This window comes from Brevundimonas sp. (assembly GCF_031412435.1).
Lineage (GTDB): Bacteria > Pseudomonadota > Alphaproteobacteria > Caulobacterales > Caulobacteraceae > Brevundimonas.
In genome coordinates, this window is record NZ_JANODA010000065.1 from 1 (window position 1) to 53378 (window position 53378).

At 67.5% G+C, this 53378-nt stretch carries 66 protein-coding genes and 1 pseudogene (1 of these 67 running past the window's edge); 39 read left to right on the plus strand and 28 right to left on the minus strand.

Translation table 11 applies throughout. The features are described from left to right. Positions 1-263: PLP-dependent transferase (locus RMO01_RS12700; protein WP_309629425.1), on the plus strand; the 263-nt coding region annotated here is incomplete at its 5' end. Positions 264-314: 51 nt separating this feature from the next. On the opposite strand, the gene RMO01_RS12705 is transcribed toward RMO01_RS12700, so the two are convergent. The 4 genes from RMO01_RS12705 to RMO01_RS12720 form a co-directional block, all read right to left on the minus strand. Beyond that, complete coding sequence (locus RMO01_RS12705; protein WP_309629426.1) at positions 315-740, minus strand: fasciclin domain-containing protein; 426 nt, start codon at positions 738-740, stop codon at positions 315-317. Between the two features lie 149 nt (positions 741-889). Continuing rightward, positions 890-1465 (minus strand): fasciclin domain-containing protein, encoded by a 576-nt coding sequence (locus tag RMO01_RS12710; RefSeq protein ID WP_309629427.1) that lies wholly within the window; start codon positions 1463-1465, stop codon positions 890-892. A 106-nt stretch (positions 1466-1571) separates the two neighbouring features. Then, on the minus strand, positions 1572-2294 hold the full coding sequence (locus RMO01_RS12715) for a TorF family putative porin (RefSeq protein WP_309629428.1): 723 nt from the start codon (positions 2292-2294) through the stop codon (positions 1572-1574). 11 nt (positions 2295-2305) lie between these two features. Beyond that, complete coding sequence (locus RMO01_RS12720) at positions 2306-3238, minus strand: nitronate monooxygenase (RefSeq protein ID WP_309629429.1); 933 nt, start codon at positions 3236-3238, stop codon at positions 2306-2308. Between the two features lie 206 nt (positions 3239-3444). On the opposite strand from RMO01_RS12720, the gene queF reads away from it, so the two are divergent. Next, positions 3445-3906, plus strand: a complete 462-nt coding sequence (gene queF / locus RMO01_RS12725; protein ID WP_309629430.1) for a preQ(1) synthase — start codon at positions 3445-3447, stop codon at positions 3904-3906. Between the two features lie 35 nt (positions 3907-3941). Here queF and RMO01_RS12730 read toward each other — a convergent pair whose 3' ends face one another. After that, entirely contained in the window at positions 3942-4931 is a 990-nt protein-coding gene (locus tag RMO01_RS12730) for a dienelactone hydrolase (protein WP_309629431.1), read from the minus strand. 144 nt (positions 4932-5075) lie between these two features. Here RMO01_RS12730 and RMO01_RS12735 point away from each other — a divergent pair, with 144 nt between their 5' ends. Beyond that, entirely contained in the window at positions 5076-5849 is a 774-nt protein-coding gene (locus RMO01_RS12735) for a LytTR family DNA-binding domain-containing protein (protein ID WP_309629432.1), read from the plus strand. Positions 5850-5867: 18 nt separating this feature from the next. After that, positions 5868-6002: pseudogene (locus RMO01_RS12740) on the plus strand (NADPH-dependent 7-cyano-7-deazaguanine reductase QueF); the annotation flags it as partial. Between the two features lie 13 nt (positions 6003-6015). Here the strand turns inward: RMO01_RS12740 and RMO01_RS12745 are convergent. Genes RMO01_RS12745 through RMO01_RS12755 form a run of 3 tightly spaced genes read right to left on the minus strand, consistent with a single transcriptional unit; the run spans position 6016 to position 7892 of the window. Beyond that, positions 6016-7143, minus strand: coding sequence for a serine hydrolase domain-containing protein (locus RMO01_RS12745; protein WP_309629433.1), 1128 nt, complete (start codon positions 7141-7143; stop codon positions 6016-6018). Next, positions 7140-7667, minus strand: a complete 528-nt coding sequence (locus RMO01_RS12750) for a Clp protease N-terminal domain-containing protein (protein WP_309629434.1) — start codon at positions 7665-7667, stop codon at positions 7140-7142. Before RMO01_RS12750 ends, RMO01_RS12745 begins: the two co-directional genes overlap by 4 nt. Before the next feature lie 18 nt (positions 7668-7685). After that, the gene (locus RMO01_RS12755) at positions 7686-7892 is read right to left on the minus strand and encodes a helix-turn-helix domain-containing protein (protein ID WP_309629435.1); all 207 of its coding nucleotides are present in this window, start codon (positions 7890-7892) and stop codon (positions 7686-7688) included. Positions 7893-7974: 82 nt separating this feature from the next. On the opposite strand from RMO01_RS12755, the gene RMO01_RS12760 reads away from it, so the two are divergent. The 3 genes from RMO01_RS12760 (at position 7975) to RMO01_RS12770 (ending at position 10034) form a co-directional block, all read left to right on the plus strand. Further along, positions 7975-8346, plus strand: a complete 372-nt coding sequence (locus RMO01_RS12760) for a hypothetical protein (RefSeq protein WP_309629436.1) — start codon at positions 7975-7977, stop codon at positions 8344-8346. 120 nt (positions 8347-8466) lie between these two features. Then, positions 8467-9324, plus strand: coding sequence for a DUF817 domain-containing protein (locus tag RMO01_RS12765; RefSeq protein ID WP_309629437.1), 858 nt, complete (start codon positions 8467-8469; stop codon positions 9322-9324). Next, complete coding sequence (locus tag RMO01_RS12770) at positions 9321-10034, plus strand: methyltransferase domain-containing protein (protein WP_309629438.1); 714 nt, start codon at positions 9321-9323, stop codon at positions 10032-10034. Before RMO01_RS12765 ends, RMO01_RS12770 begins: the two co-directional genes overlap by 4 nt. Here RMO01_RS12770 and RMO01_RS12775 read toward each other — a convergent pair. Further along, a complete protein-coding gene (locus tag RMO01_RS12775; RefSeq protein ID WP_309629439.1) occupies positions 10031-10639 on the minus strand; it encodes a nitroreductase in 609 nt (202 codons plus the stop codon). The genes RMO01_RS12770 and RMO01_RS12775 overlap by 4 nt on opposite strands. Before the next feature lie 46 nt (positions 10640-10685). Between RMO01_RS12775 and RMO01_RS12780 the strand changes: the two genes are divergently transcribed. The 3 genes from RMO01_RS12780 to RMO01_RS12790 all read left to right on the plus strand — a co-directional run bounded on the left by RMO01_RS12780 (position 10686) and on the right by RMO01_RS12790 (position 12463). Beyond that, complete coding sequence (locus RMO01_RS12780) at positions 10686-11336, plus strand: NUDIX hydrolase (RefSeq protein ID WP_309629440.1); 651 nt, start codon at positions 10686-10688, stop codon at positions 11334-11336. A gap of 19 nt (positions 11337-11355) precedes the next feature. Further along, positions 11356-12177 carry a serine O-acetyltransferase gene (gene cysE, locus RMO01_RS12785; RefSeq protein ID WP_309629441.1) on the plus strand — a complete coding sequence of 274 codons (822 nt, stop codon included), beginning with the start codon at positions 11356-11358 and terminating at the stop codon, positions 12175-12177. Between the two features lie 88 nt (positions 12178-12265). Then, the gene (locus RMO01_RS12790; protein ID WP_409013079.1) at positions 12266-12463 is read left to right on the plus strand and encodes a DUF3126 family protein; all 198 of its coding nucleotides are present in this window, start codon (positions 12266-12268) and stop codon (positions 12461-12463) included. A 74-nt stretch (positions 12464-12537) separates the two neighbouring features. Here the strand turns inward: RMO01_RS12790 and RMO01_RS12795 are convergent, their stop codons facing one another. Beyond that, positions 12538-13152 carry a hypothetical protein gene (locus tag RMO01_RS12795; protein WP_309629442.1) on the minus strand — a complete coding sequence of 205 codons (615 nt, stop codon included), beginning with the start codon at positions 13150-13152 and terminating at the stop codon, positions 12538-12540. Positions 13153-13254: 102 nt separating this feature from the next. On the opposite strand from RMO01_RS12795, the gene RMO01_RS12800 reads away from it, so the two are divergent. The 6 genes from RMO01_RS12800 (at position 13255) to RMO01_RS12825 (ending at position 18264) form a co-directional block, all read left to right on the plus strand. Further along, positions 13255-14124, plus strand: coding sequence for a 50S ribosomal protein L11 methyltransferase (locus RMO01_RS12800; protein ID WP_309629443.1), 870 nt, complete (start codon positions 13255-13257; stop codon positions 14122-14124). A gap of 53 nt (positions 14125-14177) precedes the next feature. After that, the gene (locus RMO01_RS12805; protein ID WP_309629444.1) at positions 14178-14657 is read left to right on the plus strand and encodes a hypothetical protein; all 480 of its coding nucleotides are present in this window, start codon (positions 14178-14180) and stop codon (positions 14655-14657) included. Positions 14658-14709: 52 nt separating this feature from the next. After that, positions 14710-16521: an aminopeptidase P family protein gene (locus tag RMO01_RS12810; RefSeq protein ID WP_309629445.1), complete on the plus strand. Its 1812-nt coding sequence runs from the start codon at positions 14710-14712 to the stop codon at positions 16519-16521. A 34-nt stretch (positions 16522-16555) separates the two neighbouring features. Continuing rightward, positions 16556-16813: a type II toxin-antitoxin system VapB family antitoxin gene (locus RMO01_RS12815; RefSeq protein WP_309629446.1), complete on the plus strand. Its 258-nt coding sequence runs from the start codon at positions 16556-16558 to the stop codon at positions 16811-16813. Then, complete coding sequence (locus tag RMO01_RS12820) at positions 16810-17211, plus strand: type II toxin-antitoxin system VapC family toxin (protein WP_309629447.1); 402 nt, start codon at positions 16810-16812, stop codon at positions 17209-17211. Before RMO01_RS12815 ends, RMO01_RS12820 begins: the two co-directional genes overlap by 4 nt. Positions 17212-17274: 63 nt before the next feature. Then, positions 17275-18264: an aldo/keto reductase gene (locus RMO01_RS12825; protein WP_309629448.1), complete on the plus strand. Its 990-nt coding sequence runs from the start codon at positions 17275-17277 to the stop codon at positions 18262-18264. Here the strand turns inward: RMO01_RS12825 and ligA are convergent. Then, complete coding sequence (ligA, locus tag RMO01_RS12830) at positions 18261-20576, minus strand: NAD-dependent DNA ligase LigA (RefSeq protein ID WP_309629449.1); 2316 nt, start codon at positions 20574-20576, stop codon at positions 18261-18263. The genes RMO01_RS12825 and ligA overlap by 4 nt on opposite strands. A 123-nt stretch (positions 20577-20699) precedes the next feature. On the opposite strand from ligA, the gene RMO01_RS12835 reads away from it, so the two are divergent. The 3 genes from RMO01_RS12835 to RMO01_RS12845 all read left to right on the plus strand — a co-directional run bounded on the left by RMO01_RS12835 (position 20700) and on the right by RMO01_RS12845 (position 22958). Next, positions 20700-21674, plus strand: coding sequence for a M28 family peptidase (locus tag RMO01_RS12835; RefSeq protein ID WP_309629450.1), 975 nt, complete (start codon positions 20700-20702; stop codon positions 21672-21674). Positions 21675-21768: 94 nt separating this feature from the next. Then, positions 21769-22398, plus strand: coding sequence for an isoprenylcysteine carboxylmethyltransferase family protein (locus tag RMO01_RS12840; RefSeq protein ID WP_309629451.1), 630 nt, complete (start codon positions 21769-21771; stop codon positions 22396-22398). 11 nt (positions 22399-22409) lie between these two features. Continuing rightward, positions 22410-22958, plus strand: coding sequence for a hypothetical protein (locus tag RMO01_RS12845; protein ID WP_309629452.1), 549 nt, complete (start codon positions 22410-22412; stop codon positions 22956-22958). Positions 22959-23002: 44 nt separating this feature from the next. Here the strand turns inward: RMO01_RS12845 and RMO01_RS12850 are convergent, their stop codons facing one another. Next, on the minus strand, positions 23003-23452 hold the full coding sequence (locus RMO01_RS12850; RefSeq protein WP_409013080.1) for a peptidylprolyl isomerase: 450 nt from the start codon (positions 23450-23452) through the stop codon (positions 23003-23005). A gap of 70 nt (positions 23453-23522) precedes the next feature. On the opposite strand from RMO01_RS12850, the gene RMO01_RS12855 reads away from it, so the two are divergent. After that, positions 23523-24251 (plus strand): RlmE family RNA methyltransferase, encoded by a 729-nt coding sequence (locus RMO01_RS12855; RefSeq protein ID WP_309629453.1) that lies wholly within the window; start codon positions 23523-23525, stop codon positions 24249-24251. A 75-nt stretch (positions 24252-24326) separates the two neighbouring features. Here RMO01_RS12855 and RMO01_RS12860 read toward each other — a convergent pair whose 3' ends face one another. Continuing rightward, positions 24327-24833, minus strand: coding sequence for a DUF2061 domain-containing protein (locus RMO01_RS12860; protein ID WP_309629454.1), 507 nt, complete (start codon positions 24831-24833; stop codon positions 24327-24329). Positions 24834-25000: 167 nt separating this feature from the next. On the opposite strand from RMO01_RS12860, the gene guaB reads away from it, so the two are divergent. The 6 genes from guaB (at position 25001) to RMO01_RS12890 (ending at position 31286) form a co-directional block, all read left to right on the plus strand. Then, complete coding sequence (gene guaB, locus RMO01_RS12865; RefSeq protein WP_309629455.1) at positions 25001-26458, plus strand: IMP dehydrogenase; 1458 nt, start codon at positions 25001-25003, stop codon at positions 26456-26458. Between the two features lie 3 nt (positions 26459-26461). Next, a complete protein-coding gene (locus RMO01_RS12870; protein ID WP_309629456.1) occupies positions 26462-26863 on the plus strand; it encodes an MAPEG family protein in 402 nt (133 codons plus the stop codon). 8 nt (positions 26864-26871) lie between these two features. Further along, positions 26872-28287 carry an RsmB/NOP family class I SAM-dependent RNA methyltransferase gene (locus RMO01_RS12875; RefSeq protein ID WP_309629457.1) on the plus strand — a complete coding sequence of 472 codons (1416 nt, stop codon included), beginning with the start codon at positions 26872-26874 and terminating at the stop codon, positions 28285-28287. Continuing rightward, positions 28284-28940: a 5'-methylthioadenosine/S-adenosylhomocysteine nucleosidase gene (locus RMO01_RS12880; protein WP_309629458.1), complete on the plus strand. Its 657-nt coding sequence runs from the start codon at positions 28284-28286 to the stop codon at positions 28938-28940. Before RMO01_RS12875 ends, RMO01_RS12880 begins: the two co-directional genes overlap by 4 nt. Then, a complete protein-coding gene (gene guaA / locus RMO01_RS12885) occupies positions 28937-30505 on the plus strand; it encodes a glutamine-hydrolyzing GMP synthase (protein ID WP_309629459.1) in 1569 nt (522 codons plus the stop codon). Before RMO01_RS12880 ends, guaA begins: the two co-directional genes overlap by 4 nt. A 400-nt stretch (positions 30506-30905) precedes the next feature. Next, on the plus strand, positions 30906-31286 hold the full coding sequence (locus tag RMO01_RS12890; protein ID WP_309629460.1) for a hypothetical protein: 381 nt from the start codon (positions 30906-30908) through the stop codon (positions 31284-31286). A 1-nt stretch (position 31287) separates the two neighbouring features. On the opposite strand, the gene RMO01_RS12895 is transcribed toward RMO01_RS12890, so the two are convergent. From RMO01_RS12895 to RMO01_RS12910, 4 genes are read right to left on the minus strand one after another with little or no spacing between them, the layout of a single operon-like run. Next, complete coding sequence (locus RMO01_RS12895) at positions 31288-31686, minus strand: hypothetical protein (protein WP_309629461.1); 399 nt, start codon at positions 31684-31686, stop codon at positions 31288-31290. Between the two features lie 44 nt (positions 31687-31730). Further along, positions 31731-32174 (minus strand): hypothetical protein, encoded by a 444-nt coding sequence (locus tag RMO01_RS12900; RefSeq protein ID WP_309629462.1) that lies wholly within the window; start codon positions 32172-32174, stop codon positions 31731-31733. A 10-nt stretch (positions 32175-32184) separates the two neighbouring features. Beyond that, on the minus strand, positions 32185-32529 hold the full coding sequence (locus RMO01_RS12905) for a hypothetical protein (RefSeq protein WP_309629463.1): 345 nt from the start codon (positions 32527-32529) through the stop codon (positions 32185-32187). Positions 32530-32561: 32 nt separating this feature from the next. After that, positions 32562-33005 carry a helix-turn-helix transcriptional regulator gene (locus tag RMO01_RS12910; RefSeq protein WP_309629464.1) on the minus strand — a complete coding sequence of 148 codons (444 nt, stop codon included), beginning with the start codon at positions 33003-33005 and terminating at the stop codon, positions 32562-32564. Between the two features lie 152 nt (positions 33006-33157). On the opposite strand from RMO01_RS12910, the gene RMO01_RS12915 reads away from it, so the two are divergent. Beyond that, positions 33158-33370, plus strand: a complete 213-nt coding sequence (locus RMO01_RS12915) for an autotransporter outer membrane beta-barrel domain-containing protein (protein WP_309629465.1) — start codon at positions 33158-33160, stop codon at positions 33368-33370. A gap of 124 nt (positions 33371-33494) precedes the next feature. Here the strand turns inward: RMO01_RS12915 and RMO01_RS12920 are convergent, their stop codons facing one another. The 5 genes from RMO01_RS12920 to RMO01_RS12940 all read right to left on the minus strand — a co-directional run bounded on the left by RMO01_RS12920 (position 33495) and on the right by RMO01_RS12940 (position 36052). Further along, positions 33495-34280, minus strand: coding sequence for a sulfite exporter TauE/SafE family protein (locus RMO01_RS12920; protein ID WP_309629466.1), 786 nt, complete (start codon positions 34278-34280; stop codon positions 33495-33497). Next, positions 34277-34693, minus strand: coding sequence for a TIGR01244 family sulfur transferase (locus RMO01_RS12925; protein ID WP_309629467.1), 417 nt, complete (start codon positions 34691-34693; stop codon positions 34277-34279). Before RMO01_RS12925 ends, RMO01_RS12920 begins: the two co-directional genes overlap by 4 nt. A 37-nt stretch (positions 34694-34730) precedes the next feature. Further along, entirely contained in the window at positions 34731-34934 is a 204-nt protein-coding gene (locus RMO01_RS12930; RefSeq protein ID WP_309629468.1) for a DUF2892 domain-containing protein, read from the minus strand. A 72-nt stretch (positions 34935-35006) separates the two neighbouring features. Then, a complete protein-coding gene (locus RMO01_RS12935) occupies positions 35007-35141 on the minus strand; it encodes a hypothetical protein (RefSeq protein WP_309629469.1) in 135 nt (44 codons plus the stop codon). Beyond that, complete coding sequence (locus tag RMO01_RS12940) at positions 35141-36052, minus strand: MBL fold metallo-hydrolase (RefSeq protein ID WP_409013081.1); 912 nt, start codon at positions 36050-36052, stop codon at positions 35141-35143. Before RMO01_RS12940 ends, RMO01_RS12935 begins: the two co-directional genes overlap by 1 nt. 254 nt (positions 36053-36306) lie before the next feature. Here RMO01_RS12940 and RMO01_RS12945 point away from each other — a divergent pair, with 254 nt between their 5' ends. Next, complete coding sequence (locus RMO01_RS12945; protein ID WP_309629471.1) at positions 36307-36639, plus strand: metalloregulator ArsR/SmtB family transcription factor; 333 nt, start codon at positions 36307-36309, stop codon at positions 36637-36639. Between the two features lie 141 nt (positions 36640-36780). After that, positions 36781-37440 (plus strand): YoaK family protein, encoded by a 660-nt coding sequence (locus RMO01_RS12950; RefSeq protein ID WP_309629472.1) that lies wholly within the window; start codon positions 36781-36783, stop codon positions 37438-37440. A gap of 6 nt (positions 37441-37446) precedes the next feature. On the opposite strand, the gene RMO01_RS12955 is transcribed toward RMO01_RS12950, so the two are convergent. Together RMO01_RS12955 and RMO01_RS12960 are read right to left on the minus strand one after the other, a co-directional pair. Next, the gene (locus RMO01_RS12955; protein WP_309629473.1) at positions 37447-38418 is read right to left on the minus strand and encodes an L-lactate dehydrogenase; all 972 of its coding nucleotides are present in this window, start codon (positions 38416-38418) and stop codon (positions 37447-37449) included. After that, positions 38415-39113, minus strand: a complete 699-nt coding sequence (locus RMO01_RS12960) for a VIT family protein (RefSeq protein ID WP_309629474.1) — start codon at positions 39111-39113, stop codon at positions 38415-38417. The genes RMO01_RS12955 and RMO01_RS12960 overlap by 4 nt, the downstream gene beginning before the upstream one ends. A 301-nt stretch (positions 39114-39414) precedes the next feature. On the opposite strand from RMO01_RS12960, the gene RMO01_RS12965 reads away from it, so the two are divergent. From RMO01_RS12965 to trhA, 4 genes are all read left to right on the plus strand, one after another. Continuing rightward, positions 39415-39687, plus strand: a complete 273-nt coding sequence (locus tag RMO01_RS12965; RefSeq protein ID WP_309629475.1) for a hypothetical protein — start codon at positions 39415-39417, stop codon at positions 39685-39687. Further along, on the plus strand, positions 39687-41204 hold the full coding sequence (locus RMO01_RS12970) for an acetyl-CoA hydrolase/transferase family protein (protein WP_309629476.1): 1518 nt from the start codon (positions 39687-39689) through the stop codon (positions 41202-41204). Before RMO01_RS12965 ends, RMO01_RS12970 begins: the two co-directional genes overlap by 1 nt. Positions 41205-41250: 46 nt before the next feature. Next, positions 41251-42315, plus strand: a complete 1065-nt coding sequence (locus RMO01_RS12975; RefSeq protein ID WP_309629477.1) for an ArsO family NAD(P)H-dependent flavin-containing monooxygenase — start codon at positions 41251-41253, stop codon at positions 42313-42315. Between the two features lie 152 nt (positions 42316-42467). After that, positions 42468-43133 (plus strand): PAQR family membrane homeostasis protein TrhA, encoded by a 666-nt coding sequence (gene trhA / locus RMO01_RS12980; protein ID WP_309629478.1) that lies wholly within the window; start codon positions 42468-42470, stop codon positions 43131-43133. On the opposite strand, the gene RMO01_RS12985 is transcribed toward trhA, so the two are convergent. Continuing rightward, a complete protein-coding gene (locus RMO01_RS12985) occupies positions 43130-44026 on the minus strand; it encodes a LysR family transcriptional regulator (protein WP_309629479.1) in 897 nt (298 codons plus the stop codon). The two genes, trhA and RMO01_RS12985, sit on opposite strands and share 4 nt — an antisense overlap. A gap of 143 nt (positions 44027-44169) precedes the next feature. On the opposite strand from RMO01_RS12985, the gene RMO01_RS12990 reads away from it, so the two are divergent. From RMO01_RS12990 to RMO01_RS13010, 5 genes are all read left to right on the plus strand, one after another. Continuing rightward, entirely contained in the window at positions 44170-45225 is a 1056-nt protein-coding gene (locus tag RMO01_RS12990; RefSeq protein WP_309629480.1) for an NAD(P)-dependent alcohol dehydrogenase, read from the plus strand. Positions 45226-45317: 92 nt separating this feature from the next. Next, on the plus strand, positions 45318-45692 hold the full coding sequence (locus tag RMO01_RS12995) for a BlaI/MecI/CopY family transcriptional regulator (RefSeq protein ID WP_309629481.1): 375 nt from the start codon (positions 45318-45320) through the stop codon (positions 45690-45692). After that, a complete protein-coding gene (locus tag RMO01_RS13000; protein WP_309629482.1) occupies positions 45689-47542 on the plus strand; it encodes a M56 family metallopeptidase in 1854 nt (617 codons plus the stop codon). Before RMO01_RS12995 ends, RMO01_RS13000 begins: the two co-directional genes overlap by 4 nt. Before the next feature lie 77 nt (positions 47543-47619). Beyond that, positions 47620-48258, plus strand: a complete 639-nt coding sequence (locus tag RMO01_RS13005; RefSeq protein ID WP_309629483.1) for a glutathione S-transferase family protein — start codon at positions 47620-47622, stop codon at positions 48256-48258. Positions 48259-48323: 65 nt separating this feature from the next. Next, a complete protein-coding gene (locus tag RMO01_RS13010; protein ID WP_309629484.1) occupies positions 48324-49736 on the plus strand; it encodes a dicarboxylate/amino acid:cation symporter in 1413 nt (470 codons plus the stop codon). Positions 49737-49970: 234 nt separating this feature from the next. Here RMO01_RS13010 and RMO01_RS13015 read toward each other — a convergent pair whose 3' ends face one another. From RMO01_RS13015 to RMO01_RS13025, 3 genes are read right to left on the minus strand one after another with little or no spacing between them, the layout of a single operon-like run. Continuing rightward, positions 49971-50726 (minus strand): pseudouridine synthase, encoded by a 756-nt coding sequence (locus RMO01_RS13015; protein ID WP_309629485.1) that lies wholly within the window; start codon positions 50724-50726, stop codon positions 49971-49973. A 4-nt stretch (positions 50727-50730) separates the two neighbouring features. After that, positions 50731-51222 (minus strand): heme-binding protein, encoded by a 492-nt coding sequence (locus RMO01_RS13020; protein ID WP_309629486.1) that lies wholly within the window; start codon positions 51220-51222, stop codon positions 50731-50733. Positions 51223-51236: 14 nt separating this feature from the next. Then, on the minus strand, positions 51237-51935 hold the full coding sequence (locus RMO01_RS13025; protein WP_309629487.1) for a DUF938 domain-containing protein: 699 nt from the start codon (positions 51933-51935) through the stop codon (positions 51237-51239). 152 nt (positions 51936-52087) lie between these two features. On the opposite strand from RMO01_RS13025, the gene RMO01_RS13030 reads away from it, so the two are divergent. Next, positions 52088-53378, plus strand: partial view of a phosphoenolpyruvate carboxykinase (GTP) gene (locus tag RMO01_RS13030; RefSeq protein ID WP_309629488.1) — the 5' portion only. Its footprint extends 521 nt past the window's final position; the window shows 1291 of its 1812 coding nt (coding positions 1-1291); its start codon is at positions 52088-52090; its stop codon lies beyond the right edge, outside the window.

The window sequence follows — 53378 nt, forward strand, 5'->3', positions numbered from 1 at the left end:
GCTACGGCGGCATGGTCACGGTCATCATCGACGGCGATCTGGCGAGGACGAAACAGGTGCTTGAGCGGGTTCAGGTCTTCACCCTGGCGGAGTCGCTCGGCGGCGTGGAAAGCTTGGTCAACCACCCGGCCATCATGACCCACGCATCGGTGCCCAGGGAGGTGCGCGAGGCTGGCGGGGTGACCGAGAACCTGATCCGCCTGTCGGTGGGGGTCGAGGACCTCGACGACCTGATCGCCGACCTGGAACAGGCGCTGGCCTGAAACGTCAGAGGGCGGCCTGCAAGGGCCGCCCTCTGGTTATGCAGGCAGACTTTAGCCCTTGGGAAGAAGCACGGCGTCGATCACGTGGATCACGCCATTGGTGCAGGCGATGTCGGCCGAGACGACCTTGGCGCCGTTGACGGTGACGCCGTCGGCGCCGTCGACGGTCAGGGCTTCACCGTTGACCGAGGCGGGGCTGAGGGTCTTGCCGGCGATGTCGGCGGCGTGGACGGCGCCGGACAGGACGTGAAGCGTCAGGATGGCCGTCAGCTTGTCCTTGTTCTCGGGCTTGACCAGGTCCTCGACCGTACCGGCCGGCAGTTTGGCGAAGGCGTCGTCGGACGGGGCGAAGACGGTGAAGGGGCCTGCGCCCTTCAGGGTCTCAACCAGGCCGGCGGCCGTGACGGCGGCGACGAGGGTCGTGAACGAGCCGGCGGCGACGGCAGTGTCGACGATGTCGTGGGTTTCGGTGGTCATTTTTACGTTCCTGTTTGGTAGAGATCAGGAAGTGAGCGATTATTCATCGAGCGCAATAGACATGCGGCCAAGTGACCATGCGACACTGTCGACATGATGTATAGATGTGATGTGCGGAGGTATGATTACAATACCTCCGCACACGTACACTAGTTCGGCAACGAGACGGCGTCGGTGACGTGGATCACGCCGTTCGACTGGAACACGTCGGCCTGGGTCACGGTGGCGACGCCGCCGTTCTCGTCGGTCAGGATGACCTTTCCGTCGCGCAGCGAGGCGGTCAGGGTGTCGCCCGAGACGGTGGTGATGGCGGCCGAGCCACCGCCGGCCTCGATCAGGGCGATGACGTCGGCGGCGGCCACGCGACCGGCGACGACGTGATAGGTCAGGATCTTCGTCAGGGTCGCCTTGTTGGCCGGCTGTACCAGGGTCTCGACCGTGCCGGCGGGCAGGGCGGCGAAGGCCTCATCCGTCGGCGCAAAGACGGTGAAGGGGCCGGAACCCGACAGGGTCTCGACCAGGCCGGCGGCGGTCACGGCAGCCACCAGGGTGGTGTGAATCGGCGAGGCGACGGCGTTCTCGACGATGGTCTTGTTGGCGTACATGGCGGCGCCGCCAACCATGACGGTCCGGCCGTGGCCACCGCCGTGGTGGTCGGCGAAGGCGGGAGCGGCGGCGAGCAGGGCGGCGGCCGAGACGGCGCCGGCGAGGATGGTGAGCTTCATGGGTGTCTCCTGAGGGGGTCGCATCGAGGCGACCGATGCAAGAGACGTCGGGCTTGGCTCGACGGATGCTGGACAGGCTGTCGCACCCCCGCGAAGCGCCAGAAATCTAGAACGCGACCAGCACCGAGGCGACCAGGGCGTTTTCGTACTGCTCGCCCTCTTCTTCGATGTCGGTGCCGTGCCAGCGCAGGTCGACCGAGGTCGTGTCGGTCACCGTGTAGGCGACGCCGGCATTCCAGCCGGTATAGTCGGGGCCGTTGTCCTGTTCGCGGCGGCCGAGGGTGGCGCTGGCCTTCAGGCGGTCGGCGAGGGGAAAGCGGACCCGCCCCTCGACCCAGGTCCAGGCTTCGGTCGAGCCCAGACCGTCCGGCGAATGCTCGACGCGGAACCGGGTGTCGATGTCGCCGAAATCCTTGATGACGTCGAACTGGTATTCCCAGGCCGCATCGTCGTGGCCGGCGACGGCGCCCAGCCGCCACTTGTGCGAGGCCGAGGTGTCGAACTCCAGACCGAAGGCGGAATACTGCCAGCCGGCCTCGACCTCGGTCTCGAGGTCGGACCCGGAGGAGTCGATCGTCTCGAACTCCAGGTCGGCGTAGAAGCCGTTCGAGGCGTTCCACTGCACCTCGCCGAAGACATAGGGGTCGTTGCCGCTCTTGGACGCGCCCTTGGAGCGATTGTCCGTGCCGGCGCCCAGTTCGAACGAGAAATGGCCCGGGGTGTCGCCGCTGTAGCGGGCGTTGTCGCGGTCCTGGGCGACGACGACGGTCGGGATGAGCAGAACAGCGAGGGCGGGGAGGGCGCCCCCGCTGCGGAATTGTCGGATCATTCGGCCATCGTCTAGGCGACGCCGACCTTTTTTGCGAATTGATCCGTGGCCTGCGCATATTCGTCGCGGAGGCGCTGGACCAGTTCCGCCGCCGGGACGACGTCGTCGATGGTGCCCGCGCCCTGGCCGGCGGACCAGACGGTCTTCCAGGCCTTGGCCTCGTCGCCCATGTCGAGCTTGTGATCGGGCAGGACTTTCGGGTCGATGCCGTTGGCCTGCAGCGACTTCGTCATGAAGTTGGCCGGGATGCCGGAGACAGCGGCGGTGTGGACGATGTCCGTGGCCCCGCTCTCGATGATCATCTCCTTGTAGGCGTCGGGAGCCATGGCCTCGGTCGTGTTGATGAAGCGTGTGCCCATGTAGGCGAAGTCGGCGCCCAGCATCAGGGCGGCGGCGACGTCCTGGCCGTTCGACAGGCAGCCCGACAGGATGATGGTTCCCTCGAAGAACTCGCGCACCTCGTTGACCAGGGCGAAGGGGTTGATGATTCCGGCGTGGCCGCCCGCGCCGTTGGCGACCAGGATCAGGCCGTCGACGCCGGACTCGGCGGCCTTTCTGGCGTGGCGGACGTTGGCGATGTCGTGGAAGACGACGCCGCCATAGCCGTGGACCGCGTCGACCACGTCGCGCACGGCGCCGAGTGAGGTGATGATCAGCGGCACCTGATGCTCCACCGAGACCATCATGTCGGCCATCAGGCGCGGGTTGGTCGGGTGGACGATGTGGTTGACGCCGTAGGCGGCGGCGTCGGGGTTCAGGCGGGATTTGATCTCGACCAGCCACTCCCCATAGCCCTCGGTGGTGCGGGCGTTCAGCGACGGGAAGGTGCCGATGACGCCGGCGTTGCAGCACTCGACGACGAGGTCCGGCCCGGAGACCAGGAACATCGGCGCCTCGATGACCGGCAGCTTGAGACCCTTCTGGAGGGAGGCGGGGATGGCCATGGCGTTTCCTGTGCGTCTTGTTTGGCTACGCTTAACCGGGTGTCGCGGGGGAAGGCAATGTGTTCCTCCCCGCCGGGGGAGTGGCGCAGCGCCGCTTCGCGCCGTGACGGAGGGGCTCGCCGCGAGCGGGGCATCCGGGGGACGTCCCCCTCCACCGCTTCGCGGTCCCCCTCCCCCGATGGGGGAGGATTGTGTATGGGCAGCCGATGACCACCGACACTTCAGGCCTGTCCCAACTCGGCCAGCATATCGTCCAGCCCACATCGCCCGATGAGGCGGTGCTTGAGCGGGTGCCCAATCCGCACGCCGACACCCTGTATCTGGCCCGGTTCACGGCGCCGGAGTTCACCTCACTGTGCCCGGTCACCGGCCAGCCGGACTTCGCCCATATCGTCATCGACTATGCGCCGGGCGACTGGCTGGTCGAATCCAAGTCGCTGAAGATGTACCTGACCGCCTTCCGCAACCACGGCGCCTTCCACGAGGACTGCACCGTGGCCATCGGCAAGCGGATCGCCGACCTGCTGGCCCCGAAATGGCTGCGCATCGGCGGCTACTGGTACCCGCGCGGCGGCATCCCGATCGATGTCTTCTGGCAGACGGGCGCCCCGCCCGAAGGCCTGTGGTTGCCCGACCAGGGCGTGCCGACCTATCGCGGGCGGGGGTAGCCGCCGGGGCGCGTCGCCGCTCACGGCCCGCGGGATCAGAGCCCGGCCCTGAAGAAGCGGATGATCTCGCGGTTGAAGGCCTCGTGAAACGCGGCGCGATCGAAGCCCGGCGTCGGCGCGCAGATCATCGGGGCATTGGCGGCCAGTTCGGGCGAGCAGGGCGGCAGGAAGTCGAAATGGCCGGCTCCGTCGACGGGCTGGTACTCCGGCGGATTGGGCAGGGCGTCGCGCACGGGCTCGGCATAGAAGGGCGACGGCAGGATCTGGTCGGCCCCGGCCTGCCACAGCTGGACCGGCTGGGTCACATCGGCCAGCCCTTGTCGGGTGAAGGTGAATCCCAAAGCCGGGGCGGCGACGACCAGGGCCTTGATGCGCGCATCATGCGGCAGCAGGGGCGAGCCCTGCGTCCTCTGCTGCAGGGTCTCCGGATGCTGGCCGATCAGGCGACAGTCAAAGAAGGCCGGATTGGCCCGGCAGTGATCGACCAGCCGTGTCAGGTCGGGATTGCCGCCCCCCGCCGCCAGTACGGTGAACCCGCCCGCCGAGAAACCGAACGCGCCGATCCGGGCGGCGTCGATCCCGGCCCTGCCGTCCCATTGGCCCAGCATGTAGTCGATCAGGACCGAAAGCTGGCGGGCGCGGTCGACGACGTCCGTAGCCCTGCTCTGATCGCGCCAGTTGTCGCCCGTATGGGTCAGGGTCGCGACGATGAACCCGGCCCCGGCGAGGGCCTCGGCCGTATCCCGGTGACTGCGAAAGTCACCGCCGTTGCCGTGCGAGATGACGATCAGCGGACGAGGCGTCGAAGACGGCACGGCGGGCCACCAGACGCCGGCCTCAATGGATGGCTGGTCGCCATCGGCCACGGTCAGGCGGGACCATTCGACGCTGTCCGGCGTCGACGGGCGTGTCTGCGGCAGGGTAGCGACAGACAGCAATCCGGCCTCCGACGCCGCCGGTGAGGGGAGGCCGCCGCAGGCGGTCAGCAGAAGGCAGGCAGTGCCGATCAGGAAGGCGGAGGACATCGGTCAGGACTTTCGGTGAGAGAGCGATACGCTCCTGTGACGGGGTCCTGCCTCGCCCTGCCAGCGGAGATGGGCGAACGGGCGAACGGGTTCGTTGGCGGGCGAATGGCTGTCGTTGCCCGCAACGCTTGCTAGGGTGGGGTGATGGAATCTGAACCAGTGAAGGACAGGGGGTGGGGCCCGGTTGCGACCGGGTTTGCGATCTCGACCGTCCTCGGCCTGACCCTGGGGGCGATCGGTCCCTTCGGCAGCTATCTAAACGGCAGCCTCCCGGTACGCCTTGCTTACTGGGTGGTCTGTCTGTGGTCCGGATGGCTGGCGTTCGGCGTCAGCCTGCCGATCCTGACACAATGGGCGCAAGCCCGGGGTGTCTCCGTCTGGCTGTGGGCGCCGCCTGCGGTGGCAGTGCTGGCCGTCGTCCCCGCCGTGCTGAGCCGGATGCTGGCGGTCAGGATGTGGCCGATCGTCGGTCAGGTCGGTGGTCTGGAATGGTACGGCCAGTGTCTGGTGATCAGCGCCCTGGTGACCGTCGGCATCATGTGGATCAGCCGACCGCGCCAGCTGTCGCCGGCCGGACCGAACCCCCTGTCCGCGGATCCGCGTGATCGCCTGCCGCCCCGACTGGGCCGGGACGTGCTGTGCCTCCAGATGGAGGATCACTATGTCCGGGTGCACACGTCGGAGGGATCGGCCCTTGTCCTGATGTCCCTGTCCCAGGCCATGGCCGGTCTGAAACAGGTGGAGGGCGTCCAGACCCACCGCTCCTGGTGGGTGGCGCGAGCTGCCATCACGGGTGTGGTCGAGGATGGTCGCAAGATGCGGCTGCGGCTGGCCGGCGGTCTGGAAGCGCCCGTTTCCCGCGCGCGGGTCGGCGTGTTGCGCCAGGAGGGCTGGCTGACCGACGCAGCGGCTCGCTGATGCTGACATCCCCTGAGCCCGAAATGGCTGCGCATCGGCGGCTAGTGGTACCCCCGCGGCGGCATCCCGATCGACGTCTTCTGGCAGACTGGCGCCCCGCCCGAGGGGCTGTGGCTGCCCGACCAGGGCGTGCCGACCTATCGCGGGCGGGGCCGAGCTCCGTCGTCTATCGGGCCTCGCGCCAGTTGTGTTCCCGGACCGCCCGGGAGAGCATGACCCCCGCCATCGTGACCTCGGCCGACCTGGCAGACAGGATGACGACCCCTGTCCGCTGTGCGACGTCGATCGAAAGATATGAGGCGTAGCCGCCCACACGACCGTTGTGCCAGACGATCGTCCGGTTTCCGGCGACTCGATCAACCGGGGAGGGCGCCATCCATCCCAGCCTTGCGTCGTTCGGCCCGCGCTCGCGGTGCATCGCTGCCAAAACCGGTCCCGGAGCGCCGTCTGCGGTCAGAACAGCCTGGATGAAGGCCGACATGTCGTTGGCGGTCGAGCACAGGGCGCCTGCCCCTCCAAGGGCGCCGAACCGCCAGACCGGAGCCGGATCTCCCACCTCGGATGCGCCCGGAACCACGGACCTCGCCGAAGCCTGGAGCGGCGTCATGAAGGTCGAGGACATCGACAGGGGAGCGAAGATGCTCGTCGACATCAGTTGCTCCAGCGACGCCCCGGTCCGGTCTTCCAGCACATGCCCCAGCAGGCCCATGCCGTAGTTGGAGTATTCGACGCGTCCCGGCCGCCTGATGCCGTCGGCGGTCGCCAGATAGCCGTAGACGTCCCCGCGCGTGAGCCGGCTGTAGGGATCGGCGTCATCGCGCGGCAGCATCATCAGCGAAGGGGGAACAGGCGGCAGACCCGAGGTGTGCGACGCCAGCTGGCGCAGGGTGATCGCCCCGGCGGCCCGCGACAATCGAACCCGGTCGCCGAGAACCCGGGTCAGATCATCGGCCAGCGAAACGAGACCCTCACGGACCAGGTCGAGCATGGTCGCGACAGTGAAGATCTTGGTCAGGGAGCCGATCTGAAACACGGAATCGCCGTCCGGACGCGCGGCGCCGTTCAACGGACGATCTCCGTAGCTGCGCGTCCAGGTCCGCCCCTGTTTGACGACGCCGATCACAAAGGCGTCCGAGACGCCTTGGTCGACCATCTTCCCGGCCTCGCGATCGATCGCCTGCTCCAGATCGACGCCGTCGGCTTCGGCTTCGGCTCCGCGACCGGGGGCGCAGGCTGTCGCCAGCAGCGGCAGCGACAAGAACAGCCGCCGCAAGTGAAACGCGCCGCCGGTCATCGGGCGCTCCCATAGAGGCCGGCCTCGAGTCGACAGGCGTCCGCCAGATCGCCGGGCTGAACACCCATCACCGCCAGGGCGCGCGCTACGGCGCCGATGTCGCTGGACAAGGCGGCCAGCACGACGTCCGCCCCCAGCAGCGGCTTCGAAGCTCCGAAAGGCCTGTCCTTCGCAAGACTTCTGATCAACGTCCGGGCCGATGGCTGGCTCCTGAACAGGCCGGGATTCTCGCCGGGTTCAGGCAACCCGTCCGGTGTCATCAGGCTTCCAACGATCGCCACCCCGATCCGCCTCAGGGCGTCGGCGTACTGTTGCCTTACGGCGGCGGCGAACTGGGACGGGTCCGCATCGACCCGACGAAACGCTCGCGGCGCCGTCTCGTCCGCAAGCGTCAGGGCGGCCATCACCAGATGTTCCGACCCGGGCTCTGCCACGCCTTCGGCGCGGGCGAACGCCTCGGCCGTCAGGAGCAGTTGCTTCAGGACGCCCATATCCTTCAGGCGTCGTTTTATTGCGGCCAGCACGATCTTCTCCCGACGCGTTCAGGAAACCAGCGGAGCGAGACGCTTGTGCGCCGCCTGCCGGGAGACGCCGAGCGCTTCGGCGATCTGCGCCCAGGTCCATCCGTCGCCCAAGGCATGCGCGACCGCCCGTCGTTCGAGCGTGTCGGCCACCCGTCGCAAGGCCACGACGGCCGCAAGGGCATCGGCGGGTTCAGTGGCGTTGGGGAGATTGGCGAACTCAAGCATCTGTCAACATTGGTTGACAATGGCGGGCCTGTCAACAAAGGTTGACGAAGTGCGCCCCGGGGGGGCCGCCGGAGGGACTACGATGATCGCGTCATGGACGTTTTCAGGGCTGTGTTTGCTTCTGTGTCTGTTCCAGCTGGCCTTGATCGCCGGGGCGCCATGGGGCGACCTGACCCAGGGCGGGCGTCAGGAGGGCGTGCTGTCGCCTGGAGCAAGACTGCTCTCCGCAGTTTCGATCCCGATCCTCGTCTTCATGGCGCTCGGCATTCTTTCCGCCGCCGGAAGTTGGCCCCATTGGCCCCGGTTCGCGGGTTGGCTGGCGCTTGGTGTTACGGGTCTGACCACCGTCGCGAACTGGGCGTCGCCGTCGAAACGGGAGCGGCTGATCTGGGGGCCGGTTTCGCTGGCGATGCTGGCCTGTGCGCTGCTCGCGCTGTTCAACTCGCAGCCCTGAGCGACCGGCTGCCGCATAGACCAGCGGTCGCTCAGGTCACGCCATGGCAGAAGCTTCGATTTCGGGGAGAGCTCAGGAATTGCACATGCAGGATGGGCCGAGGGCGCCTAGGTTGGGGGCATGATCGGTCCGTCTCGTCTGCCGCTGGAAACCTGGGGTCGTCGCGCGCTGGCGGCGGCGGACGCCTGGGCCGAGCCGTCGCCGTGGCGACGGGGTCTGCTGGAGTTCCTGTGGTTCGGGCTGAAGCAGGCCTACGCCTGTCTGTTCGGCGGGGCGATGCTGGGGTTGATCCTCGCGACCTTCCTGCTGTGGCCCGACGACAGCCCGGTGTCGCGCTACGACTTCCTGGTTGTCGGGGCGGTGGTGATCCAGGCGGCGATGCTGGCGCTGAAGCTGGAGAGTTGGGCAGAGGCGCGCGTGATCCTGCTGTTCCATGTCGCGGGGACGATCATGGAACTGTTCAAGACGGCGCACGGGTCATGGATCTATCCGGAGGACAGTGTGCTGCGGATCGGGGCCGTGCCGCTGTTCTCGGGCTTCATGTATGCGGCGGTGGGGTCCTATATCGCGCGGGTGCAGCGGATCTTCCACATCCGCGTCAATGGTTACCCGCCGCTGTGGACGACCTGGGTCCTGGCGGCGGCGATCTACGTCAACTTCTTCGCCCATCACTGGCTGCCGGACATCCGGCTCGCATTGTTCGTGGCGACGGCCCTCCTGTTCGGGCGAGGATGGTTCTGGTTCACCGCGGACAGGATGCGTCTGAAAATGCCTTTGCTGCTCGGCTATTTCCTCGTCGCCCTGTTCATCTGGTTCGCCGAGAACCTGGGAACGCTCGGGCGGGCCTGGGCCTATCCGGGGCAGGAGGCGGGGTGGGAGATGGTCTCGCTGGCCAAGCTGGGCAGCTGGTTCCTGTTGATGATCATTTCGGTGGTGATGGTGTCGCTGGTCCACCGGCCGGAGGAGGAACCGCGATGAGCGACGGGTGGGACGTTTCGGCCGAGGCCTGGATCGCGTCGCAAGGCGAGGAAGGCGACTTCGGGCGGCGCTGGGTCATGGATTCACCGATGCTGGAGCGGGTCCGGCTGAGGCCTTATGCCCGCGCGCTGGACGTCGGCTGTGGCGAGGGGCGGTTCTGCCGGATGCTGAAGGCCGAGGGCATCGCCGTGGTCGGTATCGATCCCACCGAGGCCCTGATTGATCACGCCCGATCGCTGGATCCCGACAGCGAGTATCGCGTCGAAGCGGCCGAGGCGCTGGGGTTCGAGGACGGGGCGTTCGATCTGGTGGTCAGCTATCTGTCGCTGATCGACATTCCCGACGCGGGGGCCGCGATCGCGGAGATGGCGCGCGTCCTGGCGCCGGGGGGACGTCTGCTGATCGCCAATCTGGCAGGCTACAACTCCGCCGCCGACGCCAACGATCTGGGTTGGCTGACGCTGCCCGACGGGCGGCGCGCCCATGCGATGGACCATTATCTGGAGGAGACGGTCGGCTGGATCGCCTGGAAGGGCATCCGCATCCAGAACTGGCACCGGCCGCTTAGCACCTACATGACGCTGTTGCTGGAGCAGGGGCTGACCCTGACCCATTTCGCCGAGCCGCGCGCCCATGGCGGTGATCCGGCGCGACAGGCCCACTATGACCGCGCGCCGTGGTTCATGATGATGGAGTGGTCGAAGACCTAGGGCAGGGTGGTCGTCAGGGCCGCGACGTTCGGTCTATCCCGTTCCAGCAGCGGCTCGGCCGCCGTGCCGAGGTGGATGAAGCCGGCGACCCGCTCGCCTTCCCGGACGCCGAACAGGGGCAGGGCGTCCGCGTCATAGCTGTACCAGTCGGTGATCCAGCTGGAGGCGAAGCCGAAGGCGGAGGCGGCGTGCTCAAGGTTCATGCAGACGGCGCCGGCGCTGAGCTCCTGTTCCCAGACCGGTTTGGAGCCCGGGGCGGCGGTCGAAATCACCAGCACGGTGGTCGGGGCGGCGGTCAGCTTGGCGAGGACGGCCCGGGCCTTGGGTGGCAGACCCTTGTCGACGGCCAAGGCGCCGAGCGTCTTGGCGATCTCCGCGCGGCTGACCGGGCCCATGACGACGAACCGCCACGGGAACAGCTTGCCGTGGTCCGGCGATCGGGCGGCGAGGGTCAGGATGTCGGCGATCTGCGCCGCGTCGGGGCCGGGCGCCGTCAAGTCCTGGGCCGGCGCCGAGCGGCGGGTGGCCAGCCGGACCAGCATTTCGGTCGACGCGGTGGGCCAGGGGAGGGGCGCGCCGAGATCGACGGGAGGAGGCAGGGTCATGGCCGTCTAGCTAGGCGTTAGACACCTGCGGCGCCATATGCGCCGGATGAGCGACTCCCGCGACGACTTCGACGCCGACCGACCTGTGCCTTCGTGGGACGGCGATCCGCCCACGCGGCCGGCGTGGACGAGCGACAGCGATGCGACGGTGTTCGAGAACCCGTGGATGAGGCTGACGTCGCATCCGGCGACGGCGCCGACGGGAGCCGAGGCGACCTATGTCGTCATGCGACCGAAGAACCTGTCGGTCGGGGTCCTGCCCATTCATGCGGACGGGACCGTGACCCTCGTCGGACAGGCGCGGTTCGCCCTGGCCAACTATTCCTGGGAGATGCCCGAGGGCGGTGCGCCGTTCGACGAGGACCCGCTGGACGGTGTCAAACGCGAACTGGCCGAGGAGGCCGGACTGGCGGCGAAATCCTGGCGCGAGGTGCTGCGGATGGAGATGTCGAATTCCATCACCGACGAGCGGGCCATCGCCTGGCTGGCCTGGGACCTGTCGGAGGTGGAAAAGGCGCCGGACCCCACCGAGGTGATCGAACTGGCGCGCGTGCCCTTCATGACCCTGATGCGCGAGATCGACCGGGGCGCGGTGCGCGACACCTTTACGGTGGTTACAGCCCTCAGGGCCTACCACATGGCCCGGGCGTCCCTGATCCCGGGCTGGCTGGCGCATGCCATGCTGACGCGAGTATGATGGACGAATGGAGCCGTTGATGCCCAAGCTTGAAGTCGTCGCCTCGCAGGACAGCGTCTGGACCCAGTTGCGCGCCTCGGCTGAGGACGCCGCGCGCAGCGAGCCGCATCTGGGGTCGCTGATGAACGCGACCATCCTGTCGCATATCGACCTGGCGAATGCGCTGAGCTTCCAGATCGCGAGGAAGATCGGCGACGCCGAACTGGCGCCCATGAGCGTGCGCGAGGTCTGCGCCTTCGCCTACTGGTCGGACCCGACCATCGTCGCGGCGGCCGAGGCCGACCTTCAGGCGGTGGCCGAGCGTGATCCGGCGATCAAGACCCTGTTGCAGCCGTTCCTCTACTTCAAGGGCTTCCAGGCGCTGCAGGCGTCGCGCGTGGCCCACTGGCTGTGGACGCAGGGACGCGAGACCCTTGCCTTCCACTTCCAGAGCCGGATCTCCGAACTGTTCCAGATCGACATCCACCCGGGCGCGAAACTGGGCTCGGGCCTGTTCCTCGACCACGGCACCGGTATCGTCATCGGCGAGACGGCGGTGGTCGGCGACGAGGTGTCGATGCTGCACAATGTGACCCTGGGCGGAACCGGGGCCGAGCGCGGCGACCGGCATCCGAAGATCGGCAAGGGCGTGCTGCTGGGCGCGGGCGCCAAGGTGCTGGGGAACATCACGGTCGGCGACTACGCCAAGGTGGCGTCGGGCTCGGTGGTGCTGAAGCCGGTGCCTCCGGGTTGCACCGTCGCGGGCGTGCCTGCGCGACTGGTCAACTGTCCGACCGAGGCGACGCCCGCCCGGACGATGGACCATACGCTGGCCGACGTCGTCTATGATTTCGTGATCTAGGCCTGACGGGCTTTCCTTGGCGGGACCGGTTCTCTAGGGTCCGCGCCTTCAATCCAGACCACCGAGGCCCGCCGTGAACGAAGCAGACATGAAGCGTATCGAGACGCACCTGAAGCGCACCTTCAACACCGGCGGCATCATCGTGAAGGCCCGCGCCAAGGTGAACGACTCTGCCGAGGTCTATGTCGGCGACGAGTTCATCGGCGTGGTCTTCGACGACGAGGACGAGGACGGCAGCTTCATGTTCGAGATGGCGATCCTGGCGGAAGACCTGCCCGCCGACTGATCCATCCGCATACCAGACACGAAAACGCCGGGCGGTGCGAACCGCCCGGCGTTTGTCGTATCAGGCCGCTGGTTTCAGCGCTTGCCGAAGATCGCGTCGGCCAGCTTGTCGAAGAAACCCTTCTTCGGGGCAGGCGCGGCCGGCTTGGCGGCCGGAGCGGCGGCGGCCGGAGCCACGGCGGGCTTGGCGGCGGGAGCGGGCGCAGCCGTCACGGCCGGCTTCGGCGCGGGAGCCGGAGCGACAGCAGGCTTGGCGGCCGGGGCGGCGGTGACAGCAGGCTTGGCGGCCGGAGCAGCCTTCGCCGCCGGCTTCGCTGCGGCCTTGGGGGCAGCGGGCTTGGCGGCCGGCGTCTTCGCGGCGGCCTTGACCGGAGCCTTTGTGGCGGCGGGCTTGGCGGTGGTCTTGGGTGCGGCGGCCTTCACCGTGGTCTTGGGAGCAGCAGCCTTGACGGCGGGAGCCTTCGCGACGGGGGCCTTTGCGGCGGGCTTTGCAGCGGTCTTCGGAGCCGGCTTGGCGGCCGGCTTCGCCGCGGTCTTGGGGGCCGGAGCCGGCTTCACGGCGGCGGGTTTGGCGGCGGCGGCGGGCTTGGCGGCCGCAGGCGTCGCCGTTTTCGCAGTCGACTTCGCGGCTGGTTTGGGCTTGGAAGCGGCGGACGCTTTAGGCGACGCTGTAGACGGTGACTTGGCCATGTATTCCCCGACCCCTCGGTTGGAACGATCGCGACCGATGCGGGAGAGCACGGCCGCAAACTCAAATAGTATCGATTCGCAATGATACCGGTGTTTGAATAAATGTCCCACAACCCCGTCCAGATAATCGCGCGCGGCTCTCGCGCCGCCGCCGAAGCCGCCGCCGAAGCCATTGATTCCGATGTCCTGCTGGAGGGCGCGACCTATTCAATTCTCGAGGAAGACGAGGATCGCGACATCTGGCGCATCGACGCCTTCCCGACGTCCGAGGAAGAGGTCGAGGCCCTGACCGCCCGTCTGGCCGAACATCCGGGCGTGACGGTGAAGGTCGAGCCTCTGGCCGACGCGGACTGGCTGGCCATGTCTCTGTCGGGCCTGCCGCCGGTGCGCGCGGGGCGGTTCTTCGTCTACGGCGCCCACGATCAGGGACGGGTGCCGCCGAACGCGGTGAACCTGAAGATCGACGCGGGCGCGGCCTTCGGGACCGGGCACCACGGGACGACCGTCGGCTGTCTGGTGGCTTATGACGAACTGCTGAAGCGGGAACGGTTCGAGAAGGTTCTGGACGTCGGCTGCGGCACCGGCGTGCTGGCCATCGCGGCGGCGCGGACCGGGGCGGCCCTCGCGGTCGGCACCGACATCGACGCGCCCTCGGTGCGGATCGCCAACGAGAACGCCAGGCTGAACCAGGCCAAGGCCAGGTTCGTGCACGCCTCGGGCCTGAACGACATGAAGGTGCGGGCCGGGGCGCCCTATGATCTGGTGTTCGCCAACATCCTGGCGCCGCCGCTGGTCGCCCTGTCGCAGGATATCAAGATGAGCCTGCGTATCGGCGGGGTCGCCATCCTGTCGGGTCTGCTGCGGACGCAGGAACGGCGGGTGTCGGCGGCCTATCTGTCGCGGGGTTTCAAGCTGGAGCGGCGGATCCATCGGGATGCGTGGAGCGCTCTGGTGCTGAGGCGGATGGCGTAAGCGGAACCGTCCGCAAGCGGCGCCGTTGTGCTGGATCAATGGAGGGATTTCCCGTGAGCCAGTACGATCCGAACATCGACCCCAACGCCAAGATCGAGCGCATCGTGGTGACCGAACCCGTCTACACCGAGACCGTCGTCGTGCGCCGCGAGTCGAGCACCGGCTGGTGGATTGCAGGCGGCCTGGCTGCTGCAGTCCTCGTCGCCGTGCTGTGGATACTGGCTTCCGGGGGCCGCGATGAGGACACTGATGTCCTTCTCGCTCAGGCCCAGGCGGATGCAGCGGCCGCTCAGGCCCAAGCCGATCAGGCCGTGGTTCAAGGTCAGATCGCGGGCGCCCAGCAAAGCGTCGATATCGCCCGGATGGATGCCGCCCGCGCCCAGGCGGAAGCGGCTCGCGCGACCAGTCAGGCGCGGTCCGACATCGCCCGCGCCGCCACCCAGCCGGCCCCGGTGATCATCACCGTCCCGGCCGCACAGCCCGCCCCGACCTCGGGTTCGGCGACGATCACGAGCACGACGCCGCAAAACTGATCCGGCGCATCGCCCCTTCCCCAAAAGCGGGAGGGGGCGCTATGCGTGCGGCATGCGCCAGTCCTTCGACGAAACCACCTCGCCGTCCTTCGGGGCGAAACACCTTCCGCTCGTTCGCGCAGCCATGGCGAAACAGGGGCTGGACGGATTCCTCGTTCCGCACGAGGACGAACATCAAAACGAATATCTGCCCGCCGCCAATGACCGTCTGGCCTGGCTGACCGGTTTTACCGGCTCGGCGGGCGCAGGCGTTGTGATGAAGGACAAGGCCGCCGTCTTCGCCGACGGTCGCTATACCGTTCAGGTCCGGGCCCAGGTCGATCCCGCCCAGTTCGAGATCCTCGACCTCGTCGAGGGCGGGGTGCCCGCCTATCTCGAGCGCGCGCCGAGCGGGGCCGTCATCGGCTACGATCCGAGGCTGCATAGCCCGGATGCGCTGACGACCCTGAAGCGCGCAGCGGCCAAGGCCGGGGCCAGCCTGAATCCTGTCGACAGCAACCCGGTGGACGCGGCCTGGGCCGAGGCGCGCCCGGCCCAGCCGCAGGCGCCGGTCGTGCCTCACGAGGACCGTTTTGCGGGCGAAACGAGCGCGTCGAAGCGCAAGCGGATCGGCGAGGCCGTCGCGGCCGCCGGCGCCGACGCCGTCGTCCTGACCGCGCCTTCGTCGATCGCCTGGCTGTTCAATGTGCGCGGCGGGGACGTGATCCGTTCGCCCCTGCCTCTGGCCCAGGCCATTCTTGCGGCGAACGGAACGGCGATGCTGTTCCTCGATCCGGCCAAGGTGACCAACGAACTGCCCGGCTGGCTGGGCGACGACGTCACCCTGATGATCCCGGACGACCTGGGGCAGGCTCTGGAAGGGATGAAGGGGTTCAAGGTCCTGATCGATCCGGCCCAGTCCTCGGCCTGGTATTTTGACCGGCTGGACCTGGTCGGGGCGACCGTGGTTCGCGGCATGGATCCCTGCGCCCTGCCGCGCGCGGCCAAGAACCCGGTCGAGATCGAGGGCAGTCGTCAGGCCCACATCCGAGACGGCGCGGCGCTCGCGCGGTTCCTGCACTGGGTCGACACGGTGGCCCAGGTCGAGCTGCCCGACGAGCGCGGCGTGGTCGAGGCGCTGGAGCGGTTTCGTGAGGAGACCGGGGCGTTGAAGGACCTCAGCTTCGACACCATCGCCGGGGTCGGACCGAACGCGGCCCTGCCGCACTACAAGCCCGTCACGCGCACCCTGCGAAAGATGGAGCCGGGCTCGCTGCTGCTCGTCGACGGCGGCGGACAGTATCTGGACGGCACCACCGACGTGACCCGGACCATGGCCATCGGCGAACCCTCGACCGACCAGCGCCGCATGTTCACCCTGGTGCTCAAGGCCCACATCGCCATGGCCGTGATCCGCTTCCCCGTCGGGACCAGCGGGCACCAGCTGGACGCCCTGGCGCGGGCGCCGATGTGGATGGCGGGCTTCGACTACGACCATGGCACGGGCCACGGTGTCGGCTCCTACCTTGGCGTGCACGAGGGCCCGCAACGGATCGCCAAGGCGGTGAACGCCCAACCCCTGCTGACCGGCATGATCCTGTCCAACGAGCCCGGCTACTATCGCGAAGGCCACTGGGGCATCCGCATCGAGACCCTGCAGGTCGTCACCGCGCCCGAGCCCATCCCCGGCGGCGAGCGGCCGATGCACGGCTTCGAGCAACTGACCTTCGCGCCGCTGGATCGCAAGCTGATCGACGTGGCCCTGCTGACCGCCGATGAGCGGGCCTATGTCGACGCCTATCACGCCGAGACGTGGGCCAAGGTCGGGCCGTTGCTTGAAGGCGACGCAAAGGCCTGGCTCGAAGCCCAGTGCGCACCGCTTTGAGGGGATGAGCAGATATGGTAGAAACAGTTCTACCATGCTGAACATCAAGAACCCTCGCGCGCACGAACTGGCTGTCGAAGTGGCCCAGGCCACGGGTGAAAGCCTGACGGACGCCGTGATCCACTCGCTGGAGGAACGGCGGGACCGTCTGAAGCCTGTGCCTGGAGAATTGGACCTGGAGCGGATCCAGGAACTGCTGGCTGAAATCCGGCCTCGGTTGTCCGAGTCATTCATAAAGGAGACGGACCCGACGGCCGACCTGTACGATCCTGAAACCGGTGCGCCGGTTTGATCGTAGACACGTCCGCGCTCGTCGCCATCCTGCAAGGCGAGCCGGAAGCGGACGTCTTCGTCGGAAGGCTGACTGAAGCAAGACGCAAGGGCGAACGCGCGGCGATCACCGCCGCCAATCTGTTCGAGCTGATGCTGGTGATCGATGGCCGGAAGGACGATGAATTGTCCAAATCGGTCGATGCGCTTTTTGGGGCGCTTGGACTGGTGGTCGTTCCGGTGGACGCCGAACTGGCGGCGAAAGCCCGACTGGCCAACCGAAGCTATGGTCGTCGCTTTCATCCGGCGAAGCTGAACTTCGGCGACTGCTTCGCCTATGCCCTCGCCAAACAGACCGGTGAGCCCTTGCTGTTCAAGGGCGAAGACTTCGCACAGACGGATGTCGTTTCGGCGGTCTGACCTTGCGGATCGACCGGGCGGCGCCGACGTTCGGGTCTCAGCCCAGCCTCAGGAGATCGCCCCATGAAGACCCGTCGTCTCGGACCGAACGGTCCCGAAGTTTCGGCCATCGGCCTGGGGTGTATGGGGATGGCGTCCTTCTACGGCACGCCGTCGGACGAGACCCAGGCGACGGGGGTGATCCATCGGGCGCTGGAGCTGGGCGTCACCTTCTTCGACACGGCCGAGATGTACGGCCCCCACACCAACGAGATCCAGGTCGGCAAGGCGCTGGCCGACCGTCGCGACAAGGCCTTCGTCGCGACCAAGTTCGGCATCGGCTACAACGCCGACCGCACCGCCCTGAAGGTCGACGGGTCGCCGGCCAATGTGCGTCGCGCCATCGAGGGCAGCCTGACACGGCTGGGGATGGACCACGTCGATCTCTACTACCTGCACCGCGTCGATGCGGACACGCCGATCGAGGAGACGGTCGGGGCGATGGCCGAGCTGGTGACCGAGGGCAAGGTCCGCTTCCTCGGCCTGTCCGAGGCCGCGCCGGAGACGATCCGCCGGGCCCATGCGACCCACCCGATCACGGCGCTGCAGACCGAGTACTCCCTGTGGAGCCGCGAGCCGGAGGACGAGATCCTGTTGACCGTGCGCGAACTGGGCATCGGCTTCGTGCCCTACAGCCCCTTGGGGCGCGGCTTCCTGTCGGGCGACATCAGGTCGATCGGCGACTTGGAGCCGGGCGATTTCCGCCTGTCCAATCCGCGCTTCCAGGGCGAGAACTTCCAGAAGAACCTGAACCTCGTCGAGGCCGTCAAGGGCATTGCCCACGACCGGGGCGTGACGGCGGCGCAACTGGCCCTCGCCTGGGTGCTGGCCCAGGGCGACCATCTGGTCCCGATCCCCGGCACGCGCCGGATCGCGACGCTGGAGCAGAACGCGGCGGCCGCGGACATCACCCTGACCGCCGAGGACATCGAGGCGATCGAGGCGGTCTTCCCGAAGGATGCGGCTTCGGGGCACCGCTATGCGGAAGCCGCCCGGAGCGCGCTGAATCGCTAACCGATCAACGCCAGCCACTCGTCCTCGGTGAGGACGGCGACTCCGTGTTTCTGGGCCTCGACCAGTTTGGAGCCGGCGCCGGGGCCGGCGACGAGGTAGTCGGTCTTCTTCGACACCGATCCCGACACCTTGGCGCCGAGGCTCTCGGCGCGGGCCTTGGCCTCGTCGCGGGTGAAGCGCTCGAGCGAGCCGGTGAAGACGACAGTCTTGCCGGCGACCGGGGTGTCCGCCTTGGGGCGTTCGGCGTCCTCGATGGTCGTCAATTGTTCGACGAGGGCGGCGACGACCTCGCGATTGTGGGGCTCGTGGAAGAACTCGGCGACGGCGCGGGCGGCGACGGGGCCGACGCCGGCGATGGATGCGATCTCCCCGAGCGTCATCGACGGGCCTTCTTCCCGGGCGATGCGGGCCAGTTCGACGATGCTGGCCCAGTCCGTGGTGAGTTCGGCCAGCGCCCGGCGGGCCGGGGCGGCGACACCGGGGAAGGCGAGGGCCAGTTTCTGGTCTAGCGGCGCCTCGGCCCAGGGATCGGCGCGCGACAGTTCGGCGGCCGCCATGACCGACAGGGTCCGCGGAGAGACGCCATGGCCCTCGGCCAGTCGGGTCCACTCAGGCGAGGGGATGCCGGACGCGGCCTCGAGCGCCGCGGCATGGAAGCTCTGCCAGTCGCCGAAATGGCGGGCGAGAAGCAGCGAAGTCTGGTCGCCGATGTCACGGATGCCGAGGCCGAACAGAAGGCGTTCGAGCGCGATTGTGCGGCGGGCGTCGATGCCGGCGACGAGGTTCTTCACGCTCAACTCGCCGTAACCGTCCTCGGCGCGCAAGGCGTCCAGCTTCTCCGCGTCACGGGCCAGGCGGAAGATGTCTGCGGGTTCGTGGATCCAGCCGCGCTCATGGAAGGCGATCAACTGCTTCTCGCCCAGCCCCTCGATATCGAAGGCGCGGCGCGAGACGAAGTGTTTGAGACGTTCGACCAGCTGGGCGGCGCAGACCAGGCCGCCGGTGCAGCGACGGCGCACCTCGCCCTCGGGTCGCACGGCCTCCGAGCCGCAGACCGGGCAGTGGGTCGGGAAGACGTAGGGGACGGCGTCGGCGGGGCGTTTGTCGGCGACGACCGAGACGATCTGGGGGATCACGTCGCCGGCGCGTTGCAGGACAACGGTGTCGCCGATGCGGACGTCCTTGCGTGCGATCTCGTCCTCGTTGTGCAGGGTGGCGTTGCGGACGACCACGCCACCGACGGTCACGGGTGCGAGGCGGGCGACGGGGGTCAGGGAGCCGGTGCGGCCGACCTGGATGTCGATGCCTTCGAGCACCGTCGTCGCCTGCTGCGCGGGGAATTTGTGGGCGATGGCCCAGCGGGGGCTGCGCGAAACGAAGCCGAGGCGGCTCTGCCAGTCAAGCCGGTCGACCTTGTAGACCACGCCGTCGATGTCATAGCCGAGGCCCGCGCGATCGGTCTCCAGCCCGCGATAGACCTCAATCAGGCCGTGGGCGCCCTTGACGCGGGTCGAACGCGGATTGACCGGGAAGCCCCAGCTCTCGAAGGCCTTGAGGGCGTCGGCCTGGGTCTCCGCGAACGGCGCGGAGGTCTCGCCCCAGGCATAGGCGAAGAAGCTGAGAGGACGACCGGCGGTGACGGTCGGGTCGATCTGGCGCAGCGATCCGGCGGCGAAGTTGCGGGGGTTGGCGTAGGTGCGGCGGCCCTCGGCCTCGGCGGCCGCGTTGAAGGCGGCGAAGGCGTCGTTGGGGGCATAGACCTCGCCGCGCACCTCGATCAGGGCGGGCCAACCGGAGCCCTTCAGGCGGTGAGGGATGTCGGCGATGGTCTTCAGGTTGGCGGTGATGTCCTCGCCCGCCCGGCCGTCGCCGCGCGTCGCGCCCTGGACCAGAAATCCGTTCTCGTAGCGCAGGTTGGCCGAAAGCCCGTCGATCTTGGGTTCGGCGACGAAGGCGATCACCTCGTCAGCCGGCAGGTTCAGGAAGCGCCGGATGCGGGCCACGAAATCGGTCACGTCGCCGTCGTCGAAGGCGTTGTCGAGCGACAGCATCGGCACGCCGTGCCGCACCTCGGCGAACTGGCTGGTGACCGGCGCGCCGACCTTCCGGGACGGCGAATCCTCACGAATCAGGGCGGGGAAGCGGGCCTCGATGGCCAGATTGCGCAGGCGCAGGGCGTCATAGTCGGCGTCGGAGATCTCGGGCGCGGCCTCGGCGTAGAGGGCGTCGTGGCGCGCCATCTCGGCGGCGAGCCGGGCCAGTTCGGCCCCGGCTTCGGCTTCGGTCAGGGATTCGACAGTCGGTTCGGACATGGCGTCGGTTTAGCACCGGGCGCGGTCGCGACCAGCCGGGCGGGCGTTGTTGATGACACGAATTTAATCGCGCGCGAGGCGGACGGAAGGCTATTCGTGGAGCGAAGTCCTGGAGGATTCTGCATGTTCCGTTCCCTTCGCGCCGTGGCGCTGTCGTCCGTCGCGGTGCTGATCCTGTCCGGCTGTGCCGGCATGACCGAGACGCAGCCGACGACCGAGGCGTCCGCGGACGTCGCCGCGACGCCGATCTCCTACGACCAGCTGATGGCCGATGTGCGCATCCTGTCGGCGGACGACATGGAGGGACGCGATACCGGCGCGCCGGGCGGCGAGCGGGCGCGGGCCTATATCGTGTCGCGTCTCGAGGCGCTGGGCGTCGCCGCCCCGCCGATGGGCCGGTTGCAGCCGTTCGAGGCCCAGGGCCGGACGCGCGAGGGGCCGAAGACCTTCAACGGTGTCAACATCCTCGGCCTGATCGAGGGCACGCGGGCGCCGGATCGCTACATCGTCATCACCGCCCACTATGATCACGTCGGCTCGAACGGCGGCCAGATCTACAACGGCGCCGACGACAACGCCTCGGGCGTCGCCACCATGCTGGAGATCGCCGGGCGGCTGCAGGTCGCCAGGCCGGAGCACAGCGTGATCTTCGTGGGCTTCGACGGGGAGGAGCGGGGCCTGATAGGAGCCAAGCATTTCGTCCAGGCGCCGCCGGTCCCACTGTCGTCGATCGCCATGAACCTGAACTTCGACATGATCGCCCGCGCCGAGACGGACGGAAAGCTGTGGGTCACGGGAACCTATCAGCACCCGACGTTCCGGCCGCTTCTGGAGGGGATCCCGGCGAACGGCGCGGTGGCGCTGGCCTTCGGCAAGGACACGCCGCAGGACACGGGGGCGGACAACTGGGTCGAGGCCTCGGACCAGGGCGCCTTCTACAACGCCCAGGTGCCGTTCCTGTATCTGGGCGTGAACTACCACCCCGACTATCATCGGCCGTCGGACGATTTCGAGCGGATCACGCCGTCGGTATTCCAGAGCGCGGTGGAGCTGTCCTACCTGGCGTTCCGGGCGCTGGATCAGGGTCTGGACCGTTGATCGCAGGCGATTTTCACTTGCAAAGATAGGTGTTGCGCCTGGCCGCGTATCGGCGCTTCGGTCTTCGGATAACCGAGGGGGCTTGGAAGCGGCTATGACGACGGTGACTACCGACGCGTTCGATCTTCAGCGTATCCAGAAGATCCGGAAATGGGCCATCGGCCTGTCTCTACTGGCGGTGGTGGTGTTGGCCATGTTCACCGCCACCTGGTGGGGCGACGGTCCGACCCATGAGGCGGTGGAGGCCGCGGGGCTTGGCGCGATCGTCCTGAGCATCGTCGGACGCGCCTGGTGTTCGCTCTATATCGGCGGGCGCAAGAAGCAGGAGGTGGTTTCCACCGGACCGTATTCGCTGAGCAGAAACCCCCTTTATCTGTTCAGCTACGCCGGAGCCTTCGGGGTCGGCGCCCAGACCGGCAGCATGGTCATCGCCTGCCTGTTCGTACTGATCGCCGTTGTCGTCTTCCACTTCACGATCGAGAAGGAGGAAGCGTGGCTGACCGCTGAGTTCGGCGACACCTACAAAGCCTATATGGCGCGCACGCCCCGCTGTGGCCCCGACTTCTCGAAATGGCGCGACGAGGAGGACCTCAGCATCAAGCCGCGCTTTTTCCTGACGACGATTCGCGACGGGCTCGTCTTTCTGCTGGCCATTCCGGTCTTCGAAAGCGTTGACATGGCCCAGGCCGCCGGCTGGCTGCCGGTCCTGTTGCGCCTGCCCTGAGGAGAGACGCCATGCGCACGATCATCCTGCTGACCGCCGTGGGACTGACCCTGGCCGGCTGCGATCTGTTCAATGCGCCGTCGAAGCCGGCCGAGCCAGGCGCGCAGACGCCCGTGACCGCCCCCGCCAGCGGCGGCGCCTTCGCCCACATCCAGAGCGAAGATCTGTCCGGCTACTACCAGGTCGGCGAGGCCCAGGTCGGCCCGGGGGACTATTCCCTGATGCATCTGTTCGTCGGTCAGGCGCAGGAGTTCGTCGACTGGGAGGAGGGCAAGCGGTCCGCGACCTTCGCCCCGGTGATGCTGGAGTTTCTGGTTCCCGGCGAAACGACCGAGCGGGTCCTGCCCGAGAGCTATTCGGTCAGCGACGGCCGTATCCGCATGACGGGGACCAGTTCAAACGGCGACCGCATCAACTTCGACGGCCAGTTGAACGCCGGGACGCTGGCGACCGCGCGACGTAATCTGGGCGGGTCGGAAGAGCCGGCGATCACCGCGACCATCCGGATCGGCGAGCAGAGCTTCACGGGCGTGAAGCTGGGCTGGTACGGCGGCGATTGACGGATACGAAAAAGGCGGCCCGCGAAAGCCGCCTTTCCAGAATGCTAGTTGACCGTCGCCTTGACGATCTTGCCCGGCGCGCGGGGCGGCTCGCCCTTGGGCAGGGCGTCGACGTGGTCCATGCCCTCGATCACTTCGCCCCAGACCGTGTACTGGCGGTCCAGGAAGGTGGCGTCGTCCAGGCAGATGAAGAACTGCGAGTTGGCGGTGTCGGGCTGGTTCGTGCGAGCCATCGAGCAGACGCCGCGCACGTGCGGCTCCGACGAGAACTCGGCCTTCAGGTTCGGTTTCTTGGAGCCCGAGGTGCCTGTGCCGGTCGGATCGCCGCCCTGGGCCATGAAGCCCGGGATCACGCGGTGGAAGACGACGCCGTCGTAAAAGCCCTCGCTCGCCAGCTCGGTGATGCGGGCCACGTGGCCGGGCGCCAGGTCAGGGCGCAGCTTGATGACGACGTCACCGGTGTCGAGGGTCAGGGTCAGGGTCTGGTCGGCCATGTGGCGCTCCATTTTCGGATGATTGGCGGGGGTCATAGCCGCTGAGGGCCGTGGGCGCTATGTGGGAGCGATGAGTGACGACGAAAAGCCCACACCCGCGCCTGCCGAACCCGCGCGCCGCCGCATGGTGCGTCCTCCCACCGGCGGTACGGCCGCCGGCCGGAGTATGGGCGGCAAGATCAAGACGGCCGAGAAGAAGTCGATCTCGTCCATCGAATGGATCAAGCGCCAGCTGGCCGATCCCTGGTCCGAGAAGGCGCGCGCCGAGGGCTGGCGCAGCCGGGCGGCGTTCAAGTTCAGCGAGATCGACGACCGGTTCCGGCTGGTCAAGAAGGGTTCGCGGGTCATCGACCTGGGCGCCGCGCCGGGCGGCTGGGTGCAGGTCTGCGTCAACCGGGGCGCGGCGGCGGTGGTCGGCGTGGACCTGCTGCCGATCGAGCCGATCCCCGGATCGATTCTGATCCAGGCCGATTTCACCGAGCCCGGGGTGGACCAGCAGCTGATCGAGGCCTTGGGCGGGCCGCCGGATCTGGTGCTGTCGGACATGGCCCACAACACCGTCGGGCACCGTCAGACGGACCATTTGAAGATCATCGCCCTTATTGAAATCGCGTCAGAATTCGCCATCCGGACACTGAGGCCCGGCGGACATTTTGTAACGAAGAACTTCCAGGGTGGGGACGCGGGCCATGTGCTGGCGGACCTGCGCGCCAACTTCCAGGACGTGAAATACGTCAAGCCCGCCGCCAGCCGGAAGGGCTCGTCGGAGGTCTATCTGGTGGCTTTGAACAAGAAATGAGTAGGCGGAGGTCCGCGCGGCGTTCGCCCACCAGGCGGCCATGCGCACGGCGCCGGGTACGAATGGCTGGCCTGATCAGGCGGTCTGGGGCGCCCGGCGGGCTTCGCGGATCGTCCAGATCCGGTCGTGGATGGCGAAGAACACCATCTGAACCAGGGGTTCGACCACGCCGATGGCGAGGGCCGTCCGCCAGTTCTGGGTGATCGCATAGGCCACGGCGACCGCGACCGCGAAATGCATCAGGCCATAGGTCAGGGTCTTGATGGCGATTTTCTTGAACGACGGCAGGCCGTGGGAATGGCCGTGGTGGGCGCGCGTCCGGGCCTGTTCCTCGGCGTCCATGACGTTCAGACGGGCGGTGAAGGCCTCGGCCGTCTCCTCGATTCCGCTGCCCATGCGGCGGCGCTCGATGCGGTGCCAGATCCGGTCGTGAAAGGAGTAGGCGATGGTCTGGAAGAAGGGTTCGACCACGCCGATCGCCAGGGCCATGCGCCAGTCGCGGGTGATGGCGAAGGCCACCAGCATGGCGACGATCAGATGCATCACCCCGTAGGAGGCGATCTTGAGCGCGAGGCTCCGCACGGATCTGGCGAGATTGACGACCATCTGAAGGAGAGAATGTTAGCTTGGGCTGAAAGTTTCAAGGGCGGCTGAAAAAACATACGGGCCCTTCCTGCACCCGGATGCGCCGTCATGGTTGACTTCGCACCCGCGAAAGAGGATAGGCGGCCCGCAAAACGGAGACTCCCATGGAGATTCGCGAAGGGCTCACCTTCGACGATGTTTTGCTTGAACCCGGTCCGTCAGAGATCATGCCCGCCGACGCGGATGTCTCGACCCGGCTCACTCGCGACATCCGGCTGAACATCCCGCTGACTTCGTCCGCGATGGACACGGTCACCGAAAGCCGGCTGGCCATCGCCATGGCCCAGGCCGGTGGTCTGGGCATCCTCCACCGCAACATGACGGTGCAGCAGCAGGCCGATCAGGTCCGCACCGTAAAGCGGTACGAGAGCGGCATGGTCATCAACCCGGTGACGATCCGTCCGGAGACGACGCTCGGCGAGGTTCGGCAGATCGTGGCGGCGCGCAAGATCTCGGGCTTCCCGGTGGTGGACGCGAACGGCAAGCTGGTCGGCATCCTGACCAACCGCGACATGCGGTTCGACACCGACCCGAGCCATACGGCCGCCCAGCTGATGACCACGGGTGATCTGGTCACGGTTCGCGAAGGGGCGTCGAAGGAAGAGGCGAGGGAGCTTCTTCGCACCCGCAAGATCGAGCGGGTCATCGTTGTGGACGAGGACTACCGCGCAACCGGCCTGATCACGATGAAGGACATCGAGAAGGCCCAGGCCCATCCGCACGCCGCCAAGGACGACCAGGGTCGTTTGCTGGTCGGCGCCGCCTCGACGGTCGGGGACGCGGGCTACGAACGCGCCATGGCCCTGGCCGACGCCGGCTGCGACGTGGTGGTCATCGACACCGCCCACGGTCACTCCGCCCAGGTCGCCCGGGTGGTCGAGCGCATCAAGCGCGAGAACAACCGCCTGCAGATCATCGCCGGCAATATCGCCACCTATGACGCCGCCAGGGCGCTGATCGACGCCGGCGCCGATGCGATCAAGGTCGGGATCGGTCCGGGCAGCATCTGCACCACCCGGATCGTCGCGGGCGTGGGCGTGCCCCAGCTGACAGCCATCATCGACGCTGTCCGCGCCGCCAAGGCCTCGGGTGCGCCGGTCATCGCCGACGGCGGGATCAAATATTCGGGCGACCTGGCCAAGGCCATCGCGGCCGGCGCCTCAGTCGCCATGATGGGCTCGATGTTCGCCGGCACGGACGAGAGCCCGGGCGAGGTCTTCCTGTACCAGGGCCGCAGCTACAAATCGTACCGCGGCATGGGCTCGGTGGGAGCCATGGGGGCCGGCTCGGCAGACCGCTACTTCCAGAAGGAGGTCGAGGACACCCAGAAGCTGGTGCCCGAGGGCATCGAGGGTCAGACGCCCTACAAGGGGCCGATCGCTCCGGTTCTGCACCAGATGGTCGGAGGCCTTCGCGCCGCCATGGGCTACGTCGGCGCCGCCACCATCGCGGACTTCCAGGAGCGTGCGCGGTTCGTCCGGATCACCGGCGCCGGCCTGCGCGAAAGCCATGTCCACGACGTGATGATCACGCGTGAGGCGCCGAACTATCGGCAGGGATAGCGAATGTTCAACATGACGCCCGAACTGACCTATGCGGCCCTGACGATCCTCCTGGCGGTGGTGCAGATCTTCCTGCCCGCCACGGGCCGGACGCTGCAGCATGGGCCGAAGTGGAACGCCGGGCCGCGCGACGCGGACGTTCCACCGTCCAACGTCATCACCGGGCGACTGGAGCGGGCCCAGGCCAATCTGTACGAGACCCTGCCGCTGTTTCTCGGCGCCGTGCTGATCGCCCATGTCGCGGGTGAGGACGGATTTCTGACGTACTGGGGCGCTACGCTCTATTTCTGGGCTCGCGTCGTCTATGTGCCCCTGTACGCCTTCGGCGTGACGGGCGTGCGCAGCCTGGCCTTCCTCACTTCGCTCGCCGGTCTCCTGATGATCGTCGGCGCCCTGTTCATCTGAAAGTTTAAGTGACCCCAGCCGCTCGCCTCGCCTCCGCCGCCGCCATCATCGACCGCATCACTGCGGGCAAGGCCCCGGCCGAGGCCGTCCTGAAGACCTGGGGGACCGAGAACCGCTACGCCGGCTCCAGGGACCGTCGGGCCATCGCCGATCAGGTCTACAAGGTCATTCGCGCGCGCGGCCGGCTGGTCTGGGCCATGGGCGGACGCGAGGACGGTCGGGCCCTGATCATCGGCGCGCTCAGCCTGATCGACGGCCTGTCGGTCGAGGAGATCGAGGCTCTGCACTCCGGCGACGGCTACGGCCCCAAGCCCCTGTCGAAACAGGAGCGCAGCCGCATCAGCCTGACCGGCGACGAGGTCCCCGGCTGGGTCGCCGCCGGCCTGCCCGAGTTCGTGGTCGATGACTTCAGGAACACCTTCGGCGACCGCTGGGCCGAGGAGGCCGCGGGCCTGATGCTGCCGCGCGCCCCGATCGACCTGCGCGTCAATCTGGCCAAGGCCACCGTGGCGGAGGTCGAGGCCGAACTGCGCGAGGCCGGTCTGGCGCCGGAACGTACGCCTTGGTCGGCCGCCGGATTGCGCCTGCAGTCCGAGCCGCCGCCCAACGTTCAGGCGCTTGAGGCCTTCAAGCACGGCCGCATCGAGATCCAGGACGAAGGCAGCCAGATCACCTGCTGGCTGGCGGGCGTCGAGCCCGGCATGACCGTCGTCGACTATTGCGCCGGGGGCGGGGGCAAGACCCTGGGCCTGGCGATGCAGGGACTGGCCGTCGGGGCTTCGCGCGTCGAGGCTACGCCGCCCGAGCCCGAACGCATCTGGACCCCGACCGGCTGGGTCGATGCGCCCAAGTCGAAACCCAAACCCGCGACGATCGCCAGGGCCGAGGGTCGGCTGATCGCCTGCGACGTGGTCCAGAAGCGGCTCGACAACATCCGGCCCCGGCTGGCGCGCGCGGGCGTGGAGGCGGAGCTGATCCACCTCGGTCCCAATGGCGGAGGCGTCGAAGACATCGTCGGCATCGCCGATGTCGTCTTCGTGGACGCCCCCTGCACCGGCTCGGGCACCTGGCGGCGCCGGCCCGAGGACGCCTGGCGTCTGAAACCCGAAGAAGTGGACCGGATGCATTCGCTTCAGATCGCCATCCTGGCCCGCGCGGCCAAGCTGGTGAAGCCGGGCGGGCGTCTGGTCTATGTCACCTGCTCGATGCTGCGGGTCGAGAACGAGGCCACCCTGGACCACTTCGAAGAGGATCATCCGTCGTTCGCGCCGGTCGCCATCGCCGAGGCGCTGTCGTCGTCCGCCTTCACCGATGCCGGTCGCAACAAGCTGGCTGAACTGGCTCAGGGTCATCGCCTCCGGATGTCGCCTGCGACCACGGGCACTGACGGCTTCTTCGCCGCCGTCTATGAGCGGCAGGCGTGAGCGAGACCTTCGAACTGACGACTTTCGGACCGCTGACGGTGCTCTGCGTCATGGCGGCCCGCCCGGAATACGGCCCGGCGCTGAAGGCTCGGATCAGACCCCTGATCACCGGCGTCGGTCCGGTCGAGGCGGCGGTCGAGACCACGGCGGCGCTGGCGCAGCTGGCGGCCGAGGACCGGCTGCCGGACGTGCTGATCTCCCTCGGCTCGGCGGGCTCGCAAAAGCTCGAGCACGCCCGCGTCTACTGGGTGGATGAGGTCGCCTATCGCGACATGGACGCCTCGGCGATCGGCTTCCCGAAAGGCGTCACGCCCTTCCTCGACGAACCCGCCAGCCTGACCCTGGCCAGCGGTCCCGCCGGCCAGCCCTATGCGCGCCTCGCCACCGGCGGCAGCGTCGTGACCGGCGAGGCCTATGACGACATCGACGCCGACATGGTCGACATGGAGACCTATGCCGTCGTCCGGGCTGCCGCGAAGTTCGGCGTGCCGGTCATGGGTCTGCGGGGCATTTCGGACGGCAAGGCCGATTTGACCGGCCTGTCCGATTGGACCGACACGCTGACGGTGATCGACGAGGGTCTGGCCGAGGCGCTGGACCTGCTGAAAGCCGAATTCGAACGCCTGACCGCCGATCCCATGGAGCCCGCATGACCGCCGCCGCAACGACTGATCACCAGAAGGTCCTCATCGTCGATTTCGGCAGCCAGGTGACGCAGTTGATCGCGCGGCGCCTGCGCGAGGCCAGCGTCTATTGCGAGATCCATCCCTATGCGAAGGCGGAGGCCGCCCTGGCCGCGCTGAACCCGGCGGCGATCATCCTGTCGGGCGGCCCCGAGAGCGTGCACGAGGAGGGCAGCCCGCGCGCGCCCCAGGCCGTGTTCGAGGCCGGCGTGCCGGTGCTGGGCATCTGCTACGGCGAGATGACCATGTGCGAACAGCTGGGCGGCAAGGTCGAGGGCGGCCACACCCGCGAGTTCGGCCGCGCAGAGATTACCGTCGCCAGATCATCGCCCCTGCTGGCCGACCTGGCCCCCGTCGGCGAAGACGAGACCGTCTGGATGAGCCACGGCGACAAGATCGTCGCCATCCCCGAGGGGTTCGACGTCGTGGCGACCTCGGCCGGTTCGCCCTATGCGGTGATCGCGGATGAGAAGAGACGCTTCTACGGTGTTCAATTCCATCCGGAAGTCATGCACACGCCGCGCGGCCACCAGATGCTGAAGAACTTCACCCACGGCATCGCCGGGCTGAAGGGCGACTGGACCATGGCCGCCTATCGCGACGAGAAGATCGCCCAGATCCGCGAACAGGTCGGCTCGGCCAAGGTCATCTGCGGCCTGTCGGGCGGGGTCGATTCCTCGGTCGCTGCGGTGCTGATCCACGAGGCGATCGGCGACCAGCTGACCTGTGTGTTCGTCGACACCAGCTTGCTGCGCAAGGATGAGGCGACCCAGGTCACGACCCTGTTCCGCGAGCACTACAACATCCCCCTGATCCATGTGGATGCGTCGAAGGAATTCCTCGGCGCCCTGGCGGGCCAGTCGGACCCCGAGACCAAGCGCAAGACCATCGGCCGGGTCTTCATCGAGATCTTCGACCGCGAGGCCCACAAGATCGAGGGGGCGGAATTCCTCGCCCAGGGCACCCTCTATCCGGACGTGATCGAGAGCGTGTCATCCTCCAGCGGCAAGGCTCACGTCATCAAGAGCCACCACAACGTCGGCGGCCTGCCCGACTATATGAAGCTGAAACTGGTCGAGCCCCTGCGCGCACTGTTCAAGGACGAGGTCCGCGCACTCGGCCGCGAGCTCGGGCTTACGGATGCGTTCGTAGGACGCCACCCGTTCCCCGGACCGGGTCTGGCCATCCGCATCCCCGGCGAGATCACGCCCGAGGCCGTCGAGACCCTGAAACAGGCCGACGCCATCTATCTGGACGAGATCCGCAAGGCCGGCCTCTACGACAAGATCTGGCAGGCCTTCGCCGTCCTGTTGCCGGTCAAGACGGTCGGGGTCATGGGCGACGCCCGCACCTACGAAAAAGTGCTTGCCCTGCGCGCCGTCTCATCCACCGACGGCATGACCGCCGACTTCTTCGAGTTCCCCTGGGACGTCCTGGGCAAATGCGCGACCCGCATCGTCAACGAGGTCCGGGGCGTAAACCGGGTTGTCTATGACGTGACGTCGAAGCCGCCCGGCACGATCGAGTGGGAGTGATTCGCTAAGCCCCGCAGACGATCGACGACCATAGACAATCCTCGACTAAGGCGTTGTAAAAACACATCTTATTCCTGGTGGATAGCGAGAGCTATCGGAGCGCACCCGAGCCAGATGACGGCCGGGTCAGGTGCGGGAATTTTGGTCGCGGGACAAATGGTCAACGATCAGAGTATCTCCCTGGCGGCCGCGCTTCCCTGGATCGACCACACCAAGCCGCCCCAGACCAGTCCTGCCGCTGCCACTACCCTTCCGTCCGTCGTTACCCCGCCGGTCCCCTTGTCCAGCCCGCCGATTCGACGATCAGCATCCAGTGTCAGGGGCCGGACTTCGCCAGCAGCGTTTCGATCCGCCAAATCGTCGGATCGAATCCTGATCTCACTGTGACGGGACAGGTCACTTGGCCGACGGTGTTCACCACCAGCCTCAGCGTCTCGGTCATCCCGGGAGCGACGGCCTTGCCGTCAAACGCGTCAGTGAGGCCGTTAATCTATGCTGCCACCTGATGAACGCCCGGGCGGGTCTTGCTGGCTTGGCGTCCAAGCTGTGGGTGGCGGCAGCCTTTCTCGGCGTCGAGATTTCCTACTTCTTCGCAGATCTGACGCGGGGATCTCCAATCCTGGGCCCGGGAGAAGTTGTGGTGAACGGCGTCGTGTCGCGTTCGACCCTGGAACTGACCCGGCTTCTGCCCAGCCTCCCTCCGTTGCAGCAGCGTCTTTTGCTCGATCTCGCGCGTCACCTGAGCGCCGGAAACCAGAATGCGGCTCCGGCCGCTGCGTGAATCAGAGGGGTCGGCCCCCCGGTGAGCGCGCAGGACCGTCGCCGATTTCCGATCCGTGCGGAGGTTCACAAGCCCTGCCGCGAATGGCCAGGAAGCCACTCAGCTCATCGTCCCGGTCCTGCACGATCTCGTCGCGGAGCGCCGATTGAATGTTCCGGATGGCGTGAACGTCGAGACCGTCGACTCTGTGCCCCTCGTCCAGATCGTGGCAGATGATTTCCAGTTGAACGATGATCTCGGCGGCATTTCGAGGCAGGTGGCCCAGGATGACGGCCTCCGCCCGCTCCACCGCTGAATAAGTGTCTGTCGCGGTCTGGTCATCGTTCGCCGCAGCGTTTTCCACGCAGGACGCCCAGGTCATGGCGTGCATCATGAAGTCGTCGGAAGCGCACAGCAGCATTGGATTCTCCGATTGAAAGAACAGCCTTGCAGGCAAGAGTTTGGCTAGGCGGTTTGGGTGTCCGTGCGGTCGGCGCGCCGGATTCGGGTGAGCGCCCATCCTTCCCATGCGCCGAAAAGCACGATGCCCATCATCAGCAGCCACGCTGCCCAGCGGATGGACACCATGGTCCATTGCAAGGCGTCGACCCGAAGCAGGGCGACGATGTGGGTCGATAGGGCCATCAGTTGGCAGCCGGCCGCGAACAGAAGCCACCATCGGTCCCCCCTCAACGCCATCCACAGAAGGACGCTGAACACCACAAGCGAGGAAAGTGCGACCGCCCAGCGAAATCCGCTGATCGTATAGGGCTCGATCATCGGGGTGAGCACCATCACGGCCGCGAAGAGCATCGCGCCCCGTCGCTCGGTCCAGCCGCCACCCATGGCCAGAAGGCAAAGGGCGGCGACCGAAAACCAGATGAGCGGCGTGAATGCGACGTAGCTCAAGGCCAACCCCTCAGGCTACGGCGACGAGCTGAGCTGTTGGCCTGGAGCCTGGCGGTACCGGTTTTGTTTCCGTGGGACCGTCCAGGCGCCAGACGACGCCGTGACCCTCGGCGACATTCAGCAAGCCCGTGTGGGCGCTGACGGTCGCGATCCGGGCGGTGTTAAGGGCCGAGAGACCGGTCACGATGTCGCTCAGGCTGTCCTGGCCTACGGCCGCTGCGAGGCTCGCCGCCTTGCGGCCCTCGATCATTCGGGCTCCGAGGCGGAACATTTCGGCGAGCGCGCTGTCAACCGCGTGCTCCGTGGTGCGAAGCTGCCGAGCGATCTGGATCCCGGCTTCGTGCTTGTTGGTCATGGTCTGTCCCGTGAAGGCGATTTGAAAGGGCTTCAGATCGCTCCAGCCGGCGCCAACCGATTCCCGAGATCCGCCAGCGCGTTGAGCAAGGCAATCCCGAAGAGCACCGCCCCGGTCAGGGCGAGGAAGCTCAGGACGACCCACCGCAACCGGCCAGATGCTTCGGGTAATTCCGGAAGCACCCGGCCGAACAGACGAGGACGGCGAGGCAAAGAAGGCGGCGACTGAGCGGATGTCGCACTCACAGGAGGCGCCACGACGACCACGCCGGGTATATCGACTTCGGCGTATAGCGGATGAACCGCTAGGCGAGCCATCGCGTCGCGACGATCCGAAGCGCCAAGGCGCCGCATCGCTTCGCGTATGTGGTTGCTGACCGTATCGGGCGAGATGCCGAGGACGCGTCCGATCTCCTTGTCGCTGCTTGCGGCTCGGCGAACGCATTCCAACTGCATGGGTGAAAGCGGCCGTTCCATCGTCAGTCCTCCGGCCGCGACGCTACGTCTCTGGGGAGGTTTTCGCCACACGGTTAATTCTTTGCAAGCGTAGAGCCGGAATCCGCCTTGCAACGAGGGGGCTGGCCTACGATCGTCGGACGGCGAGAGCGGGCCAGTCAATCTATGGTCGGATGGAAGCCAGTCGCGCGGGGTTGGACGCCTTCTCGGAGACCGGCGCCAGCTTCTACGCCCTGTCTTACGAGGCGATGGACCTGCAAACCCTGACCGGCAACCTGGGCATCCGCCTGGACTGGTCGATGCAGGCGCGTGAAACAGTGTTCATGCCGTCGATCCGGGTGGAATGGCGCCATGAGTTCGAAGAGCCGTCTGCCGATCTCCGTTGACGGTAAAGCAGACGGCGAGCGCCGAAGACCAATGAAAGTGCTGGTAAATCAAGATCCTGAGCCGCTCGGAATAACCGAGTGGAAGTGAAGGCGGCAGGCCGCTTCAGCCATACGCAACGCCTGGTCAGAAGAATGCGCCTGCGCTCTTCCAAAGCATATAGCCCGCGACGACGAAGATGAGGACCGAGAAGACGGTCGTCAGCAGGCCGGTGGTGCTCGACAGCCTCTTGGCGGCGAGCGCGCCGCCGAAGCTGCCGGCAAGGCCGCCGAGGATGAAGACACCGGCCAGAGGCCAGTCGATCAGACCGGAGAAGGCGTAGTTGAGCGCCGTCGTGAGGCCGAACGCCGTGACCGCGACGAGCGACGATCCGATCGCATTGAGGATCGGCATGCCGGTCGAGGCGACCAGGCCGGGGACGATCAGGAAGCCGCCGCCAATGCCGAAGAAGCCGGAGAATACTCCGGTGCCGAGACCGTAGCCCAGCACCTTGGGCGCGTTCTCGCGATTGCAATTCGCGCCCGGGTTGCCGACGTCTCCTCGTCCTCGCAGCATCTGCACGCCGACGACGACCATCACGATGGCGAACAGGAACAGCAGCTTCTCGCCGTCGAACGCCTTGCCGACGGTCGAGCCGGCGAAGGCCCCGGCGACGCCGGCCCCTGCATACATCCCTGCGCATCGCCATTTCACCGTGCCGTTACGGGCATGGTTCATCAGTCCCGCCGCCGCATTGGCGGCGACGGCCAGGGCGCTGGTGCCGATCGCGACGTGCGGACTGGGCACCCCGACCAGATAGACCATCAGCGGAACGGCCAGAATGGACCCGCCGCCCCCCACGAGCCCGAGGGTGAAGCCGACCAGGCTGCCGGACAGAGCGCCAAGCAGATACTGAACGGGTTCGAGGGTCATCGGGCGTCAAGCCGTGCCCGAAGCGCCGACAGATCGTAGCCTGCATCGGCGGCGGTCGCGATCAGGCTATCCGTCGACTGCGCCCCGGCCTGTGTGAGGGCCCATAGCGTCGCCGAGCGCATGCCGCTGCGGCAGTAGGCCAGGATGGGTCCGTTCAGGCGAGCAACGGCCTCTGCCATCTGGGCGACGTGCTCGTCCGTAACCGCCCCACCAAGGGTCGGCACATGGGCGAAGCTCATGCCGTGGGAAGCGGCCATGGCTCGCATTTCGGCGGCCGTCGGCTGTCCCGACTCCTCGCCGTCCGGTCGGTTGTCGATGATCGCGCGAAATCCCTCGCGGGCCGCCTGTGCGACGTCCGCCTCGGTCAACTGGGCCGAAACGGAGAGGGTGGGGGTGATGGCCTTGAACGGCATGACAATCGTCCTTGAACGGGTGCTCGAAGTGGGGGGCTCAGCGATGCCGGGGCCGGGTGGAAATGCCGAACGGCATGTAGGCCGGGCAGGTCGCGGTCAGGCTGGTCAGAAGCAGGACGACGGCCATGCCACCGAGGACCAGGGCAAGGGTCCCGCCGATCAGACCCAGTCCATAGGCCCCGATGACCGCCGCGACGGCGGTGAGCCGGATGACCCGGTCGATCGTTCCCATGTTCTTCATGACCGTGTCTTTCGGACGAGAGGGAGCCGGGGCGACTGATACGATCGCAGCGGGCCGACTGTGTTCCGGGTCTCAGACATTGTGTGTCTCCAGTCTGGGCTGCTTCACCGGGGCGGCGGGCAGCAGGCGAGGCAGGATCATCCCGCCGAGCATCGCCAGGAAGAAGATGGCGACGGCGACGGGGGCGATGGCGAAAAGGTCGCCCATCACAGCACGTCCAGCGGAATCTTGAGGTAGCGGGTGCCGTTCGATTCCGGCTCGGGCAGATGGCCGCCACGCATGTTCACCTGGATCGAGGGCAGGATCAGCCTGGGCATCGACAGGGTGGCGTCGCGCGCATCGCGCATGGCCACGAACGCCTCCTCGCCCACGCCCTCGTGGACGTGGACATTGCCTGCACGCTGCGCGCCGACCGTGGTCTCCCACGCAAAGGTGTCGCGCCCCGCGGCCTTGTAGTCGTGGCAATGGAACAGGCGGGTCTGCTCCGGCAGGGCCATCAGCCGGCGGATGGAGCGATAGAGTTGCCGGGAGTCTCCGCCGGGGAAGTCGGCTCGGGCCGTGCCGTAATCCGGCATGAACAGGGTGTCGCCGGTGAAGACGGCGTCGCCGATCACATAGGCCAGGTCCGCCGGCGTGTGGCCCGGCACGTGTAGAGCGATTGCCTGGATTCCGCCGATGGTGAACCGGTCGCCGTCCTCGAACAGGCGATCGAACTCCGAGCCGTCGCGGGCGAACTCGGTACCTTCGTTGAAGATTTTTCCGAAGACGTTCTGGACGTGGATGATCTCCCGCCCGATCGCGAGCAGGCCGCCCAGGTGCTCCTTCAGATAGGGGGCAGCCGACAGGTGATCGGCATGGGCGTGGGTTTCCAGCAGCCAGGCGACGGTCAGACCTTCGCTCCTGACGTGGGCGATGATGGCGTCCGCCGAGGCGAATGAGGTCCGACCCGCTGCGGCATCAAAATTCATGACGCTGTCGATGATCGCCGCTTCGCGGGTCGCGGGATCATGGACGACATAGCTGACCGTGTTGGTCGGCTCGTCGAAGAAGCTTCTGACAGTCGGAACAGGTCCTGGGCCGGACCGGGAGTGCTCGATGATGAGCGTTGCGCCCTGCAGGGGGGTGTCGTTCACGTCAGGCTCCAGGAAGAAGGGGGTGATTGTCGGACGTTCGAGCCGGGTGGGGACAAGTGTCCCATCCTGGCTGAGCAGGTCGTTGACCCAGATCAACCGGCCGCCGGCTCGCGGAATTGGGGTGACCGGATCGAAGGGGGCGAAACAGCCTGACTTTGTGGCGCTGCGCCATGTAGGCTCCTTTCGACTCCCTATATATTAGCTATTGCTCATTTAGCAAACACAAATATAAGACTGCAGTGATCGAAACGGAACATCCTGATCTTGCCCGGCTCGAGGCCAGCGCCGGCGAAGCGGCCGGGCTGCTTCGCGCCCTCTCCAACGAGAAGCGGCTGATGATTCTGTGCCAGCTGGGGGATCGCGAGATGGCCGTCAGTCAGATGATGCCCCTGCTCGGTCTGTCGCAGTCGGCTCTGTCCCAGCATCTCGCGAAACTGCGCGAGGAGACCCTCGTCGACACCCGGCGGGAGGGTACGACGATATTCTATCGGATCGCCGAGCCGGCCGTCCTGAGGGTCATCGCCCTTCTGGCCGAGATCTACTGCCCCCCGGACGGGTCTCTTCGGCCCTAGGATGTATGCAGGGCTGACGGCACCGGTCCTGGACCTCAACTGCCCACAGGGTGGACGGGCCTTCGGTTTCCGCGTCAATGGCACGGTTGTCGGCCGAAGCTGGTGATCGGGACCGTCACATGCCTGATTTGAGGCCCAACCATGCTGCGCTATGACCGCCGCGTCCATTTCCTGGCCGCCTGCTTCTCAGGCGTGGCGGGCTATGTCGATGCGATCGGCTTTCTACTGACGGGAGGGTTTTTCGTGTCCTTCATGAGCGGCAACTCGACGCGTCTGGGCATCGGGATGGCGGAAGGGTCATCGCAAGCCGGATTCGCCGCCGTGCTGCTCATGGCCTTCGTCATCGGCGTCATGATGGGGACGATCACCGGCCGCATCGCCGGCAGGCATCGTCAGGTCGCGGTGCTTGGTCTGGTGACCTTGCTGCTGGCGATCGCCGTGCTCCTGCACAGCCTCGGAGCGGGCATCCTGGTGGCGCTGCCGATGGTGCTCGCCATGGGAGCCGAGAACACGGTCTTTGCGGAAGACGGCGAGGTACGGATCGGTCTCACCTATATGACGGGCGCCCTGGTCAAGGTGGGCAAGCGGCTGACGACCGCGTTGACGGGGGGCGATCGCTGGAGCTGGCTGCCGTTCATGCTGCTTTGGTCCGGACTGGCGGCGGGCGCTGTGGCGGGGGCCCTGGCCTATGGCGCGTTCGGGGTCTATGCGCTGGTCGGAGCTGTGGTGCTCATGGCTGTGATGACCCTCGTCACAGCCGCGATCGGGCCCATCTCAACACGCGGTCCCCACCCATCCTGAAAGGCGTCAAACCCGGGCGTTCGGCGCAGGCTCCATGCCGGCGATGGCCGCAGCCAGGATGCCGGCCGATGCAACCAGCCCCGCCGTCTCTGCCGGGCTCAGCGCAGGGACAAGAATGCGCTCCACTCCGCCCGCGCCAAGGATGCATGGCAGGCTGAGACACAGATCCGACAAACCATACTCGCCCGTCAGCAAGGTCGAGACCGGCAGCACGGCGTGTTCATCGCGAAGGATGGCCTCGCAGATGCGAACGATGGCCGTCGCGACGCCGAAAGAGGTGTAGCCTTTGCCCTCGACGATGGCATAGCCGGCATCCCGGACTTCGCGTGCGATCGCTGGAAGATCAGGCTGTGCCTCGCCCCGGCAAAACTGATCCAGCGTCTGACCGCCGATCCGCACAGTCGAGAAGGCGGCGACCTCGCTGTTGCCGTGTTCGCCCAGGACGAAGCCCTCGATCGATGCGGGCGCGACCCTGAGGGTCTGCGACAGCGTCTGGGTCAGGCGGCTGGTGTCCAGCAACGTTCCTGTTCCGATGACCTGCGCAGCCGAAAACCCGGACCGGCGCAAGGCGACAAGCGTCATCAGATCGACGGGATTGGCCGCGACCACGATGATGCCCGCGAAGCCGGCGGCGATCAGCCGGTCGACGCAGTCCGAAACGATCGCCGCGCTTTTCGCCGCCACGGAGAGACGGTCCTGTGAGCCCTGGGTCGCGCCGCCCGCAGTGATGACGGCGATGCCGGCTGTGGCGGCGTCCGCATAGTCGCCGGCCCAGACCCTGGCCGGTCGTGCAAGGGCGTTGGCGTCGGAGATGTCCGCCGCCTCTGCCTCGGCGAGGGCCGTGTTGCTGTCGATCAGCACGATCTCGTGGACCAGGGCCCGAAGCATCAGGGCGTAGGCGGCTGTTGCGCCCACGTGGCCCGCCCCGATGACGGCGATCCGGTTGAGGTTTGCGCCGAGGCTTTGGTGTGACGTCATACGACGGCTCCAAAAAGCCGGCCAATGCCGGCGGTGATCGCCATGGCCAGCACGCCCCACAGGGTCACGCGGAGGATGGGCGTCAGCATCCTGGCGCCGCCGACCTTCGCGCCGACCCCGCCCAGGATGGCGAGACCCAGCACGGCCGCGGCGGTGACTGCGACGACCGTCGTCGACGTCGGCGCGACGACGGCGACCAGCAATGGCACGGCGGCGCCCACCGAGAAGGCGGCGGCCGATGCGAACGCCGCCTGGATCGGTCGGGCAGTGGTGTGCGCCGAGATGCCCAGTTCATCACGCGCATGGGCGCCCAGAGCGTCCGTCGCCGTCAGCTGGGTGGCGACCTGGTCCGCAAGGTCCTGGGTCAGGCCGCGCGCGACGTAGAAGCCCGCCAGCTCCCGCAACTCGGCCTCGGGTGCGGCCGCCAGTTCACCGCGTTCCCGGTCGAGATCGGCTTTCTCGGCATCCGCCTGCGAACTGACCGAGACATATTCGCCGGCCGCCATCGACATGGCGCCGGCGACCAGACCCGCGACCCCGGCGACGAGGATGCCGCTGCGACCCGCCTCCGCCGCAGCGACGCCGACGATCAGGCTCGCGGTCGAGACGATCCCGTCATTGGCGCCGAGCACGGAGGCCCTCAGCCAACCCACGCGTCCGACCAGGTGACGTTCGAGGTGGTGGTATCTCGGCATCGGGTTTGGCCTTTGTGCTGGCAGTTCAGCGGCGTGCTCAGGATACGGCGCCGCCGCCGTCCGATCTATGATCTCGCCATTCAATGAACCGACGAAGCCGTGACTGACGTCACGGTGTCGACGCGCTCCGCGACGAAACGAGGTGATCGCGGCGCAGGCAGAGGCTTTGGCACGGCGACCCCGGATCACTATACGCCTCAATGCCGCATTGGGCCCATCCTATGGTTGATCTGGATCAAATAACTTGAACGAAAACATTCTCCGCATTTGATTCTGATCAATGTAGAGCTTGAGATCTTCTGTGAACTGGAAGTTCAATCGAGGATCTGGAATGCCGCTTCATATCATCGTCAGCGCGATCTCCTGCGCTGCGATCCTGTTCGCGCTGGTGGGCGCGCTGGCGTGGGGCATCCGTCACCGGCCTTCTCCGAGGATGCTGGCTCATCGCCATCCATGGCCGGCTCATTGTCAACAAGGACTGTTTCGCCAGGATCGACGCCAGAAAGGCGAGACGGTCCCGATCCTGGCCGGCCTGCTCGCAGGGCGAGATCGCCGCCCGGGAGCGGACGCCTGATGACCGACCACCGCATCCGCAGCGCCGGTCACCGCGCCAAGCTCATGTCGGCCGAAGACGCCGCGCTCCTGATCGCGCCGGACACAACGGTGGGGCTGAGCGGCTTCACCGCCTCGGGCTATCCGACGGCGGTGCCTCTGGCGCTCGCGGCCCGGATCGAGGCCGAGCATGCGGCCGGACGGCCTTTCAAGCTGCGCATCTGGACGGGAGCCTCGACCGGTCCCGAGCTGGACGGGGCCCTGGCAAAAGCGGACGGGATCGAGTTTCGGCTGCCCTACAACTCTGACCCCACCTGTCGCGACAAGATCAATCGCGGCCAGATGGAGTATTTCGACATGCACCTGAGTCAGGTGGCGCCCGCCGCCTGGCAGGGCATTCTCGGCCCGCTGGATACGGCCATCATCCAGGTCACCGGAATCCGCGAAGACGGCGCCCTGATCCCGGCGTCGTCGGTTGGAAACAACAAGACCTGGCTGGACCGGGCCACTCAGGTGATCCTTGAGGTCAACCGCTGGCAGAGCCCGGAACTGCTGGGCATGCACGACATCTACTATGGAGCCGCCCTGCCTCCTGACCGGGTCCCGATCCCTCTGATCCGTTCGGGCGACCGGATCGGCGAGCCCTGCTACCGCTGCGATCCGGACAAGATCGTCGCGATCGTCGAGACAGACCGCTCGGATCGCAACGCCGGCTTCACGACGCCCGGAGCAGACGACCTGGCCATCGCTGGCCACCTGCTGGAATTCCTTGAACACGAGGTCAAAAGAGGCCGTTTGCCGCCGTCCCTGTTGCCGCTTCAGTCCGGCGTCGGCAACACGGCCAACGCGGTCCTGACCGGCCTGATCGACGCCCCGTTCGACGACCTCACCGCCTGGACCGAGGTGATCCAGGACGGGATGATGGCCTTGCTGGACAGCGGCAAGCTGCGCCTGGCGTCCTCAACCGCGCTGAGCCTCAGCCCCGACCTCAGCGAAAGCGTCAACCGGCGCATGGGTGAGTATCGCGACCGCATCATCCTGCGGTCACAGGAGATCAGCAATCACCCCGAACTGATCCGCCGCCTGGGCGTGATCGCCATGAACGGGATGATCGAGGCCGACATCTACGGCAACGTCAACTCCACCCATGTGATGGGGTCGCGGATCCAGAACGGCATCGGCGGCTCGGGCGATTTCGCCCGAAACGCCTACATCTCCATCTTCATGAGCGCATCGACGGCCAAGGGCGGCGCGATCTCGACGATCGTGCCGCAGGTGTCCCATGTCGATCATATCAATCAGGACGTCCAGGTCATCGTCACCGAGCAGGGCCTGGCGGACCTGCGCGGTCTTTCGCCCAAACAGCGGGCGAGGGCCGTGATCGAGACCTGCGCGCATCCGACCTATCGGCCCATGCTGGCGGACTACTACCAGCGGGCGCTGACCGGTTCCTACGGCCTGCAGACGCCCATGTTGCTGGATGAGGCCCTGTCCTGGCACCAGAGGTTCGTGCGGTCCGGATCGATGCAGGTGTCGTGATGCAGGAGGGGGGGGGCGGGAACGTCCGTTCTGGATCTGACGGGCCATGAGAGTGAATGACGACCGTAATCGTGACGTCGTCATCATCGGCGGCGGCCAGGCCGGCCTTTCGCTGGCCTACTATCTGAGGCGGGCGGAGGTCGACTTCGTCATTCTCGACGCCGAGCCGCAACCGGGGGGCGCCTGGCGTCATGGGTGGGATTCGTTGCGGCTGTTCTCACCGGCGGGCTGGAGTTCACTCCCCGGGTGGCCGATGTCGGCGACGGGGTTTCCGCAGCGGACTGAAGTGGTCGACTACCTTGCCGCCTATGAGGCGCGATACGGCTTTGATGTGCGCCGACCTATCCGGGTGCTCGCGGTGACGCGCGACGGCGACAGACTTCGTGTCGCTGCGGGCGGCGTGGCGTGGTGCGGTCGCGTCGTCGTCAGCGCCACGGGAACCTGGAGCGCTCCATTCACGCCGGCCTACCCCGGTCTGGAGACCTATCAAGGGCTGCAGTTGCATTCCGCCGCTTACCGGCGACCCGACGCCTTTGCAGGACAACGTGTGCTGGTCGTTGGAGGAGGCAACTCCGGAGCCCAGATCATGGCCGAGATCGCGCCGATAGCGACGGCCGATTGGATCACGGTGACCGAACCGGTTTTCCTGCCCGATGACGTCGATGGACGCGTCCTGTTCGAGCGTGCGACGGCCCGTCTGAAAGCCGAGCGGGAGGGGCGGCCGGTCCCCGAATTTGAAGGCGGCTTCGGTGACATCGTCGCCGTTCCGCCCGTCAGGAAGGCACGGGATCTCGGCCTTCTGGCGACGCGCCGGCCTTTCACCGGGTTCACCATCGACGGAGTGCGCTGGGCCGACGGGACGGAAGAACCGATCGACGCGGTCATCTGGTGCACCGGCTTTCGCCCGTCGCTTGATCATCTGCGTCCGCTCGATCTGGTCGAAGCCAATGGCCGGATCGATGTCCGGCAAGGGCGTGCCTGCCGGGAGCCGCGACTCTGGTTGCATGGGTATGGCGACTGGACGGGTGCGGCCTCGGCCACGCTGATTGGGTCGGGCAGGACTGCGCGGGAGTACGCAGGATCGATCATCGCAGCTGTGAAAATCGCCTAGCTGGCCGATATTCTGTTGCGCAAGCCGGTACGCACCTTCAGGTCGACGTGAACGGAGCCCCGGCGGGGAGGTTCGCCCCATTTCGTCCATTTCGCTGAAGCATGCTCCTGCGAAGAGGCGACACGGGATCGTCTTCCTGCCAGGCTGAAGCCATGACGACACAGAACCTGCCGCCCCGCCACTATCCGACGCCCCGCGCGAAATGCGCGGATCTGGTCGTTCACCTGACCGGACTGACCTTCGCCCTGTTCGGCGGCGGCGTCCTGCTGGGCCTCTCGGTCGCGCGGGGCGATATGGGGCTGGTCCTCGCGGTCGGCGTCTATGCGCTCGGCATGCTGGCCATGCTGGGTTTCTCGACCGCCTACAACTTCGCCAAGCCCCAGTGGCGGCCGCTGCTGCGCAGGCTCGATCACGCCGGCATCTTCCTCATGATCGCGGGCTCCTACACCCCGTTCACGACGCACAACCTGGAAGGCGCCTGGGCCTGGGCGATGACCGGTACCGTCTGGGGGTTGGCGACGCTGGGCGCCGTGGGCAAGCTGTTCCTGCCGGGCATCGGCAAGGGCCTGTGGGTCGCGGTCTATATGGCGCTCGGCTGGCTGGTGGTGATCGCCTTCCAGCCGATGGTCGCCCACGGCTCATGGATCGCCCTGCTGCTGCTGGCCATCGGAGGGGCGCTCTACATGACCGGCGCGGTCTTCTATGTACGCAAGAAACTGAAGTGGTTCCGGGCCATCTGGCATGGCCACGTCGTCGCCGCAGCTAGCGTGCACTGGGCCGCCGTGCTCGTCGGCGTCGTCCTGACCACCAACCACTAGGGTCGTCGATACCTCAACGCATCGATCAGGGCCGTGAAGGCCGGCGTCGGCTGGCGGCGGCTGGGGTAGTAGAGGTGATAGCCGGGAAACGGCGGCGACCAGTCCTCCAGCACCCGGATCAACCGGCCGTCGGCGACCTCGGCCGTGACCTGGTCCTCCATGACGATGCCCAGGCCGACCCCGCCGAGCGCGCCGGAGACCATCAGGTCCATGTCGTTGACGATCAGCGGCCCGTCGACGCGGACGTTCAGCGGCCGGCCGTCCTTTTCGAACTCCCAGACATAGAGGCCGCCGCGCGTGGGCAGGCGCAGGTTGACGCAGGCGTGGGCCGTCAGGTCGTGCGGCGTCTGCGGGACCGGGCGGGTCGCAAAATAGGCGGGCGAACCGACGACGATCATTCGCATGTCGGGTCCGATCGGCACGGCGATCATGTCCTCGGCCAGATGCTCGCCCAGCCGTATGCCGGCGTCGAACCGGCCCTCGGCCAGATCGATCATCCGGTAGTCGGTGGCGATCTCGACCCGGACGTCGGGATAGAGGGGCAGGAACCGCTCCAGCACGGGCCAGAGCACGGTCTGGGCCGCATGCTCCCCGGCAGTGATGCGGATCGTTCCGGAGGGTCGGTCGCGCAGGGCGCTCAGGGCCTCGATCCGGGCGTCGATGCCGTCGAAGGCCGGACGCAAGGCCTCGGCCAGCCGTTCTCCCGCCTCGGTCGGGGCGACGCTGCGGGTCGTGCGTAGCAGAAGGCGCAGGCCCAGACGCGCCTCCAGACGCCGGATCGTGTGGCTCAGCGCCGACTGCGACAGGCCCAGGCGCGCGGCGGCCCGGGTGAAGCTGCGCTCCTCGGCGACGGCCAGAAAGGCGGCGAGGTCGCCAAGTTCGTCCCGCTTCATTCATGATCTCCATTCATAGGATCATGCCGATTATAGCGGGTAATCGGATGCGGTGTCGCGGCCTATTCTGGCGTCATCGACGGGACGGTGCCTTCCAGACCTGGGGGCGCCGTCGCCGCGCCAGCCGTTCAAGGACCCGCCCCATGAAGACCATCGGTTACGCCGCCCATTCCACCACCTCGCCGCTGGCCCCATGGGAGTTCGACCGGCGCGAGCTGCGCGCGAACGATGTCGCCTTGGAGATCCTGTACAGCGGCGTCTGCCACTCCGACCTGCACCAGGCGCGCAACGACTGGGGCTTCTCATCCTATCCGATCGTGCCGGGCCACGAGATCATCGGCGTCGTCACCGCCGTCGGCCCCGGGGTGACGAAGTTCAAGGAAGGCGACCGCGTCGGCGTCGGCTGCATGGTCGATTCCTGCCAGCACTGCGACCAGTGCGACAAGGGCGAGGAGCAGCTCTGCCGCCACGGCAACACCCAGACCTACAACGGCAAGGACCGGATCACCGGCGAGCCGACCTACGGCGGCTATTCCAAGCATCTGGTGGTGCGCGAGGAGTTCGTGCTGTCGGTGCCGGACGCGCTCGACATCGCCAGGGCCGCGCCCCTGCTGTGCGCCGGCATCACGACCTGGTCGCCGCTCAAGACCTGGGGCGTCAAGGCAGGCAGCCGCGTCGGCGTCATCGGCCTGGGCGGCCTCGGCCACATGGCGGTCAAGCTGGCGGCCGGTCTGGGCGCCCACGTCACGGTCCTCAGCCGGACGGCCGACAAGGAGGCCGATGCGAAGGAACTCGGCGCCCACGCCCTGCTGGTCTCGTCCGACAGGGCGGCGATGAAGGCGGCGGCGAACAGTCTGGACCTGATCATCGACACCGTGCCGGTCAAGCATGACCTGAACCCCTACATGCCGCTGCTCGACATCGACGGCACGCTCGTGATCGTCGGCCAGCTCGGTCCGATGGAAGAGATGTCGACCCTGCCTCTGCTGATGGCGCGTCGCCGCGTCTCGGGCTCGCCCATCGGCGGCATCCGCGAAACCCAGGAGATGCTGGACTTCTGCGCCGAGAAGAACATCCACCCCGACGTCGAAATGATCCGCATGGACGAGATCAACCACGCCTTCGATCGGATGGAGAAGTCCGACGTCCGCTACCGCTTCGTCATCGACATGGCGTCGCTGGACGGCCCGGCCGCCTGAAGCCGACGCCTTTCCAAAGCTTCATCTTCGCCGCCCCAATCCCGCCTCAATCCGCTACATATGTAACGCTACAAATGTAGCGGAGACGGGTCATGATCGAGGGGCTGCCGAGGCGGGAACGAGAGGTGTTCGAACTCCTCTGTCGTCTGGAGGTCGCGACCGCCGCCGCCGTGCGCGCGGCCATGCCCGATACCTTGAGCGATTCCGCCGTCCGAACCCTGCTGAAGCGACTGGAAGATCGCGGGCTGGTGTCGCGTTCGGCGGGCGGGGACGGGTTCGACTATCGGCCCGTTCCCCGCACCGAGACCGTCGCCGCCGGCGCCCTGAAGCGGATGGTCGACACCTTCTTCGCCGGGTCCGCCGCCAGCGCCGCCACCGCCCTTCTGGGCATGGGCGAGCCGTTGAAGCCCTCCGAGATCAAGGCCCTCGAAAAGCTGCTCGACGCCGCCCGGGAGCGGGACCAGTGAGCGCCGCGCTTCTGGTCGCCCTGCTGGCCAAGTCGTCGGTCGTCGCCGCCCTTGGCCTGGCCCTGTCCGCGACTGTCGCTCGCGGCGCCGTGGACCGGGTCGATGTGCTGCGCGCCACCGTCTGCATCCTGCTGGCCCTGCCGGTGCTGATGACCTTCGGCCCGGCGCTGAGCTTCGCCCTCTTGCCCGCCGCCGCCCAGACCGCTCCTCCGCTCGCCCTGTGGAGCGGCGACCTGCAGCCGGTTGAAGGCGTCACCGTCTCCGGCTCCCTGCTGTTGCCGTCGCTGGGCCAGACCCTGGCTCTGGTCTGGACCGTCGGGGCCCTGATCGTCGCCGGCCGGTTCGCCGCGGGCGTCTGGACCCTGTCGCGCTGGACCGAGGCGGGCGAACCCGTGAAGGCCGAGGTCTGGACCGAGGCCCTGCGCACCCTCGCGCCCGCGGCCCGGCCGGAGCTGAAATCCAGCGACCGGATCACCAGCCCGCTCAGCTGGGGCCTGCCGCCGGGCGCTGTCCTGATCGACCCGGCCACCCTCGCGCGACCCCAGACGGCCGCCGCCGTCATGGCCCACGAGATGGCCCACATCCGTCGCCGCGACTGGCTGTTCCTGGCCCTGTCGCGGCTGGTCCTCGCCCTGTTCTGGTTCAATCCCCTGGTCTGGGTGCTTCACCGCAGCCTGATCGAACGCTCTGAGGAGGCGGCCGACGCCGTCGCCGTCGGACAGGTGGATCGTCACGCCTACGCCCGCGCCCTGATCGGTCTCGCCGCCGCTCCGGCTCCGCAAATCACGTCCCTGGCCGCGACCGCGATGGCGGGCGACGGCCGCTCCCTGAAACGAAGGATCGCCAACCTCATGACCGACAAGTCCCCCGCACGTCGTCCGGCCGTCATCCTGACCGCCGTCGCCGTCCTGGTCGCCGTGGCCACCCCGATCGCCGCGCTGGAGCTGCATTCGCGGAGCCCGGAGACGACCCAGGCCGCCTCAGCCCCCGTCGCGGCCGCTGCCACGACCGCCCAGGCGGCCGCGCCGAAGACGGACGCCGCTCCGGTCGTTGAAGCGCCTCGGGGCTTCTTCAATCTCGCGGCCTTCGGGTTCGCCCCGCCGGCCCCGCCCGCACCTCCGGCTCCGCCCGCGATGGTCGTACCGCCGGCGCCTCCGGCTCCGCCCGCGCCCTTCAGCATGATTGCGCCGCCGGCGCCGCCTCTGCCGCCCGTTCCGCCGGCCCCGCCCAGCTATAACGGCCAGCATGTCTTCAGCTACAACGGCCGTAGCTGGGAGGAACTGACGCCGGAAGAACGCCAGCACGTCGAAGAAGCCCGCCAGGCCGCCGTCGAGGCCCGACAAGCAGCGATGGAGGCCCGTGCCCACGCCACAGAGCAACGCGCCTTCGCTGAAGACGCCCGCACTCGCGCCGAGGCCGACCGCAACCATGCCGCCGTTATGCGCGACCACGCCGAATCCGTCCGCATCGCCGGCGGCCACGCTCGCGCTGTCGGCGAACATGCCCGCCAAATCGGCCTGACCCACGCCGCCGAGGGGCGCCGCTCCGCCGAACGCGCCCAGGCCCAGGCCCGTGTCGCCATGGCCGGCGCCCGCGAGGCCCGCGCCAACGCCCGCGTCAACATGCGGATGGGCGCGGAGAATATGCGTCGCGGCGCCGAGCAACTGAGACAGGAGAGCCGCCGTCTGGAAGATCCGGCGTATCGCGCGCGGCAGATCCGCGAGAACGCGGCGCGCGGCAACACGGTCACCGATGCCGAGCTGCAGGCTGCTGGCCGCAGAATGCCCGGTCAGGCTGCAGACATGGAACAGCGCGCCGCCGAACTGGCCGCACGCGCCGACGACGCCTGAAGCCGGGAAGGGCGGTCGGGCTGGACCCGGTCGCCCGCTCTCTCTACGCCGACAGCGGTGTTTCTCGGGAGGGACGGATGCTGCTGATCGGTCAATATGACTCGCCGTTCGTGAGGCGGGTCGCGGTAACGCTGAACCTGTACGGCGTCCCTTACGAGAACGCCCCGCTCTCGACCTTCGGCGATGCGGAGGCTATCGCGCCGTACAATCCGCTGCGTCGGGTGCCCGTGCTGGTCATGGACGACGGCGTCGCCCTGACCGACAGTACGGTCATCCTTGAAGCCCTGGACCGGATGGTCGGCCCCGCCGCCGCAAGCCTCGACCGACCCTGGCCCGAACGACGCGAGATGCTGCGGCTGGCGGCCCTGACCGCCGGTGTCGCCGACAAGGGCGTCAGCCTTCTCTACGAGCAGGCCTTCCGCGAGACGGGGCTGGACATGTGGGTCGCGCGCTGCCGCAGCCAGGTCGGTGACACCCTGGCCGTGCTGGAGCGGGAGCGGGCCGCGCGCACCACCCCCTGGCTGTTCGGCGACACCCTGAGCCACGCCGACGTCATCCTCGCCACAGTCTATCGCTTCATCGCCGAGGCGCTGGAGGGTGCGTTCGACATGGCGGGCTACGCGACCCTGAGCGCCCATGCCGACGCCTGCGAGGCGATGCCGGTCTTCGCTTCGGTCTACAGGCCCTACACCCTGACCCGGCCGGCCGAGGGCTGATGGCCGCTCGCATGGCCGGGCGTCCGCGCCTCGGCTAGGGTCGTCGGGAATCGCAAGAGACCCGCATGGCCCGCACTCCAAAGACGCCCCCTGCCACACCTCGGCCAAGAGCGGTCCGCGCGATCAAGGCGGCGCCCGGGGTCGCCGTTCCTGACGCGGTCGAACCGCCGCCTCCGCCGCCCGCGAAGAAGCCGATCTGGACGCATCTGTATTTCCAGGTCCTGGTCGCCATCGGCCTGGGCGCCCTGATCGGCCATGTCTGGCCGAGCTTCGGCGAGAGCCTTAAGCCGCTGGGCGACGCCTTCATCAAGCTGGTGAAGATGATCATCGCCCCGGTCATCTTCCTGACCGTGTCGCTCGGCATCGCCCACCTGAGGGACCTTGGAAAGGTCGGGGCCGTGGCGGCCAAGGCCTTCGCCTATTTCCTGACCTTCTCGACCCTGGCTTTGATCGTCGGTCTGGTCGTCGCCAATGTCGTCCGGCCCGGCGCAGGCATGAACGTCGATCCGGCGACGCTCGATCAGGGTCTGGTCCAGGGCTACACCGCCGCCGCCCACGACAGCACCATCGTCGGCTTCCTGATGAACATCATCCCCGACACGGTCGTGGGGGCGTTCGCGGGCGGCAACATCCTTCAGGTCCTGTTCTTCGCCATCCTGTTCGGCATCTCCCTGGCCGCCGTCGGCGATCGGGCGAAGCCGGTGATGACGGTGCTGGAGAGCACCTCGGAGGCCTTCTTCAAACTGGTCGCCATTCTGATGAAGGCTGCGCCCATCGGGGCGTTCGGGGCGTTCGCCTTCACCATCGGCCGTTACGGCATCGAGTCGGTGATCAGCCTGGCGGCCCTGGTCGCCACCTTCTACCTGACCTCGGCCCTGTTTGTGGTGGTGGTGCTGGGCCTGGTCGCGCGGGCCAACGGCTTCTCGATCTTCAAGCTGATGCGCTACCTGAAGGAGGAGCTGCTGCTGGTGCTCGGCACCTCCTCATCGGAGGCGGCCCTGCCCAGTCTGATCGACAAGATGGAGAGGGCGGGCTGCGACAAGCCCGTCGTCGGTCTGGTCGTACCGCTCGGCTATTCGTTCAATCTCGACGGCACCAACATCTACATGACCCTGGCGGCGCTCTTCATCGCCCAGGCCTGCGGCATCGACCTGACCCTGGGACAGCAGGCCCTGCTGTTGGGCGTCGCCATGCTGTCGTCCAAGGGGGCGGCAGGGGTGACGGGCGCCGGCTTCATCACCCTGGCCGCGACGCTCGCCGTCGTGCCGTCCGTCCCGATCGCGGGCATCGCCCTGATTCTCGGCGTCGACCGGTTCATGAGCGAGTGCCGCGCCCTGACCAACTTCATCGGCAACGCCGTGGCGACCATCGTCGTGGCGCGCTGGGAAGGCGGACTGGACCGCGAGCGGCTGGACGCGGCGCTGGCGGGTGCGCCGACGTCGGTCACCGTAGGCTCGCGGGAGATCGACGCGGACTAAGGGGGGCTCACGCGCTAAGATTATTTTCCTTTTGACGCCTTGTTCTCAGAACCCGTCGGCACCACGTCGCTCACAGGTCTTTGACAGCTCGAAACCCGGCGTCGCCGGCGAATAGCCGAACCATCCGACCGCTTCGGTCTCTCCGGACGCTTCGGACTGTGTTCTGGAGTCCGGAGGGCGTCGCCAACGAGACTCTAGGGACTATCTGGACTCTGAATTCCGGAGTCTGGCCGTTTAGCCGACCAGCGCCACCCGCTCCTCGGCGGTCAGCATCCGCCAGGCGCCTTCGGGCAGATTGTTCAGATGGATCGGCCCGATCCGCACACGGAGTAAATCAACAACATCCAGATCCGCATGTTCGCACATGCGCCGGATCTGGCGGTTGCGCCCCTCGGACAAGATGAATTTCAGCCTCTGCTGCTCCATCCGCGACACCCGCGCATATTTCAGCTGACGCCCGTCCAGCATGATGCCGTGGCGCAGCAGGTTCAGCTTCTTCTCTGTCACGTCCCCGGCGACGCGGACCAGATATTCCTTGTCGAGCTTCGACTCCGGCCCGATCACCGCCTTGGCCACGACCCCGTCCGAGGACAGCATCAGCAGCCCGCGCGAATCTTCGTCCAGTCGCCCGATGGGGGGCAGGGAGGCGTCGATGGCGGGCGTCACGCCGTCGCCGATCCGGTTGGCGTCGGTCAGCAGCCGCACCGCCGGGATCTTGTCCGGCTCGGGCTGCCCGGAGACATAGCCGAGCGGCTTGTGCATCACGATGGTCACCCCGGCCGCCAGCGCCGTCGTCGCGCGGTCGGACAGGGTCAGGGTCTGGCCCGCCTCGATCTTGCGGCCCGCGTCGGTGACCACGTCTCCATCGATGGAGACCAGGCCGTCGGCGATCAGGGCGTCGGCCTCGCGGCGCGAACAGACGCCCGTCTGGCCCAGCCATTTGTTGATTCGGCTGGGCTCGGCGCCGTCATAGGTGCGGGAAAAGGCCAAGGCGTCAGTCGGCCGCCAGGGCGACGGCCGCGACGGCGGCGTCCTCGGCGGCCGAGGCGCCCGACACGCCGATGGCGCCCACGATATGGCCGTCGACGACGATCGGAACGCCGCCCGCGATCGGCAGGGAGTCGTCGTTGGCCAGGGTCACGATGCGGCCGGCCAGGGTCCGCTCCTCCATTGTCGCAGTGGCCAGACGATAACGGGCGGCCGTCCAGGCCTTGCGCTGCGCGACCCGGATCGAGCCGTACTGGGTGTCGTCCATGCGCGCGAAGGCGACCAATTCGCCGTTCGGCTCGACGATGGCGATGGCCAGTCGATGTCCGCCGGCGCGCGCGGCCGTGACGGCGCGGTCGATAAGTTCCTCGGCGGCCTCGAGCGAGATCGGCGCGCCGTATGACGGCGGGCTGGCCTGTTTGGAGATTCCGGTTGGGGTCTGGGCCATTCCGGCGGGGGCGACGGCGGCGAGGGCCAGGGCGAGGATCAGGGCTTTCATGGTCGAAACTCCGGTCAGGCGCGGCGGAAAAGAAGCATCAGATTGTTGGCGGGCATTTCGACCCGGCGCGTCAGGTGCAGACGGTGGCTCCTCGCCAGGGCGACGACGGCGTCCAGCTCGCGCAGACCCCAGGCCGGATCGCGGGCCTTCAGGCTCTCGTCAAAGGCTGCGTTGGACGGGGCCAGGGGAACGTCGGTCTCGCGGTACGGGCCGTAGAGGACCAGCAGGCCGCCGGGATCGGGCAGGACGCGCCCGGCGCCGGCCATCAATCCCTCAGTCGCCGCCCACGGGCTGATGTGGACCATGTTGGCGCAGAAGATGGCCTGCGCGTCGACCTCGGGCCAGCCGTCCGGATCGGCGGCGTCCAGCGCCAGCGCCGGGGCGACGTTCGACAGGGCGGCCTCCGCCGTCCAGGCGGCGATACTGGCACGGGCTTCCGACGACGGGTCGCTGGGCGTCCAGGTCGTGGCGGGCAGGGCGCGGGCGAAGGCGATGGCGTGCTCGCCCGAGCCGGAAGCGATCTCCAGCACCCGGGCGCGCGCGGGCAGGTGTGCGCGCAGCACCTGAAGGATCGGCGCGGTGTTGCGGGCCACTGCCGGGGAGGCGAGGGCGCCCTGCGGAGCGGCGGTATGAACGGAATCGAGCGTCTGCACAGAAGGCAGATACAGCCGCCGGAGCCGTCGCGCGACCGGATTCAGCCCACGGACCTGCATGTCGGCGCAAAGGGGAGGCGAAATCTTGCGCCGGTTGACGTGGCGTCGCGTCGGGTGTCTTTGCGGCTGTTACAGCCCGTGAGGTCTTGTAACATTTGGGAGAGGCCACGGCGGCGACAGATCAGCCGGGCCGACGCATCAGGAGAGTTCGCGTGGATTCCAGCACCGCCGTCCCGGGCCTTCGCCCGGCGCCGACCCGTCACCATGGCCTGATCGCCTGGGTCGAGCAGATCGCCGCCCTGACAAAGCCCGCGCGGGTCCATTGGTGCGACGGCTCCGAGGCCGAGAAGGCCGCGATCATCGCCGACCTGATCGACAAGGGCACGCTGAAGGCCCTGGACCAGACCAAACGCCCCGGCGGCTACTACGCCGCCTCGGATCCGCGCGACGTCGCGCGCGTCGAGAGCCGCACCTTCATCTGCTCCGGGCACGAACAGGATGCTGGCCCTACCAACAACTGGTCTGACCCGATCGAGATGCGCGAACGGATGGCCGGCCTGTTTGACGGCTGCATGGCCGGTCGGACCATGTACGTCGTGCCCTTCTCGATGGGCCCTCTGGGTTCGAAGATCAGCGCCCTCGGCGTCGAGATCACCGATAGCGGCTATGTCGCCGTCTCCATGGGCATCATGACCCGGATGGGTCAGCCGGCCCTGGACGTGCTGGGCGAGGACGGGGTCTTCGTGCCCGCCGTCCACACCCTCGGCGCGCCGCTGGCGGAAGGCGAGGCCGACGTGCCCTGGCCCTGCAACGCCGACAAGTGGATCGTTCACTATCCCGAGACGCGCGAGATCTGGTCCTACGGCTCCGGCTACGGCGGTAATGCCCTTCTGGGCAAGAAATGCTACGCCCTGCGTATCGCCTCGGTCATGGCCCGCGACGAGGGCTGGCTGGCCGAGCACATGCTGATCCTCAAGCTGACCAGTCCCGAGGGTCAGGCCAAATACATGGCCGCCGCCTTCCCCAGCGCCTGCGGCAAGACCAACCTGGCCATGCTGCAGCCTTCGATCCCCGGCTGGAAGGCCGAGACGATCGGCGACGACATCGCCTGGATGCGCTTCGGCGATGACGGTCGACTCTATGCCGTAAACCCGGAAGCCGGTTTCTTCGGCGTGGCGCCTGGCACGAGCCGCAACACCAACCAGAACGCTCTGGCGACGCTCGCGACCAACACCGTCTTCACCAACACGGCCCTGACCGCCGATGGGGACGTCTGGTGGGAGGGCCTGACGAAGGAGGTCCCGGAGGGGCTGACCAATTGGAAGAGCCAGCCGCACGACCCGGCCTCGGGCGAGCCCGCCGCCCATCCCAACGCCCGCTTCGCGGCCCCTGCCTCCCAGTGCCCGACCATCGCGCCGGAGTGGGAGGACCCCCGGGGCGTGCCGATCGACGCTATCCTGTTCGGCGGCCGTCGTGCCTCGGCCGTGCCTCTGGTGACCGAGG

Bases quoted from the DNA above. Each gene is read 5' to 3' on its own strand.
- RMO01_RS12780 (WP_309629440.1), top strand. From the start codon at position 10,686: ATGAGCGACTCCCGCGACGACTTCGACGCCGACCGACCTGTGCCTTCG.
- guaB (WP_309629455.1), top strand. From the start codon at position 25,001: ATGGAGATTCGCGAAGGGCTCACCTTCGACGATGTTTTGCTTGAACCC.
- RMO01_RS12710 (WP_309629427.1), bottom strand. From the start codon at position 1,465: ATGAAGCTCACCATCCTCGCCGGCGCCGTCTCGGCCGCCGCCCTGCTC.
- RMO01_RS12815 (WP_309629446.1), top strand. From the start codon at position 16,556: ATGCTGAACATCAAGAACCCTCGCGCGCACGAACTGGCTGTCGAAGTG.
- RMO01_RS12960 (WP_309629474.1), bottom strand. From the start codon at position 39,113: ATGCCGAGATACCACCACCTCGAACGTCACCTGGTCGGACGCGTGGGT.
- RMO01_RS12870 (WP_309629456.1), top strand. From the start codon at position 26,462: ATGTTCAACATGACGCCCGAACTGACCTATGCGGCCCTGACGATCCTC.
- cysE (WP_309629441.1), top strand. From the start codon at position 11,356: ATGCCCAAGCTTGAAGTCGTCGCCTCGCAGGACAGCGTCTGGACCCAG.
- RMO01_RS12855 (WP_309629453.1), top strand. From the start codon at position 23,523: ATGAGTGACGACGAAAAGCCCACACCCGCGCCTGCCGAACCCGCGCGC.
- RMO01_RS12985 (WP_309629479.1), bottom strand. From the start codon at position 44,026: ATGAAGCGGGACGAACTTGGCGACCTCGCCGCCTTTCTGGCCGTCGCC.
- RMO01_RS12845 (WP_309629452.1), top strand. From the start codon at position 22,410: ATGCGCACGATCATCCTGCTGACCGCCGTGGGACTGACCCTGGCCGGC.
- RMO01_RS12770 (WP_309629438.1), top strand. From the start codon at position 9,321: ATGAGCGACGGGTGGGACGTTTCGGCCGAGGCCTGGATCGCGTCGCAA.
- RMO01_RS12950 (WP_309629472.1), top strand. From the start codon at position 36,781: ATGCTGCGCTATGACCGCCGCGTCCATTTCCTGGCCGCCTGCTTCTCA.
- RMO01_RS12705 (WP_309629426.1), bottom strand. From the start codon at position 740: ATGACCACCGAAACCCACGACATCGTCGACACTGCCGTCGCCGCCGGC.
- RMO01_RS12835 (WP_309629450.1), top strand. From the start codon at position 20,700: ATGTTCCGTTCCCTTCGCGCCGTGGCGCTGTCGTCCGTCGCGGTGCTG.
- RMO01_RS12715 (WP_309629428.1), bottom strand. From the start codon at position 2,294: ATGATCCGACAATTCCGCAGCGGGGGCGCCCTCCCCGCCCTCGCTGTT.
- RMO01_RS12800 (WP_309629443.1), top strand. From the start codon at position 13,255: ATGTCCCACAACCCCGTCCAGATAATCGCGCGCGGCTCTCGCGCCGCC.
- trhA (WP_309629478.1), top strand. From the start codon at position 42,468: ATGACGACACAGAACCTGCCGCCCCGCCACTATCCGACGCCCCGCGCG.
- RMO01_RS12925 (WP_309629467.1), bottom strand. From the start codon at position 34,693: ATGCCGTTCAAGGCCATCACCCCCACCCTCTCCGTTTCGGCCCAGTTG.
- queF (WP_309629430.1), top strand. From the start codon at position 3,445: ATGACCACCGACACTTCAGGCCTGTCCCAACTCGGCCAGCATATCGTC.
- RMO01_RS12775 (WP_309629439.1), bottom strand. From the start codon at position 10,639: ATGACCCTGCCTCCTCCCGTCGATCTCGGCGCGCCCCTCCCCTGGCCC.
- RMO01_RS12990 (WP_309629480.1), top strand. From the start codon at position 44,170: ATGAAGACCATCGGTTACGCCGCCCATTCCACCACCTCGCCGCTGGCC.
- ligA (WP_309629449.1), bottom strand. From the start codon at position 20,576: ATGTCCGAACCGACTGTCGAATCCCTGACCGAAGCCGAAGCCGGGGCC.
- RMO01_RS12970 (WP_309629476.1), top strand. From the start codon at position 39,687: ATGACCGACCACCGCATCCGCAGCGCCGGTCACCGCGCCAAGCTCATG.
- RMO01_RS12795 (WP_309629442.1), bottom strand. From the start codon at position 13,152: ATGGCCAAGTCACCGTCTACAGCGTCGCCTAAAGCGTCCGCCGCTTCC.
- RMO01_RS12895 (WP_309629461.1), bottom strand. From the start codon at position 31,686: ATGCTGCTGTGCGCTTCCGACGACTTCATGATGCACGCCATGACCTGG.
- RMO01_RS12745 (WP_309629433.1), bottom strand. From the start codon at position 7,143: ATGACCGGCGGCGCGTTTCACTTGCGGCGGCTGTTCTTGTCGCTGCCG.
- RMO01_RS12910 (WP_309629464.1), bottom strand. From the start codon at position 33,005: ATGGAACGGCCGCTTTCACCCATGCAGTTGGAATGCGTTCGCCGAGCC.
- RMO01_RS13005 (WP_309629483.1), top strand. From the start codon at position 47,620: ATGCTGCTGATCGGTCAATATGACTCGCCGTTCGTGAGGCGGGTCGCG.
- RMO01_RS12935 (WP_309629469.1), bottom strand. From the start codon at position 35,141: ATGGGCGACCTTTTCGCCATCGCCCCCGTCGCCGTCGCCATCTTCTTC.
- RMO01_RS12955 (WP_309629473.1), bottom strand. From the start codon at position 38,418: ATGACGTCACACCAAAGCCTCGGCGCAAACCTCAACCGGATCGCCGTC.
- RMO01_RS13010 (WP_309629484.1), top strand. From the start codon at position 48,324: ATGGCCCGCACTCCAAAGACGCCCCCTGCCACACCTCGGCCAAGAGCG.
- RMO01_RS12735 (WP_309629432.1), top strand. From the start codon at position 5,076: ATGGAATCTGAACCAGTGAAGGACAGGGGGTGGGGCCCGGTTGCGACC.
- guaA (WP_309629459.1), top strand. From the start codon at position 28,937: ATGACCGCCGCCGCAACGACTGATCACCAGAAGGTCCTCATCGTCGAT.
- RMO01_RS12915 (WP_309629465.1), top strand. From the start codon at position 33,158: ATGGAAGCCAGTCGCGCGGGGTTGGACGCCTTCTCGGAGACCGGCGCC.
- RMO01_RS12840 (WP_309629451.1), top strand. From the start codon at position 21,769: ATGACGACGGTGACTACCGACGCGTTCGATCTTCAGCGTATCCAGAAG.
- RMO01_RS12720 (WP_309629429.1), bottom strand. From the start codon at position 3,238: ATGGCCATCCCCGCCTCCCTCCAGAAGGGTCTCAAGCTGCCGGTCATC.
- RMO01_RS12825 (WP_309629448.1), top strand. From the start codon at position 17,275: ATGAAGACCCGTCGTCTCGGACCGAACGGTCCCGAAGTTTCGGCCATC.
- RMO01_RS13025 (WP_309629487.1), bottom strand. From the start codon at position 51,935: ATGCAGGTCCGTGGGCTGAATCCGGTCGCGCGACGGCTCCGGCGGCTG.
- RMO01_RS12905 (WP_309629463.1), bottom strand. From the start codon at position 32,529: ATGACCAACAAGCACGAAGCCGGGATCCAGATCGCTCGGCAGCTTCGC.
- RMO01_RS12930 (WP_309629468.1), bottom strand. From the start codon at position 34,934: ATGAAGAACATGGGAACGATCGACCGGGTCATCCGGCTCACCGCCGTC.
- RMO01_RS12765 (WP_309629437.1), top strand. From the start codon at position 8,467: ATGATCGGTCCGTCTCGTCTGCCGCTGGAAACCTGGGGTCGTCGCGCG.
- RMO01_RS13020 (WP_309629486.1), bottom strand. From the start codon at position 51,222: ATGAAAGCCCTGATCCTCGCCCTGGCCCTCGCCGCCGTCGCCCCCGCC.
- RMO01_RS12995 (WP_309629481.1), top strand. From the start codon at position 45,318: ATGATCGAGGGGCTGCCGAGGCGGGAACGAGAGGTGTTCGAACTCCTC.
- RMO01_RS12810 (WP_309629445.1), top strand. From the start codon at position 14,710: ATGCGCCAGTCCTTCGACGAAACCACCTCGCCGTCCTTCGGGGCGAAA.
- RMO01_RS12975 (WP_309629477.1), top strand. From the start codon at position 41,251: ATGAGAGTGAATGACGACCGTAATCGTGACGTCGTCATCATCGGCGGC.
- RMO01_RS12755 (WP_309629435.1), bottom strand. From the start codon at position 7,892: ATGCTTGAGTTCGCCAATCTCCCCAACGCCACTGAACCCGCCGATGCC.
- RMO01_RS12790 (WP_409013079.1), top strand. From the start codon at position 12,266: ATGAAGCGTATCGAGACGCACCTGAAGCGCACCTTCAACACCGGCGGC.
- RMO01_RS12850 (WP_409013080.1), bottom strand. From the start codon at position 23,452: ATGGCCGACCAGACCCTGACCCTGACCCTCGACACCGGTGACGTCGTC.
- RMO01_RS12730 (WP_309629431.1), bottom strand. From the start codon at position 4,931: ATGTCCTCCGCCTTCCTGATCGGCACTGCCTGCCTTCTGCTGACCGCC.
- RMO01_RS12920 (WP_309629466.1), bottom strand. From the start codon at position 34,280: ATGACCCTCGAACCCGTTCAGTATCTGCTTGGCGCTCTGTCCGGCAGC.
- RMO01_RS12760 (WP_309629436.1), top strand. From the start codon at position 7,975: ATGATCGCGTCATGGACGTTTTCAGGGCTGTGTTTGCTTCTGTGTCTG.